The sequence below is a fragment of the Streptomyces sp. NPDC031265 genome, from assembly GCF_055570295.1.
Genome location: NZ_JBVIHM010000001.1, coordinates 463,954 through 516,812, shown reverse-complemented (window position 1 = coordinate 516,812; position 52,859 = coordinate 463,954). Strand labels below are relative to the sequence as shown.

Below are 52,859 nucleotides of genomic sequence, written 5' to 3'. Positions count from 1 at the left end.
GCCCTAGCGACCGCCGTTGTACGGCCCGTACGGACCGTCGCTGCTCGATCCGCCGCGACGGCCGCCACGCCCACGCCCGGGCCCGCCGCTGATCTGGCGCACCGCCGGGCGGACGTCCACGATGTAGACGATCACCGCCACCGCGCCGATGACCGGCAGGAACGAGAGCAGCGGGAACAGCACGCTGACCAGCAGCGCGATGGCCAGGATGATCAGCCAGAACGGCTTGGTCTGCTTGTCCACCGCACGGAACGCGTCCTCGCGGCGGAAGGCCGCATCCACGAGCGCGAACAGACTCAATGCGGTCAGGGCTGTACTCAGCAGCCACATGAACCCCGTGAATCCCTGCATCAGCACGGTCGTCCACCACCTTTCCCGGAATCGCTCCTACGCGGCCAAGGTACCCGTCAAACGTGGCGGGCACCGAAAAGGTGCCCGCCGCCGCGACGGCCCCCCGTTCACTCCGAGGGCTTGGCCGCGGTCTTCTTCGCCGTGCTCTTGCGCGCGGTCGTCTTCTTGGCGGCCGCGGGCTTGGCCTCGGCGGAGGCGGACGTGTCGGACGGCTCCGCGGAGTCGGCGGCGGGGGCCTCGGAAGCGGGCTCCGGGTCCGGCTCGACGGCCTCGGCGACCTGCAAGATCTCCTCGGCGGCCTCGCCGCGCCACTCCTTGACGACCTCCTGGCCGCGCTCGGCCACCTTGTCGTACCCCTCGCGGGCCTTGACCAGGGACTCGGCGGCGAAGCCGACCGCCTGGAGGGCGAGGTGCTGGACGGAGTCGCCCAGCTTCTTCACATCGCCGTCGAGCGCGCCGACGACCTCGTTCACCTTCGCGGTGACGGCGGCCTGGGCCTCCTTGGCCTGGGCGACGACCTTGTCCTGGACGACCTTGGGGTCGGTCTTGCGCACGGCCTCGATCCGCGCCGGGACCTCGGTCTGGATCCGCTCGACAAGCACCGGGATCTTCTCCGGGACCTTCGCGGCCTGCTTGGCGCCGAGGTCGAGCGCGCCGGCGACGAAGAAGAGGGGCTTGGGGTCGGTCAGGGCGTTACGCAGCTCATCGGTGACAGCCATGCTGGTTTCCTCCCGGATCAGTACGTCGATCAGTACGTGGCTCAGCTCTTGGGAGCCGATGGGGCATCGCCCGTGCCGTCGTCCTCGCCCTTGCCCTGGTCCCGGCCCGCGGCCGAAGCAGGTGCGTCCGCGTCGAGCCCGTTCTCCTTGCGGAAGGACTCGTAGATCTGGATCAGCACCTGCTTCTGCCGCTCGTCGAGCGAAGGGTCGGCGAGGATGACGCTCCGTGTCTCCGCCGCTTCCGGCGCCCGTTCGTCGAGGATCCCGGCCTGCACGTACAGCGTCTCGGCGGAGATCCGCAGCGCCTTGGCGAGCTGCTGCAGGATGTCCGCGCTCGGCTTGCGCAGCCCGCGCTCGATCTGGCTCAGATACGGATTGGACACCCCGGCGGCATCCGCGAGCTGCCGCAACGAGAGCTGGGCGTTACGCCGCTGCTCGCGCAGGAACCCGCCGAGATTGCCGACGTTGAGCGATGCCATACCCCGATACTGCCCTCTCCCCGCTAACTTTTGCAAGCACGTGCTTGCAAAAGTGTGCGACGCCACGTCGGCCCGGAAGGTCGGGCCCGACTCGCCGGGCCCGGGGGCCCGGCCCGCCCACGTCAGGCCTGGCTCGCCTCCACCTCCAGGGTGATCTTGATCGTGTCGCCGAGGGCCGCGCCCGTCGGGCCGCCGTGGACGCCGAAGGCCTTGCGGCTGATCTGGGTGGTCGCGGAGAAGCCCGCCACCGCGCGGCCCTCGTAGCCCTTGGTGAAGCCGTTGAGCTCCAGGTCGAGGGTGACGGGCCGGGTGACGCCGCGGACGGTCAGCTCGCCGTCGGCCAGGAAGCCGTCGCCGTTGCCCGGCCGGATCCCCGTGGAGCGGAAGGTCATCTCGGGGAACTCCTCCACGTGCAGGAATTCCTCCGACCGTACGTGGATGTCGCGCTGGTCGTGCGCCGTGGAGACCGACGCGATCTTGATCGTCGCGGTGACCGACGACTCCAGCGGGTTCTCGGCGAGCACGATCTCGCCCTCGAACTCGTCGAACCGGCCGCGCACATTGGCGATGCCCAAGTGCCGTACGGAGAAGGCGATTTCGGAGTGGACCGGGTCGATCGCCCAGGTGCCGGGCGTGTAGCCGGGCAGATCGGCGGCCGAGACGGCCGGCTCGGGAGAGGTGGAGGAGGTGGACATGCTGGTGAGGCCCCCAGAAGACGTAAGCGGTCGGGTGGACGAGTGCTCGCGTTGCCTTGTGCTGCCCTGCGCCGCCTTGCCCTGCGTAGGGCTCGGTCCCTTGCTTGAACCCACAACATAGTGAGTCGACGCCGTCCGCGCACCCAACTGCCTTATTCCGTCAGCATGTTGAACACTGTCACCGAAGTGCGTCCGGCAGCGGCCTGCTGTGCAGGACCTCCAGCCGGGACACCGCCCGCGTCAGCACCACGTACAGCCGGTGCAGCCCCCGCTCCTCCGCCTCCGCGATCGCCGCCGGCTCCACGGCCACCACATGGTCGTACTCCAGGCCCTTCGCCAGCGTCGCGGGCAGCACCGTCACCCGGGCCGCCGCCGTCAGGTCGTCCGCCTCCGCCGTCGCCACGCCCGCCGCCGCGAGGGCCGCGCGCAGCTCCGGCACGGCCGCGTCGCACGCGATCACTCCCACCGAGCCCTCCCGCGCGAGCGCCGCCCGTACCGAGTCCACAAGAGCGGACCGCACGTCCTCGACCCGCCGCAGCGACAGCTCGCCGTCCCGGCGCAGCGAGCGGGACGGCGGTACGGCGACGTCGAGCGCCCCGAGCAGCCCGTTCGCCAGGGCCACGATCGCCGCCGGGACCCGGAAGCCGGTCGTCAGCGGGACCACCGGGGCGTCCGGCTTGCCGAGGTGCGCCAGGTGCTCCGCCCAGTCGCGGGCCGCCCACGGGGTGGTGCCCTGCGCCAGGTCGCCGAGGACGGTCAGCGAGCCGAAGCCGGAGCGGCGGGCGACGGCCCGGCACTGCATCGGGGAGAGGTCCTGCGCCTCGTCGACGACGATGTGGCCGTATCCCTGCGGGCGTTCGATCAGTCCCGCGAGCTCGTCGAGCAGAACCTGGTCGGCCGCCGACCACTTGGCCGACTTGTACGAGCGCGGCGCCCGGCTCCACAGCAGCCGCTTCTGCTCCTCGGCACCGAGCACGCCGTCGGCGGCCGCCGCCAGCGCGTCCGGGTCGGCGAAGAGCGCCGCCAGGACCTCCTCGGGCGTGACCTTCGGCCAGGCCGCGTCCACGAACGCGGAGACCGGGCGGGCCCGTGAAATCCGTTGCAGCCAGGTGTTGTTCATCGGCCCGGCCCGGCGCTCGGCCTCCAGCTGGATGACGCGGACGGCCCGGCTGCGGACCCGCTCGCGGCCCACGGCGTACGGGGGCGCCTCGGCCCGTACCTCCTCGACGATCTTCGCCAGCTCGCCGCCGGTCACCCGCCAGCGGTACGAGCCGTCGGGCACCTCGACCGGCCCGAACCGTCCGGCCGGGTCGCCGACCCGCGCGTACAGCGCCCGGTGCAGCACCCGCGCCATCCGGGCGTCGTGCTTGACGACCCCCACGGCCTCGTCGTCGACCGCCCGGACGGGCCCGCGTGCGACCTCGTCGCCGACCGTCGACTGCCGGATGCCGATCTCGCCGAGGGCTGGCAGGACCTGGGCGATGTAGTGGAGGAAGGTCCGGTTGGGGCCGAGGACCAGGAGGCCGCCGCGCTGGATGCGCTGCGGATGGGTGTAGAGCAGATACGCGGCCCGGTGCAGCCCGACGGCCGTCTTGCCGGTGCCGGGGGCGCCCTGGACGCAGAGGGACTGGCCGAGCCCGGAACGTACGAGGTCGTCCTGCTCGGGCTGGATGGTGGCGGCGATGTCGCGCATGGGGCCGACGCGGGGGCGCTCGATCTCGGCGGCGAGGATGCCGCCGGGGGCGCCGTTCTGCTCGTTGCCGTGCCCGGCCCCCAGCCGTTCGTCCTCCATGCCCGTGAGGTCCTCGGGGGCGCCGAGGCTGCCCGGGGCCCAGCCGAAGCGGCGGCGGACGGCGACGCCCAGCGGGTCGCGGACCCCGGCCTGGTAGAAGGTCCGCGAGACGGGCGCCCGCCAGTCGACGACCAGCGGCGGCGCCGAGGGGTGCTCGCTGATCCGGCGGCGGCCGATGTAGTAGCGCTGCCCGGCATGGTCGCCGGACGCCCCGCCGTCCTCGAAGTCGAGCCGCCCGAAGAACAGCGGACTCTCCGGCTCCTGCCGCAACTCCTTGGCCCAGCTGCGCAGTTGATAACCGAGCACTTCGGCGTCCGCGCCGGAGGCGAACGCGTTCTCACCGATCACGACCCGGACGTCCGCGCCCTCGACCATGCCGGCCAGGGCCGCGCGGCAGGCTTCGTGGTAGGTCCGTTCCTGACTGAGTTCGCGGTCGAGTGGCGTCATGGAATCCAGCATAACGCAACTCAGTTACATTTTTAACTCAGTAACGAAATATGGGGGCAGGGCCTCGGGGTCTCGTCAGGCGTAACGCCCGAGCCCATCCCTCAGCTGGGCGAACGCCTCCTCGGCGGCCACGACCGCGTCCCCGTGCACCGCCTCGGCGCTCTCGCCGGCCCGGATCCGCCGCCAGTTCTCGTCCGCGAGGATCCGCTGTACGGCGATGATCTGCCCGGCGGCGAGGCGCGCCCCGATGTCCGTGCCCAGGGCCGCCGCGAGCGCGCCCTCGGCCCGGCCCTGGTACGAGAACAGCCGCGCCACCAGGCTCGGCGTCCCGTAGAGCAACCCGTGGTACGCGCGGACCCGCGGGTCGTCGTTCAGCCCCGTCACCGGGTCGCGGCCGTCGAGCCCGGCCAGGAAGTGGCGGCGCAGGGCGGGGAGCGGCGCGATCCCCTCCGTACGCCCCTGCGCGACCACCCGGGCGGCCTCGTCCTCGTGGTCGGAGAACCGGTGCAGGGCCAGGTCCTCCTTGGCCGGGAAGTAGCGGAAGAGGGTCGGCTTGGAGATCCCGGCGGCGGCCGCCACCTCCGCGACCGGCACGTTGTCGAAGCCCTTCTCCAGGAACAGGGCGATCGCCACGTCCGAGACGGCCTGGTACGTCTGCTGCTTCTTCTGCTCCCGCAAGCCCATGGGGGCGAGGGTACGGGGAGCCGGCGCGAGGGGCGGGGACGGCGGGCGCGGAAGGCGGGCGCGGAAGGCGGGCGCTTGACCTCAAGTCCGGTTGAGGGAAAAGACTCCGATCAAGAAAGCGGTCCGGCGGACGACTTCCGAAGATCGACTTTCGACGATCGATTTCGGCACACGATTTTCGGCAACGACGGGGATGGGTGATCGGCATGCGCGTGGCACAGGTGGAGAAGTTCGGCGGCCCGGAGGTACTGGTTCCGGCGGAGCTGCCGGACCCGGTGGCCGAGCCCGACGAGGTGGTCGTCGCGGTCGACCACATCGACACGCTCTTCGTGCAGACGCAGATACGGGCGGGGGCGTTCGGGGAGTACTTCGACGTCAAGCCGCCGTACGTGCCCGGCGGCGGCGTCTCCGGCACGGTGACCTCGACCGGCGCGGAGGTCGACCCGGCGGTGTGGGCGGGGCGCCGGGTGATCGCCGCCGTCGACCCCGGCAGCTACGCCTCGCTGGCCGCCGTCCCCGTCGACCACCTGGTCCCGGTCCCCGACGGCCTCGGCCTGCGCGAGGCGGCCGCACTGGTACACGACAGCGTGACGGCCCTGGCCCTGCTGGACCTCACGGCCCTGAAGGCGGGCGAGACGGTCCTGATCACGGGAGCGTCGGGAGGCATGGGTACGCTCCTGGTGCAGTTGGCGCGGGCGCGGGGCGCGCGGGTGGTGGGGGTGGCGCGGGGCCCCGAAAAGGTGGCTCTGGTACGGGAGCTGGGCGCGCACGAGGTGGTGGACGCGGCGTCCCCGGACTGGCCCCGTCGCGCCGCCGAGGCGCTCGGCGGCGCGGGCGCGGACGTGGTCCTGGACGGAGTGGGCGGCGCACTCGGCGCGGCAGCCTTCCCCCTGACGGCCCCCGGCGGCCGCTTCTCGGCCCACGGCGCCCCCACGGGCCACGGCTTCGCCGCGGTGCCGGCCGATGAGGCCGGCCGCCGCGCCATCACGGTGCTGGGCATCGCGGACGTCCAACTCACCCCTTCGCGGCGCGTGGCCTTGGCAACCCGCGCCCTGGAGGAGGCGGCGGCGGGCCGCCTGCGCACGGTGATCGGGGCGGTGTACCCGCTGGAGCGGGCGGGGGAGGCGCATGCGGCTATTGAGGGGCGGGGGGTGGTGGGGAAGGTGGTGCTGAGCGTGTAGGCGGCGAGGGGGCTCCGCCCGGACCCTGGTTCATCCGCCGCTCGGTGCGGCTGGTCGCGCCCACGCGGCGGAGCCGCACCATGTCACAGCCGCCCCTGAATGCGCCCCTCCGGGATGCCAAGGGGATCCCGCGCAGCGGCATTCAAGGGGGCGGGGAACTGCGCGACCAGCCCCCACCACCCGCAGACACACACCGGCCCGAAAGGGGCACGCCCCACTCCCCCTACCCTCGCCGCGCCGCCCGCTCCCGAAGCCACTCCCCGTACGCCGCCCGGATTTTTCCCTGCGTGGGGACCGTGGGCAGCCCGAGGGCGTCCTTCGCCACGGCCAGCACCCGCTGGACCTTGCGGGCCGCCCGGGCCAGGCGCAGCCGGCCCGGGCCCGGTCCGGCGGCGGCCGCCCCCGTACCCACCGCCACCGCGCCCGCCACCAGCGCCAGCGCCCCCGCGCCAAGCAGCAGCCCCACGGCCGTGCGGATGACGTCGGTGTAGACGGACTGCGCCTGCTTGAAGGCCAGCAAGTGCGGCAGGTCCTGCTCCCACTTGTCACTGCTGCCGGGGCGCGCGGCCTCGACCGCTCCCCGCCACGCCTCCTTGACCCGCAGCGCGTCGCACTCGGGGTAGTTCATGAGGTGCAGATGGGTCGCCAGGTCGTACAACGGGTCCCCGATCATGGCGAGTTCCCAGTCGATGAACCAGAGGTCGTCCCGCGAGTCGACGATCAGATTCCGCCGGTGCAGATCGCCGTGGACGAGGGAGAACGGCCGCGAGGTCAGTCCCCTGGCCCGCTCCCGTAGCCCATTCAGCGAAGTGGCCGAAACACCCAGCCTGTCGAATAGCGAACCGAACTCTCCGCTGTTCCTCTGGTAGACCTCGTACTGCGTGAAGTCGATCAGGCCGCCGAGGAAGCCGGGTGTGTCCCCGTCCCGGACCGATGGCCGGGCATCGACCTCGGGAAGCATTTCCAGGACCAGCTCGCCGTGCTTGATGGCGGCCATCTGCCCGAATAATTCCCCGAGTTGGCTGACGTGACGCTCGGAGAGGCGGCCGAGCCAGAATCGTCCGTCCCGGAGCGTACGGCCCTCGACGAAACCCTGGAGGAACACCCCCTCGGCGAATTCGGCGCATTCCGGAATGCGGGATACGCGCCCCTTCAGCGCCATCAGCAGCTGGTCCTCGGAGGCGAAAATACGCCGGTCGAACCAGAGCAGACCCTCCCGGCGCACCCGCAGCTTTCCCCGCGCATAACCCTCGCCGAGCGGATTTCCTGGCGGAAGCACGATCGCGTACGCCTCGTGGTGGTGCCCCTGGAGCGGCCCGGTCACCCCCCGGTCGCCGTCCCGGCTGAGCTCGACCGCAGCCCGGCGGGCCGGGGACGCCGTTTCGGTTGCCATCGTGTCGAGCCTTCGGGGTGCGGCGCGGGTGAGGTGCCGCGGGGGACGGACGAGCTGAAGCGGGATGCTAGCGGGCCGCCGGGCCGGAAGGGGCAGATCCGGCTGTTTTCACCGTGGGTGTCGCCCGCAACCCCTCCGCCCCACCTCGCCGCCGACGCCGTCACCTGCGCAAAAGCTCGCTGAGCGACTGCACGACCGGCACTCGGCCATACCATCGGCGTTCACGATTCCGTTCGCCTGATGCGCGGCTTTCCCTGGGGTCTGGTACGAACGCGATGAACGGCACCCCGAGCCTGTCGGCGGCCCTCAGATCGTTCTTCGAGTCCCCGATCATGACGGACTCCTCCGGCTTGGACCCGGTCGAGTCGAGGACGCGCAGCAACGAGTCCGGGTCCGGCTTCAGCTTGGCGATGTCCTGCCCCCGGCCATGGATGTGCGCACCGAAACTCCCGGCCAGGTCCATCCGCCTGAGATACGCGACGACGGCCTCGGGTGAATTGTTCGTGGCAATGCCGAGCCGGGTCCGTACGGCAGCCAGCTCTCGTATCAAGTCAGCGGCGCCCTCTGTTGGCTGAGCCGACTCGGCGGCCCGTTCCTCCTGCTCGGTGAGACGTTTCTCCAGTTCCTCCACACAGGGGTCTCCCGGATAGCTCTGCTCGACCAGTCCGAGATATCCGAGGGGATCGGCCGTGAATTCGCCAGGCGGGACGGCGAATTCGAGATCCTTTTCCAGCCAGGCATGCAGGTCCTTCACCACAACGGACGCCCTGTGGTTGGCGAAGAGGCTGCACACCGGCCCGTCGAAGTCGAAGATGACGCAATTCGCAGTATTGAGGAGATCGCGCGGGTTGCCCACATCACTCCATCCGTCGAGGAGAAGGCAGAGTAGCGTCGCCCCGCCTCCCATACTGCCCCGGCTCCCCGACTCGCCATTCCTCAACCTCCGAGGTTGAGGCTGGTGGTGATGGTGTCCCAGAGGTTGTCGAACCACCGTTGCGACCGGTCCACGAACGCCGCATCCCGCGACCCTCCGCTGCGCAGGTACTGGAACAGCATCGACTCGTAACCCAGCGAGTCGTAGATCTCCACCGACGTGTCGGCGATCCCCTGTTCGCGCTCGACGATGTCGTAGTAGCCGAAGAGCGCCTCGGAGCCGTTGAGCAGATACAGCTTGATCGGTGAGGTCAGCGGCAGCGCCTGGAACTCGATGTGGACGTCGATCTCCTCCCCCTTCTCCTCCTTGATGAGGCGCAGCGCCTCCAAGTTGTCCCGCAGGACGAGGCCCTGGGTGTTGCGCTGGCTCAGCCACCGTTCGTGGACCAGCCGGTCGCCGTCCGCCGAGCGGTGGACGGGCCGGGGGAAGGCGAGGTTGATGTTCCGGTCGGGCAGCAGGACCCGCACATGGACCGAGTCCGGGCGGAACAGGCCCGCGTGGATCGCGCCGAGCGGTTCACCCAGGGCCAGGTTGAGGGTCTCCGTGGTCAGGCAGACCGCGTCGATCCGCACCTCGCGCGCACGGAACGCCTCCGCCACCCGGGGGCTGAGGACCGCCGCCGTACGCTTCGGCTCCTCGTCAGACGGGCGGGAGGCGGCCGGTACGGCGCTGGCGATCTTCGCCGGGGCGCCCTTGCGGCCCTCGGTGATCAGGCCCTCGCCGTGCAGCTGCTGGAGGGCCTGGCGCACCACCGTCCGCTCCACGCCGTAGTGCTCCACCAGCCAGGCCTGGGTGGGCAGTTTGGCGCCGACCTTGAGCTCGCCCGCGCGGATCCGGGCCCGCAGGGAGGCCGCCACGTCGTCGGACGTGCGCCTGGTGCTCCCGCTGTCCGTCACCTCAGGTTCCGAAGTCACATCTGAACGCTACAACTATCCGACAGCCACGGGGAGTTGTTCGTGAGTTGGTTTATGGGTCTTCAGATGGCGGGACAACTTCACCAAGTTGTCCGCCAACTTGGTGAAGTTCGCGCGGGAGCTCGGGAGCTTCACCCGGCGGATCTCCACGGGGAGGGACCTCCATGCCATTGATCGCGCTGTTCATCGCCCTAGCCGTCGTCGCCTCCGAGAAGCTGGTCCACCACAAGCTCGGGGCCGTGGGCACCGTGGGAGCCGTGGTGCTGTCCGTCGGCGTCCAGACCCACGACAACACCTTCACCGTCATCGGCGCGGCGGCGATCCTGGCCGCACTGATCCCGCAGGCGGACAGGTGATCCGGGAGCGCCGGGGCCGCCAAGCGGAAACCGCCCCGGCCGCCGCCCTCAGAACATGTCCGGGCACCAAGCCCGCCGCGACGTCCGCAAGAGGGCGTCCGCCCGGGCCGCTGCCCCCGCCGTCTCCTCGGCGGCCCGGCCCAGCGCGGCCAGTCGTACCGCCGACTCGTCGCCCAGGTACAGCGCCCCCAACTCCCTTATGTCCAGAGCCAGATCGGCCCGCTCGGTCGTCGGTGCGCACTCCGCGCCGGACGGGTCCGCGTCCAGGCGGTAGCGCCCCGAGGAGAGGCCGGACGCGTCCGTGACCTCCAGGACCAGGGTGCCCGAGGACGCGTACGTACGTGCTTCCAGGGCCCGTACGACGTCCAGCACCCGCAGCCACAGGAAGTCCGCGTGCGTCACCATCCGGGCCGCGCGCGGGTCCGGGAGGAGCAGCGGGAGCAGGTCGTCGGGGGCGCGGTAGCCGGTGCGGACCTTGGCGATCCAGTCGACGGAGCAGATGAAGTGCCACAGGGCGCGCTCGGCGGCCGGGGTCAGCCCGAGCAGTCCGCGTACCGTCGCCGTGTTCAGCGGCTGCTTGGCGTCCGTCCACGTCTCGTCCGCGTGGTAGTCCGCCAGGCCCTCCACCTCGCCCGCCGCCGAGCGGTACACCGCCCAGAACGGCTCCTTCCAGGGGTGGTCGTCCCGCTTGGCCGCCCCCGTGTTCAGGTCCCACCAGCTTGCGGAGCGGCTCACCGCGCCGGGCTGGGCGGCCCGGAAGCGCTCGAAGAGTTCGGGGCCCAGCTTGCGTACGTCCTCGGAGCCGACCAGCTCGATGCGGCCGCCGTCGTCCGGTCCCGACCAGCGCGGGTCCAGGCCCGACCGGCCGGTGTCGACCTCCCACTCGGCGGTCCAGCTGGCGGGGCCGAATCCGTACCGCCCGTAGATCGGGTACTCGGCGGCGATCAGCGTCGCCGCCACCTCGCCGCGCTCCTTCGCCGCCGCCAGGTCGTTCGCCATCATCCGGCTGAGCAGGCCGCGCCGGCGGTGGGTCGGGGAGACGGTGACGTTGGTGACCGCGCTGGTGGGGACGGCCGCGCCGCCCACCGCGGTCAGCTCCTGTGCGAACGAGCGGAAGGTCGCCACGCACCGGCCGTTGTCGAACACGCCCTGCGTACGCGCCAGATCGCTGTTGGCCAGCCGGCTCGCCAGGTCGTTCTCGCTCACCACCGGCGGCCGCAGGAAGCCGATGTTGACGGCCTTGAGCCAGTCGCCGAACTCGGCTTCGGAGACGGTACGGAGGTCGAGGGAGGGGGTGGCGGGATCGGCGGGGGCGGCGTCGCGGCGGCTCGGGCTCATGCCTGCCACGCTAGGCACGCCCCGCCCGGCTGTCGCCCGAATTTCCGGAGCCCCCGCCCGGGGCCCCGCCCCCTCAGCCCTCAGAACGCCGCCCGGACCTCTCCCACTCGCTCCGCCCCGCCCAGCAGCGGCGCGCTGCCGATGCGGTCGACCACCGGGGCGTCCACGCCGAGCAGCCGCAGGGCGCGGGCCAGGACCGGGCCGAGGGCGCGCGCGGCGCCGTCGTCGACCTTGAAGGCGAGCGCGCGGCCGTCCGGCAGCGCCACCGCCTGGACCGCCTCCGCGCCCATCTTCGACAGCACCCCGGGCACCTCGCGCATCAGCCAGGTGTCGGGGCGGCGGGTGCCCGCCACGTACTCGGGGTGCGCGCGCATCGCGTCCGCCACCCGGCGCTCCGGCGTGCCCGGCTCGGCGAGCACGAACGTACGGAACGCGCGCGCCAGGCCCGTCAGGCTGATCGCCATCAGCGGCGCCCCGCAGCCGTCCGTGCCGACCGACGCGACCGGCTCGCCCGCCGCCGCCTCCACCCCGTCGTGGACCAGCCGCTGGAGCGGGTGCGCCGGGTCCAGGTAGGTCGCCTCGTCCCAGCCGTTGAGGCGGCAGGCGGCGAGCATGGCCGCGTGCTTGCCGGAGCAGTTCATGGTGAGCCGGTCGCGGACGTGGCCCGCCGCCAGGTAGGTCTCGGCCTCGGCCGGGTCGAGCGGCAGGTCGGGCGGGGTCTGGAGGTCGTCCGGGGTCAGCCCGTGCTCGGCGAGCATCTTGCGGACGAGGTCGAGGTGGAAGCTCTCGCCCGAGTGGCTGGCGGCGGCGAGCGCCAGCCGCTCCCCGGACAGGTCGAGCCCGGCCCGCAGCACGGCGGCGGCCTGCATGGGCTTGTTGCTGGAGCGCGGGAAGACGGGCGCGGCCGGGTCGCCGAGCGCGAACTCCACGCTGCCGTCGGCCGCCAGCACCACCAGCGAGCCCCGGTGATGGCCCTCGACGAAACCGGAACGTACGACTTCGGCGAGGACCGGCGGTATGAGGGTGTCGGTGGTCATGGCGGGGGCCTTCCGGGCGTGGACCCGCCTCGTGACCTTCGATTCAGTGGTCAGAATCCGTGGTCAGATGAGCAGGTCGTCTACTTGCGCTTCGCCTTCACGGTACCTGCGGGCGATCTCCGCGCTGCAATCGTCGGCCGTCCGCTGGAGGTGCTGACGGCGCCGCGAGACCTGCTGCTCGTAGCGGATCAGCCGCCCCATCGCGGTGTGCAGCTCATCGTCCGTACGGGCGTCGAGGTCGGAGAGCTGGACCTCCGCGTCCATCTCGGCCGCCAGCCGCCGGTACTCGGCGCTGCGCGGCGTGGAGAGCGTGACGTGACGGGCGGAGGCGCGGTGCAGGGAGGGCGCGTCCGCCAGGATCTCGGAGAGCCGCTCCACGACGGGCGTGTGCGGCCCGGTGCGCCGGGCCAGCTCGGCCCGCAGGATGTCGATACGCCCGTGCAGCAGCCGCCGCACATAGCTGAGGTCGGCCTCGTCGCTCTGCGACCGGCGCCGCAGGGTCCGCAGCTCCGGCAGTCGCAATGCGGTCATATCGCAATCTTCCGGTACGGGCAGATGGTCACCGGCACGCTGTACGGGTGGTCGCGAGACGGCCGCCCGCGCGGCCGACGGACTCGTCCGGATCAGCGAAACGGGGCCGGGCGACTGCTGCCCGGCGCCAGGAGTGCTCATGTGTCTTACCGTCCCCTCGACCGGTGCGGGATAGGGCGCACCGACTGTCAGCATCGTGCCACTCCCAGTGGTGCATATGCAGACGCACACCACCCGTTCGGCCCCAGTCGGACCCGATTGGTGCGTGGAATAGGTTGGGTCCCATGCGAGCGGTGGTACAGAGGGTCGACGGCGCGAGCGTCGTCGTGGCGGGCGAGACGGTCGGCGAGATCACCGGCGAGGGCCTGTGCGTCCTGGTCGGGGTCACCCACGGGGACACCCCCGAGAAGGCCGCGCAACTGGCCCGGAAGCTGTGGTCGGTACGGATCCTGGAGGACGAGAGGTCCTGCTCGGACGCGAACGCCCCGCTCCTGGTGATCTCCCAGTTCACTCTCTACGGCGACGCCCGCAAGGGCCGCCGCCCCACCTGGAACGCGGCGGCCCCCGGCGAGGTGGCCGAGCCCCTGGTGGACGAGGTGGTGGCCCGGCTGCGGGCGCTGGGGGCGACCGTGGAGACGGGCAGGTTCGGCGCGGACATGAGGGTGTCGCTGACGAACCACGGGCCGTTCACGGTGGTGGTGGAGGTGTGAGGGCACGGGGTCCGGGACGGAGCCCCGAAGGCGGGGTGCAGGGGCCGCAGGCCCCGCAAGGGGTCCGGGGCCGCAGCCCCCGGGAAACCCACCTGAGCCCCCACCCACCCCCGGAGGCCACGCGGCGGAGCCGCACCTGTCACGGCGGGAAGGGGCGGGGTGGGGGCTACGGCTCGACCACGACCTCCTGCGCCGCCGCGGTCCCCCCCGCCAGCAACTCCGCGTCCACCGCCACGTTCCGCTTCACCAGCGCCAGCGCGATCGGCCCCAGCTCGTGGTGGCGGGCCGACGTCGTGATGAAGCCGATCTGGCGGCCCTCGTCGCCGTCCGCCGCCACCCGCAGCGGCGTCCCGTGCGGCGGCAGCAGCACTTCGCTGCCGTCCAGGTGCAGGAAGACCAGCCGCCGCGGCGGCTTCCCCAGGTTGTGGACGCGCGCGACCGTCTCCTGACCCCGGTAGCAGCCCTTCTGGAGGTGCACGGCGGTGCCGATCCAGCCCAGCTCGTGCGGGATGGTGCGGTGGTCGGTCTCCAGGCCGAGCCGCGGCCGGTGCGCCTCCACCCGGAGCGCCTCGTACGCCAGGATCCCGATCGCGGGCCCGTGCGCGGCGGCGAACCCCTCCAGCTCCTCGCGCGGCAGGAACAGGTCCCGCCCGTGCGGAGCCTCCCGTACCACCGTGCCCGCAGGCACCTCGGCGATCGACCCGGCGGGCAGGTGCACCACCGCGAAGTCCGCGGTCCGGTCCGCGACCTCGACACGGTAGAAGAACTTCATCGACTCCAGGTACGCGACGAGGTCGTCCTGCGTACCTGGCTCGATGTGCGCCCACACCGTCGTACCGTCGTCGACGAGGTAGAGGGCGTGCTCGATGTGCCCGTGCGCGGAGAGGATCAGCGCCTCGGTGGCGAGGCCCGGCCGCAGGTCGCTGACGTGCTGGGTCAGCAGCAGGTGCAGCCAGCTCAGCCGGTCCTCGCCGGTGACGGTGACGACACCGCGGTGCGAGAGGTCGACGAGGCCGGTGCCGCCGGCGAGGGCGCGCTGCTCACGGAACAGGTCGCCGTAGTGCGCGGCGACACCTTCGTCGGGCCCCTCGGCGGGGACGGCGCCGGGCAGGGACAGCAGAGGGCTCTTCATACGGGCAAGCCTACGACGCGGTACTCGGACCGTTGCCTGAGTCGTCACCTGCGGCGTTCTTGGCGCAGTTCTGGCACTGGCCGAAGATCGCGAAGTGCTTCATGTCCGTCGTGAAACCGAACGTCGAGCAGAGCTTCGCGGTGAACTCGGCCGCCACGTCCACATCCGCCTCGATCACCGACGTACAGTCCCGGCAGACCAGGTGGATGTGGTGATGGCGGTCCGCCAGGTGGTACGTCGGGGCACCGTGTCCCAGATGGGCGTGCGAGACCAGACCCAGCTCCTCCAGGAGCTCCAGGGTCCGGTACACGGTGGAGATGTTCACGCCGCCCGCCGTCTTCCTCACCTCGGTGAGGATGTCGTCGGGCGTCGCGTGTTCCAGTACGTCGACGGCCTCCAGCACGAGCTGGCGCTGGGGGGTCAGCCGGTACCCGCGCTTGCGGAGGTCGCTCTGCCAGTCGGTGGTCACCACACGCCCAGTGTAGGAGCCACCCCGGCATTACCCGCTCGCAGAACGGATCTCCCTACTTGAAGAAGGCGATCCCGTCGTCCGGAAGGTCACCCAGGCCCCGGGCCATCGCCGCGACCTCCTCGGGCGTGACGACCTTCTTGAGGTGCGCGGACATGTACGGACGGAGCTCGACCTCGGGGGTGGCCTTCTCGCCGACCCACATCAGATCGCTCTTCACATATCCGTAAAGACGCTTGCCGCCGGTGTACGGACCGGAGGCGGCGGTGCGCGCCACGGCGTCCGTCACCAGGTCGATCTGCGGCTTCTGATCGGCGAGCTCGCCGTACCAGATCTCGACGACGCCCTGGTCACGGACCATGACGATCTCGACCTTGCGGTCCTTGTCGATGCGCCAGAAGCCGGACTCGGTCTCCAGCGGCTTCACCTTGTTGCCCTCGGCGTCGAGGATCCAGGAGTGCGACACGTACTCCAGGAAGTCCCGGCCGTCGTGGCTGAAGGTGACGGACTGGCCGAAATTGGCCTTCTCGGCGCCCGGGAAGTCGGTCACGCCCGCGCCCTCCCAGGTACCGAGGAGGAAGGCGAGGGGGACGAGGGCCGGGTTCAGGTCGGACGGGATCTCGATCATGAGGCTTCGATCAGTCTTTCGTTACGTCTGCGGCTGGGGCGCGGTTCAGCGCTGGCCCTGGTACAGCTTCTTCACGGCCAGAGCGGCGAAGGCGAGGACACCGACGCAGACCAGGACCAGCAGGGTTTCGAAGAAAGCCTCAAGCACGGGGTGCTCCTCGGATGAGCGTGTGGGCAGTAAAGGGCCGCCCCCCAGCCTAGCCGAGCAGCTCGTTCTGGAGCACGACGGTCTGCTCGAAGGGGACGGCGGAGGTGGTACCGGCGCGGGACTGGACGACGACGGCGAGGACGTCGCCGGCCAGGACGTACGCCTGCCGCACCTGCTCCGGCCCGTACGGCTTGACCTCGTTGTACGGGTACCGCGAGGTCCCCTCGACCTGGGCCTCCATCGGGAAGGACCCGTCCAGCTCCGCGTAGTGGGCGCCGAGCAGCGGGTGGTACGGGGTGCTGTAGCGGGTGACGTCCTTGGACTGCACCCTTTCGGCCAGCGCGTGGGTGTCGAACTGGAGCAGGAAGATCCGGCTCCGGGTGCCGTCGGGCATCGTCCAGCCCCGGGCCGCGATGTGCCGCAGCCCGTTGTCGACGAGCGACTGGCCGAAGGCGGCTCGGTCCTCCTTCTCGTACTGCGCGAGGAACACGGAGGTCGCCAGCCAGCCGTCGTCGCCCTTCAGCGACGCGTCGGGCCTGGCCCCCTCGGGCGCGGGCAGCAGCAGGGCGCGCAGGTCGGCGTAGTGGTTCTGCGCGGTGTTGGCGGCCGCGAGCGGGCGGGGCGAGCCCGGGGGCATCGGCGGCAGCGCGATCGCGGGGTACCGCCAGCGCCCGTCCGACTCGGTGGCGAGCCCCGGAAGGTCGGTACGGGTGCGGTCCACGACGGCGTACGCGGTGCCGGCGCCGACGCAGAGGAAGGCGAGGGCGGCGGCGGTCCACCGAAGGACGGCACGGGCGCGGGTGCGGCGACGGGGCGGGGGGAGGGGAGGCTCTTCGACTGTGGGGTGCGGCTGTTCGTCGGGTATCGGGTTCGGCTGATCTTCGGTCGCGGGCTGCTCGTTGGGTATGGGGTGCTCGTCGGTCGTGGGCTGCGGCTGCTCGTCGGTCACCGGCTGCGGCTCTGTGCTCGGCTCGGTCACACCGACTCCCCGGGGTGGCCGATCCGGTCCAGCTGCGCGCTCAGCAGCAGGGCGACGCCCTTCGCGTTCAGCGGCTTGGGTCCCTCCGCGACGACGCTCACCAGGATCTCGCCCCGGTAGGCCGAACAGGTCATCATGTCGAGCTTCTCGTCCTTCTCGTCGGGACCCAGGAAGCACCGGGCGTCCTTGTGGCCCTTGACCTCGGGGCCCTTGCGCAGGAGGTCCACGGAGTCGAAGAGCGTGGTCTGGAACTCGAAGAGTTCGCGTACGGCCCGGGTGTTCTCCATCCGGGAGAGCACGATCTCGACCGTGAACGCGGACTCGGCGGAGACCGTGGAGATGGGCGCGTCGTCGGTGCTGACGTAACTGCGCATCGCCATGCCCTTGATGTGCTCCCTGTCGATCTCCCGCTCCACCTTCCGCCGCTGGGCGGACGGCAGGGTGCGCAGGGAGTCCTTGCGGAGCGCCACCGCCTGGGCGCCGGTCAGATCGGCCTCGGCGCCGAAGCCTTCGATGTCGGGGCCGCGGCCGTACCCGTCGGTGCCGAGCGGTACGAGCATCCGCCCGAGCTCCGAGGGGGCCTTCCCGGTCCCCGTTCCCGGCGCCCCTGCCGCTGCCCCTGCCCCCGTCTTGTCGGCGTCGGCCTTCTGGCTGCTCGGCGGGATGACCCAGTCCGGGGCGCCGGGCGCGCGGTCGGCCCGGTCCACGACGACGGCGGTGGTACCCACACCGCCCGCGACCACCGCGAACAGCACCCCGCCCACGGCGAGGGCGACGCCCCGCCGTCTTCCGCTGCTCCTCTTGAGCCCGCTCACATCCGCTCCCACTGCCGCTGTGCCAGGGCCAGCGCCTTCTGCGCCGCGATCGGCTCGTCGCTGTCGAGCCACAGCTCCATCAGGACGGACCCGCGCCGGGCGAAGGCCTCCGCCCGGTGGTGGCCGCCGGAGTCGAGGGCGCCGCCGGTGTAGACGCGGCCGGTGCCGGAGCCAGGGACGGCCGTGCTGTGGCCGCTCTCCTCGCCCGCCCACTTCTCGGCGCTGTCCAGGGCTTCCTGCGACGCGACCGCGCGCTCGTCGCGGAACTGGATGAGCCGGATCCGTACGTCCAGGCTCCCCTCGCGCCAGTCGGCCACGGCGGCACGCCGGAACTCCTCGCTCACCAGGTGGCGGAAGGCCCCGGCCGGTCCGGTGAAGCTCTCCGCGTACTCGGACATGGACAGCCAGCCGTCGTGGCCCGCCGGATACTCGGCGTCCGACGCCCCGGCGGGCCGCTTCAGCAGCATGTCCCGCAGATCGCCGTCCGACCTGGCCTTGCGGTCCTGCGCGGCGGAGAGCGGCGCCGGCGCCTTGCCCTTCGCCTGCGCGACCACCGGCTGCGAGAGCGGCGGCAACGGGGTCGGCGCGCGGCCCGCCTGAATGGTGTAGCCCGCGCAGAGCCCGGCCACGAGGCCCAGCACCGCGCCCCCCGCGATCAGCAGCGGCGTACGCCCCCGCCGCCGCGCGGCCGGTGCCGCCTGCGCGGCATCCAATGTCGTATCGGACGTATCCGATGTGTCCGACGTGTCAAACGTGTCCAAGAGGGTCCCCCCACGAGACCTCGGAACGGGCTCGATCACCCGTGCACAGAACTGACTCGCCGCCTGCGGGAGGGGTTGTGCGGGTGCGCATTACAGTTCGGCATATGGCGAAGAAGCTCGTACTCAAGGTGACCGCCGGGGCCGATGCCCCCGAGCGGTGTTCGCAGGCGTTCACCGTGGCGGCGGTCGCCGTCGCCAGCGGCGTCGCGGTCTCGCTCTGGCTGACCGGCGAGTCGTCGTGGTTCGCGCTGCCGGGCCGGGCCGCCGAGTTCGAGCTCCCGCACGCGGCGCCGCTGCCGGACCTGATCGACGGGATCCTGACGGGCGGCGGCACGATCACCGTCTGCACCCAGTGCGCGGCCCGCCGCGACATCACCGAGAAGGACCTGATCGAGGGCGCTCGGATCGCGGGCGCGCAGGTCTTCGTCCAGGAGGCGATGGCGGAGGAGACGCAGGCGCTGGTGTACTGAGCGCTCCGCAGGGGCGCTGCCGCCCCTAATACTTCTTCTTGCCGTCCAGCTCGTCCCACCACTCGTCGGACTTCTGGTCCCCGGACGGGTCGTCCCACCAGCGGTCATCCGGGCCGCGCCGGTTCGCGACCATCGCCGCGACCGGCGGGATCACCATCGCGACCACGCACATGGCGACCGCGGCCGGGACCGACCACAGCCGCACGAAACTCCAGGCGGACACGAACAGAACCAGGCATCCGCCCATCAGCCAGAAGTACTCGCGCCGGCGCCGAGCCAACATAAGTCCAGCGTACGACCGTATCCGCCGGGCGGAAACGGCCACGGACGGCACGAAGGGCCGCACCCATACCAGGTAAGCGTCCAACCCCCTGGGGCGCGGCCCTCCGGCCGGTACATCGGTGCCCGTCGTCACACGGCGATCGCGACCTCCGCCAGCCCGCCCGTCTGTGCCACGACCGTGCGGTCCGCGGTGCCGCCGGGAACCAGGGCCCGGACGGTCCACGTGCCCTCGGCCGCGTAGAAGCGGAACTGGCCCGTCGCCGAGGTGGGGACCTCTGCGGTGAACTCGCCGGTCGAGTCCAGGAGGCGGACGTAGCCGACCACCGGCTCGCCGTCCTTCGTCACCTGGCCCTGGATCGTCGTCTCACCGGGCTTGATCGTCGAGGCGTCGGGGCCGCCTGCCTTCGCTCCACACATGGTTCTTCCTTACGGTCTGCGGTCTGAGGGGGCTGTGCGGGGTTACTTGTTGGCGCCGAGCTCGATGGGCACGCCGACGAGGGAGCCGTACTCGGTCCACGAGCCGTCGTAGTTCTTGACGTTCTGGACGCCGAGCAGCTCGTGCAGCACGAACCACGTCAGGGCCGAGCGCTCGCCGATACGGCAGTACGCGATGGTGTCCTTGGCCAGGTCGACCTGCTCCGCCGCGTACAGGTCCTTCAGGGCGTCGTCCGACTTGAAGGTGCCGTCGTCGTTGGCGTTCTTCGACCACGGGATGTTGCGGGCGGACGGGACGTGGCCCGGGCGCTGCGACTGCTCCTGCGGGAGGTGGGCCGGGGCGAGCAGCTTGCCGCTGAACTCGTCGGGGGAGCGCACGTCGACCAGGTTCTGCGCGCCGATGGCCGCCACCACGTCGTCGCGGAAGGCACGGATCGCGGTGTTCTGCGCCTTGGCCCTGTACTCGGTGGCCGGCCGGGCCGGCACCTGCGAGCCGTCGACGAGGTCGCGCGAGTCCAGCTCCCACTTCTTGCGGCCGCCGTCGAGCAGCTTGACGCTGTCGTGGCCGTAGAGCTTGAAGTACCAGTAGGCGTACGAGGCGAACCAGTTGTTGTTGCCGCCGTAGAGGACGACGGTGGTGTCGTTCGCGATGCCCTTCGCCGACAGGAGCTTCTCGAAGCCCTCCTGGTCGATGAAGTCACGGCGGACCGGGTCCTGGAGGTCCTTGGTCCAGTCGATCCGGATCGCGTTCTTGATGTGGTTCTTCTCGTACGCCGAGGTGTCCTCGTCGACCTCGACGATGGCGACCTTGGGGTCTTCGATGTGGGCCTCGACCCAGTCGGCGTCGACCAGGACGTCGCTGCGGCTCATGCGGTTCTCCTCCGGGGCAGGTGCGGCGGGTGGTGCGGGGTGCGGGTGCGTACGCCGCGCGAGCGGGCGCGGCGGTGCCTCGACACCGGGGGTGGCCCTGAATACGGTTCAAAGGGCCCGGGGAACACGGGAGTTGCCGTCTCTTCGCAGAGAGGGGCGGGTCCCGCTCAGACGTGGCGACAGAGCATGGCGGCGACGCGGCACAGGTCGACTGCCCGCCGCTTCGTGAGATCCGCCTGACGCTTCATGGGTCCGATCGTAGGGACGGAAGCGCGGCCATGTCACCGGTGTGTCGTATTTTGAGACACGATCATCCGGATGGTGGGACGTGATCGGCTGGAAAGCCTCTTCCGGCGGGGCCTGGGGGCTCCTCGCCACTCACCATCTGCCCAGCGGACGCCGCCGTCTCAGCATGCGGTTACGGCACGGTCCCGGCCCTGCCTGACGCGGGCCTGCCCGGCCCGGTCCGACCGGTCCTGCCCCGGTCCTGCCCGGCCCCGGTCCTGTCCGGCCCAGCCCAGTCCCGCCCGACGCGGCCGCCCCCGTACGCCGAGGGGCCGCGGGGCCGCTTACCCCGCCAGAGAAACGTTCGTACCCGTACCCGAGAACCGCAGCCCGTCCTTCGTCGCCGTCACCTTGTCCAGCTTGATGCCGGACGGCAGGCCCTCGATCTTCAGGTCGTAGTCGACCGCCTTGCGCAGCTTCTCGTCGAAGCCGGCCACCGGCAGCTTCGGAAGCTCCTCGGAGCGGACCTTGACGGTGGCGCCGCCGTCGGTGGTGACCGTGCTGTACGTGCTGACCGTGCGGCCCGCGAGCAGCACCTTGAGGCTCGCGGGGACCTGGACGCCCGCGCCCTCCAGCAGGTCGGCGAGCTGCCCGCTCACCTGGACCTGGCCCTTGGCGGCCCGCTCGGGCCCGGCGTAGCCGACCGTGGCGCCCTTGGGCGCGGACTTCGTGAGGTCGGCGTAGGAGATACGGGCCGAGCCGTCCGCCCGTACCGCCGTGGCGGACGAGTAGCTGCTGTTGACCTTCACGTCGTGCAGCTTGGCGCGGACCTCGGTGACGTTGACCGAGTGGCCGTCCGCCGATGCGGTGACCCCGCCCAGCTTGACGTCGACCTCGTCGAACTCCTTGCCCATCGCCTGGGTGAGGAAGGGGAAGCCGCTGATCGAGACGTCGGGGGTCTCCCTCAGCCCCTGACTGCTCTTGATCTTGTCGGCCACCTTCGACTCGACGACGTTCACCGCGATGCGGTCCGCGGCGACGAAGAGGCCGCCGAGAACCACCGCGACGATGAGCCATATCCGGAGTGCGCGCATTGCGTACGAGTCCCCCCACACTGGTCGTTGACGCTGCGAGCCTAACTCCCGGAATTACCCGATCACTCGACCGATCAGATACAAAGCGGGAACAGCCGCCGTGAGCGGCAGCGCCACTCCGGCCGTCATATGGACGAAACGCGACGGGTAGTCATAACTGGCCACCCGCAGCCCGATCAGCGCGCACACCGCGGCCGCGAGCCCGAGCAGCGCGCCCGAGGAACCCACGTCCGTCAGCTGTCCGGCCACGATCCCCGCGCCCGCGGCCGCGAGCAGCGCGACCACGGCGGAGACCGGCCCCGGCAACGGCAGCGCGCGGGCCGGGACGGCGACGGCCACCGCGGCCGCGCCCACCGCCACGGCGTGCGGGATCGCCGCGAGGTATCCGGCGGCCAGGATCGCGAGCGCCGCCGAGGCCACGGTCGCCATCAGGCCGTACATCCGCTCGTCCGGGTCCGCGTGGCTGCGCAGCTGGAGCACCAGCGTGAGCAGCACCCACACCCCGAGCGTGCCCAGGATCGCCGCGGGCGCGTGCTCGTCGCCGACGGCGAGCAGCGCCGCGTCCGCGACCAGCCCGCCCAGGAAGGCGAGCGCGATGCCCTGCCGGGCGGGCCACATCCCGTTGAGCCGGAACCAGCCCGCGGCCGTCACGGCCTGGAGCAGCACCAGCGGCACCACCAGCGCGTACTGCCCGATGCCGGAGGCGGCCGCGAGCAGCAGGCCGAGGACGGCGGTGAGCGCGGCGGGCTGCATCCCCGGCGCGATGATGGGCGAGCGCCCCTCGGCGCGGGCCCGCTGGGCGTCGGTGATCCGGGTGTTGCCGACGGTGGTGGGTGGGCTGTAGGCGGGGCCGTCGGCCGGGGCGGGCGCGGCGGGCACGGGTTCGTAGGCCGCCGTCTCCGGAGGCAGCGGAGCAGACCCCGTCTGCGGCGGCAGGTACGTGGTGTCGGCGGCGGGCTGCGCGTACGCCTGCGCGTACTGCTGCTGGACCGGCTGCGGCACGGGCTGCTGCTGGACCGGCTGCGGCTGGACCGTGGGCTGGTACTGGGTGTCCCAGGTCTGGCCCTCCCACGTCTGCGTGTACTGCTGCTGCTCCTGGTACGACGGATCGTGCGGGAACTGCTGCTGCGCGGGCTGCTGCGGCTGCTGGTGCTGGTGCTGGACCGGCTGCTGCTGGAGCGGCTGCCCGTACTGGTCGTACTGCTGGTACGCGTCGTACTGCTGCTGGTACTGCTGGACCGGCTGTCCGTACTGGTCGAAGCGCGGATACTGCTCGTCGTACGGATGCGGGTACTGCTGATCGCTCATGACGTGGGGGTCACCCTCCTGCGAACGGCGGGAGCACCTCGACCGTGCCGCCCTCGGCAAGCCGTACGGTCTCATGTTCGCGCGTCCCGACGGGGTCACCGTCGACCAGGAACGAGCACCTGAGCAGTACACGGGTCAGCTCGCCGGGGTGGCGCTCGCGCACCGCGTCGAGCGCCTCGGCCAGCGTGGCCGCCGCATACGGCTCCTCCGCGACACCGGCGGCGGACTTGGCCGCGGCCCAGAAGCGGATGGTTCCCGCTGCCATGGCGACCCTCCTTTCGTCGTCACCCATGATGGGCTACGCCACCGACAGCCACTGCGCGATCCGGCGCAGCAGCACCTCGTCGGCCGCGTTCTCCGCGTGCCCCATGCCCTCCCCCAGCCACAACTGCGCAGGTCCGGCGGCCGCCAGCATCCTGGGGTGGTCGATCGGGAAGTACGGGTCGCGGTCACCGTGGACGATCAGGAGCGGGGTCGGCGCGATCAGCGGGACCGCCTCGACCGGCGCGAGCGGCACCACCACTGTCTGGAGGCGATCCGGGTGGCGAAACCGAGCCGCCCGACCAGGCGCCCGGCGGGCCGGGTCACCATCCAGTGCAGCCGCCGCACGGGGGCCATGCCCCGGTAGTACCAACGGGCCGGCGCACTGACGGAGACGACGGCATCGGTGCGCGCCTCTGTGAGCCCCTTGTGCATCGCCGCGTGCCGCAGCACCACCGAGCCGCCCTCCCCCACTGCCTCAAGGGCGTGGGAGGTGCCCCCAGAAGCCGACGGTCACCACGCGCGCGTAGCCGAGTGATCTCGCCCACTCCACGGCCGCCGCCAGGTCGTGCGCCTCGCGGTCGCCGACCGTGGAGCGCCCGCCGGAGCCGCCGTGGCCCCGGGACGAGAACGTGACCACACCCGCGTACTGGGCGAACACCCCCGCCGCCCGCCGTACCGCCGGGCGCCCGCCGACCCCGTGAAGCCGTGCGCGACCACGACCGCGGTGTCCGTCCGGCCCGCCGCGCAGGGGTCGTGGACCGCCTCGACGCTCACGCCCTCCGAGGTGCGAAGAGTTGCGCGCCGCGGTCCCCTGGTGATCTAGGAAACATCCACAGTGTGAAATCGGCCCTCTGCCCCGGACCTCATGTGGGCTATTCTGCTGGGCAGAGGATCCGGGCAGCGTGGCCCCCGGGTCCTTTTGCGTTTCCTGGTCGTTGTTACGAGCAGGTGAACAAAGGCTCTCAGGGCGCGGGAGCCATAGCGAAAAGCAGTGCCGTAAACGTCCTCGCAGGGACCGAGGAGGAACCGACGTTATGGGCGAGCAGACCGTGCACGATCATCCGAAGAAGCCGACGACGACCTGGGCAGGTGGGGCGCGATGAGCTCGTTGCTGCTCCTGACCAATGCCCTCCAGCCGTCTACGGAGGTGCTTCCCGCGCTCGGCCTGCTGCTGCACAACGTGCGGGTGGCCCCCGCCGAAGGCCCGGCCCTGGTGGACACCCCCGGTGCCGACGTGATCCTCGTCGACGGCCGCCGCGACCTGCCGCAGGTCCGCTCCCTCTGCCAGCTGCTGCGCTCCACCGGCCCCGGCTGCCCGCTGATCCTGGTGGTCACCGAGGGCGGTCTGGCCGCCGTCACCGCGGACTGGGGCATCGACGACGTGCTCCTGGACACGGCGGGCCCCGCGGAGGTCGAGGCGCGGCTGCGCCTGGCCATGGGCCGCCAGCAGATCACCTCCGACGACTCCCCCATGGAGATCCGCAACGGCGATCTCTCCGTGGACGAGGCGACGTACAGCGCCAAGCTCAAGGGCCGGGTCCTTGATCTGACCTTCAAGGAGTTCGAGCTCCTGAAGTACCTGGCGCAGCACCCCGGCCGGGTCTTCACGCGCGCGCAGCTGCTGCAGGAGGTCTGGGGGTACGACTACTTCGGCGGTACGCGGACGGTCGACGTCCACGTACGGCGGCTGCGGGCGAAGCTCGGCCCCGAGCACGAGTCGCTGATCGGCACCGTCCGGAATGTCGGCTACCGGTTCGTCACCCCCGAGAAGGTCGAGCGGGCGGCCGAAGAGGCCAAGGCCAAGGCGGCCGAGGAGGCCAGGGCGAAGGCCTCCGCCGGATCCGTGGCCTCACCACCGGTCCCGGCCGCCGAGGAGACGGAGGAAGCCTCCGTACGCCCTGCCCAGAGGTAGGTCACCCCGCGTAGACTCCCGCTCGTGGCCAAGGTGACGCGGGATGATGTGGCGAGACTTGCGGGTACGTCGACCGCGGTCGTCAGCTATGTCATCAACAACGGACCGAGGCCGGTCGCCCCGGCCACGCGCGAGCGGGTACTCGCCGCGATCAAAGAGCTGGGCTACCGGCCCGACCGGGTCGCCCAGGCGATGGCCTCCCGGCGCACGGACCTCATAGGCATGATCGTCCCGGACGCGCGCCAGCCGTTCTTCGCGGAGATGGCGCACGCGGTGGAGCAGGCGGCGGCCGAGCGCGGGAAAATGGTCCTGGTCGGCAACTCCGACTATCTGGACGACCGCGAGGTCCACTATCTGCGGGCGTTCCTCGGTATGCGGGTCGCCGGTCTGATCCTGGTCAGCCAGGGTCCCAGCGAGCGCGCGGCGGCCGAGATCGACGCCTGGGACGCGCGCGTGGTGCTCCTCCACGAACGGCCGGAGGCGATCGACGACGTGGCCGTCGTCACGGACGACATCGGCGGGGCCCAGCTGGCCACCCGCCACCTCCTCGAACACGGCCACGCGTACGTGGCGTGCCTCGGCGGGGTCGAGTCGACCCCGGCGGTCGGCGACCCGGTGGCCGACCACGTGGAGGGCTGGCGGCGGGCGATGCTGGAGTCCGGGCGCTCGGTGGACGGGCGCCTCTTCCAGGCCCCGTACAACCGCTACGACGCGTACCAGGTCGCGCTGGAGATCCTCGCCGGGCCCGACCGGCCGCCGGCGATCTTCTGCTCCACCGACGACCAGGCGATCGGCGTGCTGCGCGCGGCTCGTGAGCTGCGCATCGACGTGCCGGGTGAGCTGGCGGTCGCGGGCTTCGACGACGTGAAGGAGGCGGGTCTCACGGACCCGCCCCTCACCACGGTCGCCTCCGACCGCCCCGCGATGGCCCGCGCGGCCGTGGACCTGGTCCTGGACGACGCGCTCCGCGTGGCGGGCTCCCGACGGGAACGCCTGAAGCAGTTCCCTTCGCGGTTGGTGATCCGCCGGTCCTGCGGCTGCGGCTAGCTCTCGCGGGGGCAGTGCTTCGGCTGCGGGTGGCTTTCGCGGGGGCGGTGCTTCGGCTGCGGACCGTGCGGGGCTGATCGCGCGGTTACCCGCGCCCCTTTTCGGCCCGGTCTTCCTCTGCGAGCCGGTGGGGCCGACCGCGCAGTTCCCCGCGCCCCTCAGGCAGTCCGCCGCACCCTGACAACTTGGGTCGGCCCCAGGCCTTCAGGGGCGCGGAACTGCGCGCTCAGCCCAGCACGGTCCGCAGACCGAGACCGGCTCAATCCGTCAGCTCGACCTGGATCTCGACCTCGACCGGCGCGTCCAGCGGGAGGACCGCGACGCCGACCGCGCTGCGGGCGTGCACACCCTTGTCGCCCAGGACCGCACCGAGCAGCTCGCTCGCACCGTTGATGACGCCCGGCTGCCCCGTGAAGTCGCTCGCGGAGGCCACGAACCCGACGACCTTGACCACGCGCGCGATGCGATCGAGGTCACCCGCCACCGACTTCACGGCCGCGAGGGCGTTCAGCGCACAAATACGCGCCGCGTCCTTCGCCTCCTCGGCCGTAACCTCCGCACCGACCTTGCCGGTCAGTGTGAGCTTGCCCTCGACGATCGGCAGCTGCCCGGACGTGTACACGTACACACCGGAGCGCACGGCCGGCTGGTACGCGGCCAGCGGCGGCACGACCTCCGGCAGCGTCAGGCCGAGTTCGGCCAGCTTCGCCTCCACCTCGCCGCTCATGCCTGCTTCTCCCGCTTCAGGTAGGCCACCAGCTGCTCGGGGTTGTTCGGCCCGGGAACGACCTGGACCAGCTCCCAGCCGTCCTCGCCCCAGGTGTCCAGAATCTGCTTGGTCGCGTGCACGAGAAGGGGCACGGTCGCGTATTCCCACTTGGTCATGGGGCCGACTGTAGCCGCTGGCGGAGGCAGCCTCATGCGTAGGCCGCCTGGGGACTGGTTAGGCTCGATGGCGTGAGCAGGCTCCAGGTCGTCAGCGGCAAGGGCGGTACCGGCAAGACCACGGTCGCCGCTGCCCTCGCGCTCGCCCTCGCGACGGAGGGCAAGCGCACGCTCCTCGTCGAGGTCGAGGGCAGACAGGGCATCGCACAGCTCTTCGAGACGGAAGCCTTTCCGTACGAGGAGCGGAAGATCGCCGTGGCGCCGGGCGGCGGGGAGGTGCACGCGCTGGCGATCGACGCCGAGCGAGCCCTGCTCGACTACCTCCAGATGTTCTACAAACTGGGCTCGGCGGGCCGCGCCCTGAAGAAGCTCGGCGCCATCGACTTCGCCACCACCATCGCCCCGGGCGTCCGTGACGTCCTGCTGACCGGCAAGGCGTGCGAAGCCGTCAGGCGTAAGGACAAGCAGGGGCGGTACGCGTACGACCATGTGGTCATGGACGCCCCGCCCACCGGGCGGATCACCCGCTTCCTCAACGTCAACGACGAGGTCGCCGGGCTCGCCAAGATCGGCCCGATACACAATCAGGCGCAGGCCGTGATGCGGGTGCTCAAGTCCCCCGAGACGGCCGTGCACCTGGTGACGCTCCTGGAGGAGATGCCCGTCCAGGAGACCGCCGACGGGATCGCCGAGCTGCGCGCCGCCGAGCTGCCGACCGGCGCGGTCATCGTGAACATGGTCCGCCCCCACCTGCTCGACGAGGAGGCGGTCCGGGGCGTCACCGGCGACCGGCGCAAGGAGGTCGCCAAGTCGCTCACCCGCGCCGGGGTCACCGGCTCGGCCAAGCTGGTCACCCCGCTGCTCCAGGAGGCCGCCGAGCACGCCGAGCGGGTGGAGCTGGAGCGCGAACAGCGTGCGGTGGTCGGCTCGTTGGGGCTTCCGGCGTACGAACTGCCCCTGATCGGCGAGGGAATGGACCTGGCCGGGCTCTACCGCCTGGCCACACGACTGCGAAAGCTCGGGGTGGGGAAGTGACCATGGACGCGGCCGCGCCGCTCGGCATCGATCCCCTGCTCGACGACCCGAAGACGCGGATCGTGGTGTGCTGCGGATCCGGCGGGGTGGGCAAGACCACGACGGCGGCGGCGCTGGGGCTGCGGGCCGCCGAGCGCGGCCGCAAGGTGGTCGTGCTGACCATCGACCCGGCCCGCCGGCTCGCCCAGTCCATGGGCATCGACACCCTCGACAACACCCCGCGCCGGGTCAAGGACGTCGAGGGCGACGGCGAGCTGCACGCCATGATGCTCGACATGAAGCGGACCTTCGACGAGATCGTCGAGGCGCACGCGGACCCCGAGCGCTCCCGGGCGATCCTCTCCAACCCCTTCTACCAGTCCCTGTCGGCCGGCTTCGCGGGCACGCAGGAGTACATGGCGATGGAGAAGCTGGGCCAGCTGCGGGCCCGCGACGAGTGGGACCTGATCATCGTCGACACCCCGCCGTCGCGCTCGGCGCTGGACTTCCTGGACGCGCCGAAGCGGCTGGGGTCGTTCCTGGACGGCAAGTTCATCCGGCTGCTGATGGCCCCCGCCAAGATGGGCGGCCGGGCCGGGATGAAGTTCCTCAACGTCGGCATGTCGATGATGACCGGCACGCTCGGCAAACTCCTCGGCGGCCAGCTGCTGCGGGACGTCCAGACGTTCGTGGCGGCGATGGACACGATGTTCGGCGGCTTCCGCACCCGCGCCGACGCCACCTACCGGCTGCTCCAGGCACCCGGGACCGCGTTCCTCGTGGTCGCGGCGCCGGAGCGGGACGCGCTGCGCGAGGCCGCGTACTTCGTGGAGCGGCTGGCGGCCGACTCGATGCCACTGGCCGGTCTGGTGCTCAACCGGGTGCACGGCAGCGGCGCGGCCCGGCTGTCGGCCGAGCGGGCGCTCGCGGCGGCGGAGCGCTTGGAGGAGGACGCCACCCAGGAGCCCACCGAGGGTCCTGGGGAAAATCTTGTCGACGGCCGCATTGTCGATCAGGGGTGCGGGAAGGCTGAAGATCGTGGCACCGGTGGTTCCTCTCCCGAAGCTCCCTCCCCCACCGGATCCGAAGACGGCGTGTCGGTCGACCGGCTGACCGCCGGTCTCCTGCGCCTGCACGCCGAGCGGATGCAGGTGCTCGCCCGCGAACAGCGCACGCGCGATCGCTTCACCGCGCTCCACCCCGAAGTCCCGGTGGCCGAAGTGGCCGCCCTGCCCGGCGACGTACACGATCTCGCCGGGCTCCGGGCCATCGGGGAACGGCTCGCGGCCCAGGAAGAGACGGCCGGAGCGTTCTGATACGTCTGGTTACGTACGTGTCGTACGTGCCGTACGTGCGCGGGCTTACCCCACGGCCGCGTACGTCTCATCCATGGCGTGCCGGTAGGCGTACGCCTCCTCGTCGTCCATGAGCACGGGCAGGATGCCCGTGCTGCGCTCGTACTCCGTACGCGCCGTCTCCAAGAGACGGCGCCAGGACGTGACGGTGGGTCGTCGGCGCAGCAGTGCGCGGCGCTCCCGCTCCGTCATTCCGCCCCACACGCCGAATTCGACGCGGTTGTCCAGTGCGTCCGCGAGGCACTCGGTCCGCACCGGACATCCGGTGCACACCGCCTTCGCCCTGTTCTGAGCCGCACCCTGTACGAACAGTTCGTCCGGATCGGTAGTGCGGCAGGCTGCCTGCGCACTCCAGTCGGTTACCCAGCCCATGCCGGCGCCGTCCTCTCCCGAATCGAGGCTCCCCCACGGCGGCAGAGGCATATTCACCGCTGCCAGTTGAGGACGTTACGGAAGGTGGGCACAGCGCAACACCCCCTTCGGGCCCAATCTTGAATGGCCCGAACGGACTATGCGTATGCGGCAGATCACCCAACGGAGTGAGCTGGGGACAAACGTGAGAAACCCGACCAAGCGGGACGTTTCAGTTGAGCCACAACGGACGCCTGGTGACGCATGAGGCGTAAACGGGCGGCGAATCCGCACGGCCGCCCTCTTGCGAGAGCCGAACAGCAATAAACATCGACTTGATGCGCAACCGCACTGCTGTGACAGTTGAGGGCAGCTTAGGCCAGAGCATTGACCCGTGTCCGGCGAATCAGAACGTAGGCTGCCCCCATGGCAAAGAAGCGCTCGGGCGGTGGTCTGACCGGGACCCAGCAGGCCGCCAAGTTCGTCGGGGTGAGTGTGCTCTCCGGAGCCGTGCTCGCGGGCATCGCGCTGCCTGCGTTCGGCGCGCTGGGGCTCGCGGCCAAGGGCACGGTCGAGGGGTTCGACGAGATCCCCGCCAATCTGAAGACCCCGCCGCTGAGTCAGCGCACCTCGATCCTGGACTCCAAGGGCGGTCAGATCGCGACGGTGTACTCGCGCGACCGCACGGTGGTCCCGCTCGCGGACATCTCGCCGTACATGCAGAAGGCGATCGTCGCGATCGAGGACTCGCGCTTCTACGAGCACGGCGCGATCGACCTCAAGGGCGTGCTGCGCGCGGTCAACAAGAACGCCACGTCGGGCGGGGTGGCCCAGGGAGCGTCCACCCTCACCCAGCAGTACGTGAAGAACGTCTTCGTGGAGGAGGCCGGCGACGACCCCGACAAGGTCGCCGAGGCCACCCAGCAGACGCTCGGCCGCAAGGTCAAGGAGCTCAAGTACGCGATCCAGGTCGAGGAGGAGCTCGGCAAGAAGAAGATCCTGGAGAACTACCTCAACATCACGTTCTTCGGGCAGCAGGCGTACGGCGTCGAGGCCGCCGCCAAGCGCTACTTCTCCAAGCCGGCCAAGGACCTGAAGCTGGAGGAGGCCGCCATGCTGGCGGGCATCGTCCAGTCGCCGAGCCGGTACGACCCGGTCAACGACGCGCAGGAGGCCAAGAAGCGCCGCGACACGGTCCTGCAGCGGATGGCCGACATGAAGGACGTCTCGCAGGCCGAGGCGGACCGCGCCAAGTCCGCGCCGATCAAGCTGAAGGTCTCCAAGCCGAAGAACGGCTGCATCACGGCCGTCAGCGGCGCGGGCTTCTTCTGCGACTACGTGCGCGAGGTCTTCCTCTCCGACCCGGTCTTCGGCAAGACCAAGGAGGAGCGGGCCAAGCTGTGGAACCAGGGCGGTCTGACGGTCCGTACGACCCTGGACCCGCAGGCCCAGCAGTCCACCCAGGCCTCCATCAAGGGCCACGTCTACCAGTCGGACAAGGTCGCCACCGCCGTGACGCTGGTCCAGCCCGGCACCGGCAGGATCATGGCGATGGGCCAGTCGCGGCCGTACGGCTTCGGCAGCCACGAGACGCAGATCAACTTCTCGGTGAACAAGCAGATGGGCGGATCGAACTACGGCTTCCCGGTCGGTTCGACGTTCAAGCCGTTCCTGGCCGCCGCCGCGATCGAGGGCGGCAAGCCGCCGACGCAGCAGTACCCGTCGCCGTACGAGATGGACTACCCGGCGACCGTGCAGACGTGCAGCGGCAAGCCGTGGGTGAACATCAACGACGAGCACCTGGAGAACGAGAACGAGTCCGAGAAGGGGCCGTACCCGCTGAAGACGGCGATGGAGAAATCCGTCAACACGTACTTCGTGCAGATGCTCGGCGAGATCGGCATGTGCCCGGTGTCGCAGATGACCGACAAGCTGCACGTGGTGCAGGGCAACGGCGCGAAGCTCCCGATGGTGCCGTCCGCGCTGACGCTGGGCTCCACCGGTATCTCCCCGCTGAACATGGCGAGCGCGTACGCGGCCTTCGCCAACCGGGGCACGTACTGCACTCCGGTCGCCATCGAGTCGATCAAGAAGGCGGACGGCACGGCGCTGCCGGTGCCGAAGTCCTCGTGCAGCCAGGCGATGTCCCAGACCACGGCGGACAGCGTCAACACGCTGCTGCGCGGCGTGACCGACTCCGGTACGGGTGCGCTGGCCGGTCTGTCGGACCGCGACAACGCGGGCAAGACCGGTACCACCGACCAGCGCAAGAACGCCTGGTTCGTCGGTTACACGCCGAACATGTCGGGCGCGGTGTGGGTCGGCAGCCCGTCGCAGAGCGTCGAGATGGAGAACATCACGATCGGCGGCGTGTACAAGGAGAAGGTGTACGGCGGTGAGGTCCCCGGACCGATCTGGAAGGACGCCATGACGGGCGCCCTCTCCGGCCAGCCGGCCCCCAACTTCGTGACGGTCAACATCCCCGACCCTCAGCCCAAGGACCCGCCGGCGGGCGACGCGGGCGACAACGCCCAGGACAACGGCAAGGGCAAGGGCGGCAGGAAGCACCGCCCCGGCGGCGGCGACAACAAGCCGGGCGGCGGCATCACGGTCCCGCCGAACCCCGGCATCTCCATCCCCCCGGGAGTGATCGGCGGGGCGACGGACGGGGCGATCGGGGGGAACTTCCCGTAGCCCTGGCCCTTGGCCTTCATGGCTGGCGTGTGAAAGGGGCGCCCGGGTGATCCCGGGCGCCCCTTTCACATCTGTACGTGGGGGGGCGTCAGCCCGCCAGGAGGCGCTTGACCGTGGCGGCTACCCGCCCGCCGTCCGCCAGCCCCGCCACCTTCGGCTTCACGATCTTCATCACGGCGCCCATGGCCTGCGGCCCCGCCGCGCCCGCGGCCTTCGCCTCCTCGACGGCCTGGCCGACGATCGCGGTCAGCTCGTCGTCGGACAGCTGCTTGGGCAGGTAAGCGTCGAGGATCTCCCCCTCGGCCCGCTCCTTCGCGGCCGACTCGGCCCGGCCGCCCTGCTCGAACGCCTCGGCCGCCTCACGCCGCTTCTTCGCCTCCTTGGCGATCACCTGCAGCACCTCGTCGTCGGAGAGCTCGCGCGCGCTCTTGCCCGCGACCTCCTCCTTGGCGATGGCGGTGAGGGTCAGTCGCAGCGTCGACGAGCGCATCTCGTCGCGCGCCTTCATGGCGGTGGTGAGGTGTTCCTTGAGCGTGGCCTTGAGCGTGGTCATGCGCCCCAGTGTGGCAGGTGGCGCCCCCGGGGCGCGTGCCAGTTTCGCGCCGGGAGCACGGGGACGGGCGTGCGCGGGGCGCGGCGGGGGGCGTACGGGAGGCCGCCGAGCCACCCGCGAAGACCGTAGGCGTACGTACGTCTGCAACGATGGACGCATGCGCGCGCGATACGGGATTCCTCTGAAGACAACGGCGGCGATCACGGCGATCGGCGCGGCCGGCATCGCCTATGCGGCCGGCTTCGAAGCCCGGTCCTTCCGGCTCCGCCGGGTGACGGTGCCGGTGCTGCCGAGCGGCGCTCGGCCGCTGCGCGTACTCCAGGTCTCGGACATCCACATGGTCGGCGGCCAGCGCAAGAAGCGCGCCTGGCTGCAGTCGCTGGCGGGGCTGCGCCCGGACTTCGTGGTCAACACGGGCGACAACCTGTCGGACCCGGAGGGCGTACCGGAGGTCCTGGACGCGCTGGGCCCGCTGATGGACTTCCCCGGGGTGTACGTCTTCGGCTCGAACGACTACTACGGCCCGAAGCTGCGCAACCCGGCCCGCTATCTGATCGAGAAGGCCCGGGGCAAGCACGGCCTGAACGGCAACGCGCCCGCCGTCGGCGTCGTCCACAACCCGTGGGAGGAACTCCAGGACGCGTTCGACGCGGCGGGCTGGATCGGCCTCAGCAACGCGCGGGGCCGGCTGAAGCTGGACGGGCTGGAGCTCGCGTTCACCGGCCTGGACGACCCGCACATCAAGCGCGACCGGTACGCGAAGGTGGAGGGCGGCCCGGACAAGGACGCGGACCTGTCGATCGCGGTGGTCCACGCCCCCTACATCCGCTCCCTCGACGCCTTCACCGCCGACGGCTACCCCCTGATCCTGGCCGGCCACACCCACGGCGGCCAGCTGTGCGTCCCCTTCTACGGGGCCCTGGTCACCAACTGCGACCTGGACACGGACCGGGTGAAGGGCCTCTCCACCCACGAGGCGGACGACAACCGCGCCTACCTGCACGTCTCGGCGGGCTGCGGCACGAACCGCTACACCCCGGTCCGCTTCGCCTGCCCCCCGGAGGCAACCCTGCTGACCCTGACGCCCCGCCCCTGACCGCCCCCCGAAACCGGATTTCGTCTCCGGCCGCCGGTGGGCTAAAGTAAACGACGTCGCCGCGACAACCGGTGACATCGGGGTGTAGCGCAGCTTGGCAGCGCGCTTCGTTCGGGACGAAGAGGTCGTGGGTTCAAATCCCGCCACCCCGACAGCTAAGTACAAGGCCAGAGGCCCTTTCCCTTCGGGGAGAGGGCCTCTGTCTGTTGCTGCGTGTCTAACTGCGTGACTACCGCTTCGGAGGCGGCGGGGTGCCGAAGATCCCGTTCATGGCGGTGGCCCCAGTCTGGATCACCGGGCGGATCTGCTTCCGGTAGACCTCCTCCGTCACAGCCGTACTGGAGTGGCCGACGAGTCGGGAGATCTCTTCGAGCGGGATGCCCCGGTCGGACAAGATCGAGACGAAGGACGTCCGGGTCTCTCGGGTGGTCCACTCGTGGGGTTTCAAGTCGACGCCGGGCAGCTGCGCGGCTTGCGCGATGACCTTCCGGAACTCACGCCGGACGTTCGCCGCGTCCAGCTCGGTACCCACAGCCGACGTGAAGACGAGTCCCGTCTCCTGCCACTGGTCACCGGCCGCGACACGCTGCCAGCCCTGACGCTCCCGCTGGATCTTCAGCGCGTCGATAGCCCGACCGGGCAGCGCGAGCGTGCGACGGGACTTCCGGGTCTTCGTGTCGCCGGAGCGGCGGACCGAGCGCCACACGGCGATGTGCGGTGGGATCTCGGGATCGGCTTCCGGGTCCCCCTCAAGATCAACGTGATCCCACCTCAAGGGGCGCATCTCTTCAGTTCGACCGCCGGTGAGCAGCGACACCACGAAGTAGGCGTAGAGCGAGGAGTCCTCAGCGGCCTTGAGCACAGCCTCAGCCTGCTTGAGTGTGAGGGACTTCGACGGCCGACCGGGGCGCCCAACCGGGACCGAGCACAGCTCTACGACGTTGCGCTTCACCTTGTCCCGCGCCATGGCCCGCTTAACCGCCCGGTTCAGACAGGACCGGATGGCTTCCAGCGACCGTGTGCTGAGCACCTTGGACTTGCCAGCGAGCCACTTGTCCACGTCATCCGCGCTGAGGTCTCGGAGCTTCCGAGCGCCAAGGGCGGGGAGCACGTGGGTGTTGCAGAGGATCGTGTTCGTCGTGACAGTCCCCGCGTCCCGCCCGTTGAGCCCATAGGCAAGCCAGTCGGTCACCGCGTCCTTGACCGTGTAGCCGCTAGGCGCGATCGCGAGACCATCCTCATAGTCCCGCAGCACCTCTTTGAGCTTGGCCTTGGCTGCCGTTTTGGTGACACCGCTGGCCCGCCTCACGATCCGCTTGCCGCTCGGGTCGAACCCGAGGCTGGCCGAGGCGATCCAGCGTTGACGCTTGTCGTCCCAGTGAAGTCCGCCGTCACCCCGGCTGCGTCGCTTGGGCATCAGGCCGCCTCTTCCAAGCGCGCACTGATGTAGGCCTCCAAGGAGCTTTCGGGGATGCGGCGGGCGCGGCCTTCGGTGATGGAGACGAGCCGCTTCGTGCGAATCAGGTCGTAGACCTTGGTACGGCCGAGCTTGAGCCTCGCCATGGCCTCGGGCACCGTCAGGAGTGCGGTAGTTGCGGTGGTCACGCGACGGCTCCTTCCATGTCGAGTTGCACAGGTAGTTCCTGCCGGGCGAGTTCACGGTTCTGCTCGATGTCGCGGCGGATGTTGGCGGCGAGCCAGGATTCGCCGGGGGTGTGGCCGTGGCCGGCGTAGGTCCAGTGGGCGAGGGTGAGCGTGGTTGCCTCCGGGTTCTGTTCGGGGTCGGGCAGGCCGAGGGCCGCGCGGTGCTGGGCGGCGCGGTAGTCGGCGCGGACCTGGCGTAAGGCGCCGAGGGTGGTGGAGTACTGGCGGGACTTGGTGGAGAAGTGGCCCCGGAAGCCGAGCATGTGGGCCCAGTCGCGGAGCTTGCGGTCCGGGTAGGCGTCGTGCAGGTCCAGGCAGGCCTGGATCAGGCGCCGGGGGTGATCGGGGATGCCAAGCAGGATCAGTGCTTCTTTGTTGCCGATGCGGCGGTCGACGGTGCCGGTGGTTTCGGCGGCCTTGGTGGCGTACTTGGCGACGTAGGAGGCGACTGCCTGTTCGGTGATCTCTTCGCCGTTGCCGAAGGCCCGGATGGGGCGTACGTCGAGCTGTGTGCCCCAGCGAAGTTCCCAGTCGTTGATGAAGCCGTATTCGTCGTTGGCCGGCACGACGACGCGGACGCGGGCGGCAGCAGCACGGATGGCACCGTCGAGCAGGTCGAGGGTTGCCCATGCCGGGGGCGGGGTGTCGGGTCCGTCCGGGCCGTCGAAGCGGATCACGGCATGGAAGTGCACGGCACCGCGCTTTTGATATTCGGCGACCTTGCCGAAGGACACGCGGGACTGTTCGCGGGCGGCTTTCTGGGTCAGTCCCGCGCGGGCGGCGATCTCGCGGCGGAGGTAGATCGTGAAGTAGCGCCACAGGTCGGAGGCGTGGTTGTTCCACAGGACCGCGCTGCCGTAGTCGTAGGCGTACGGGTCGAGCGGGGTGCCCAGCTCCGGGGCGTCCTCGGGGTGCCGTGAGCCGCAGCGGCAGGGGCGATTGGCGGGCCGGTTGTGGACGGGGCCGAAGGAGGGGGCGGTAAGGGTGGCGAAGACGCGGGGGTGGTCGCGGACGGTGGGCGGGGTGCCCTTGTCCGGGTCGCCGACGAGTCCGGCGCGGATCAGGTGGTAGGTGTCGCCGGCGTAGGTCCAGGCGCAGGCGGGGCAGCGGGAGGCGCGGCGGTTGCCGCAGGCGATCCGGAGCGTGCCGCCGGGCTCGGTGTCGGTGCAGTAGGAGTGCAGGGCCTGTCCGGTGGCGCGGTCGCGGGTAACGGTCGTGCCTCGGAGGTGGATGGGGTCGGAGCAGCCGCCGGTTCGGCGGATCTGGTCTTGGAGGCGGTCGAAGCCGGGGGCCCCGGCCACCCTGAGCACGTCGGTGAGGGTGGCCGGGTCCAGGCCCGCCGGGGTGGCGGTGTCGGTCACGCCAGCACCTCCTGGCGGGCGGTCGTGAAGGCGGTGCCGATCCATTGCGTGTATGCGGGCGGGATGGCTTCGGTGAGTTCTTCGTGGACGTCGGTCCAGGTGATGCCCATGGCGGTCTGCATCTCCGCTACGTCGCCCTTGCCGCCTCCCTTGCCGTAGGCGGCTACGTAGGGCCCTTCGCGGTAGATGCCGTGCCGGTAGCCGCGCACGTAGCCCCGGTGCTTGGGGTGGGCCGGCTGCACGGTGGTCCAGCGGCCGAGTTCGAAGTTGCGGTGCCGCAGCACGCCGAGCCCGAACATTTCCCCGCACAAGGACACGTCCTTGCGGATGGCGGCACGGCCGTTGGGCTGTTCAATCACGTACGGCAGGCCGCTCGCGTCGAGGAGTTCACGGGTCGGAGCCACAAGGTCTTCGTGCGTGCCACCCCAGCCCTGGGAGGCGTTCGTTCCCACGGTCAACGTGTTCTTGGCCTGGCAGGGCGGGGAGGCGTGCACGAGCGTGTAGCGGGTGATGTCGCCCGTGGCGATCAGGTGGGCGAGGTATTCGAGGGCGTCGCCCCGGTGGTAGGCGAACGGGTAGCGCGGCCGGTCGGCGATGTCGCAGCCATCGACCTCCAACCCGGCCCGGTGGTAGCCCATGGCAGCACCGCCGGCACAGGAGAACAGGTCAAGGACCCGGAGTCGGGTGCGGTAGGTCATCACGACCGCCCGACAGGAACCAGGCCGGCGACGGTCGAGAGGACGTGACCGGTGCCCTTGCAGACGGGGCAGACGACGCGCAGGAGGACGCGGGAGCCGTCGCGGTGGCGGTTGCCGATGGTGATGGCGACGACGGGGAAGCCGTCGCAGTGGCGGCACACGGGCAGGCTCAGGGCAGAGCTGTGCTGGGGCATGATGGGCTTGCCTTTCGGGTCCGTTGGATCGGGAAGGTGGGATGGCGCCCGGAGCGGCGGAAGTTTGGCGACCGAGGCCGCTCCGGGGGCCGGTTAGTAGGGCAGGTTGGCCGCGTCGGCAGCCTGGGCGGTGGCGATGGCCCGCAGGCGCTGTGCTTCTCCTTCGGCCCGGCAGATCCAGCGCCGACAGGCGTCTTCATCGCGGGTGACCAGTGCGGGGGCGGTGCGCCAGGACTGGGGGTCAGCGATCGGGGTGTACTCGGAGCCGAAGACGATCGGATCGGCGCGCTTGTCCATCACCGGCGGTCCTTCCCGGAGGTGTTGAGCAGCGAGCGCACGGTGAGTGCGCCGATGGGCACCGCCACGGCGACCAGGGCGATGGCGAGGAACATGGCGATGGCCAGGGTCGCGCCGACCGCCAGGCCGCCGACGATCAGCATGGGGTGGCGCTTGACCAGGTCGACCACCGGAGAACCACCGGCCGGGGCAGAGGCCTGCTGAGCGGCGGGGGCGGAGTGCTGGCAGGAGCATGCGGCCGGGGCCTGAGCCTGATGCTCATGGATGGTTGTGACCATCGGCGTGACGAGCCCGGTCGGCAGCGGGTTAACGGGGATCTTGGGCCGGATCATGAAGGGTTCTCCTTCCGAATCGGGTTACTTGATCGCGGTGTTGATGGCGGGGGCGAAGCTGCTCCCGGCGAGGAGGAAGCCGCCCAGGAGCAGTACGGCGACGAGCCAGGCCGGGGGGCGGGTGAGTTTGATGCCGAGCCATCCGACGACGGTCAGGGCGAGCCAGAGCGGGACGTCCATGGCGAGTTCTCCTAGGCGGAGCAGTGGTGGGTACGGGCGGCGAGTTCGGCGGCCGAGCGGTTGCTGTACTCCGCCGAGAAGTCGCAGCGCGGGGCGGTGCAGGCGGCGGCGTGGCGCTTCTGCCCACGGGCGTTGAGGAACGTGGCGACCTTCACCGGCCCGAACTGCCGTACATCGCGGAAGTTGCGGTAGACAGCCATCGGGTTAGTCCTCCCGGCCGGTGAAGTCGTCGGCGTGCTCGGTGAGCCACCGCTGGATCGCGGGGTGTTCGTCGCTGGTGGCCTGGTGGATCGCGGCTTCCGCGATGGCCGCACCCTCGACAAGCCGGTTGTTGCGAGTCAGTTCGGCGGACCGCCGCAAGGCGGACTCGATGGATGAGCGCATGGTTGGGTCTCCTTGTCCGTCAGCTGAGTTGGAGTTGGGCGGCGATGGCGTCGGCCATCGGTGCGGGCAGTCCCAGCCGGGCGCGCAGGGCGTCGCGGTCGATGGGGTCGCCGGTCATGGCCTGGTGCGTGTCGGCGATCTTCCGTGCGTGCGCAAGGAGTGCGGGCGGCACCGACGGAGCGGTCGCGACGGGGACTGGAGCAGCGGGCAGTTCGGGGGCGGGTGCCGGTTCAGCGGCTCGCTGCAACTCGACTTCAGGTGCACTGTGTTCGTCCGCGGTCGGGGCGTGGCCCGGGGCCGGACTGTCGGGCTCGTCGGCGGGGTTGTGGGCGAGCAGGGTGCCGCCGAGGAAGGCGAGTGCGGGCCATCCGGCGACCAGGAACCGCAGCCAGGCGGGAGCGTTGGCCAGGTCGAGGAATCCGGCGGTCGCGACGTTCGCTCCGAGCGAGGCCACCAGGGCGATCAGGAACCAGCACCACGCCAGGCGCGGCGTGTGGCCGGTGTGCAGCCGTCGCCAGGCAGCGACGAGGAGCAGGTCAACGGAGACCGGGTAGGCCCAGGCCTTCCAGCCGGTCTGCCCGGCGGCTTCCGCCAGATCGTGCAGGTGGGCGAAGGACAGTGCCCCCGCAATCACGGCTTGGATCAGAACGGCGTCCGGGCGGATCGTGCGGTTCACGGTCTTCACCTCCTTCAGCAGTCGTGGTGACCGGGGCCGGGCGGGGATGGGATCTCCTGCCGCCCGGCCCCGGTGGTGATCAATCGGTGGGGGCTGGGCCGGTGCCGAAGCAGTTCAGACAGAAGCCGTTCTGCTGGCCGACGACGCGGCGCTTGCGGCCGATGCGGACCGAGATGGCGACCTCTCCGGTGCCCTTGCACGCCCGGCACGGCCTGGCCTGGGGCTCGGTTGACTTGCGGCGTGCGGCCATGGAGATCACGGCTCCAGACACGGGTATCCGTGCCCGACTGGCGGGTAGACGCCATCGGCGCGAGCGGCGAACTCGGAGTCCAGGGCATCGCTCATGACCATGACGAAGTGGTCCACAGGCAGCCCGAGTTGCAAGTCGTTCTGCAAGGTCTCGTACAGGATGCCGAGGCGGTTGGCGTCGTCGCGCTCCACCGGGGTGAACTCGAACCAAGGCTTGCCGGGCATTGCAGTCCTCCTGATTTCGGCATGAAGCGGGTAGGGACCTGGCGCGAGACAGTCGCGCCGACCGGAGGTGTGGGGAAGATCAGGGAATGGCCGGAGCCGTGGTCGGCTTGGGCGGCACGGCCGTGACCGGGACCGGGCGGATGGCCGGACGGAACGGCTCCAGGGCCGGAAGGTCCGGGATCAGGTGGGCGTACTCCCGGCACGTGGCCGCGGTCTCCTCGACCGATGTGAGCGGGGTGCGGATGCGGCCCCAGCCGCCGGAGGCATCCGCCGCAACAGCCTGTCCTGGGCGGTCGGCGGGGATCGTGCACGCGGCCGGTACGGACTCTGGTGCCACGTCGCTCAAGCCCATTTCGGCGGTCTGCTTGTCGTTGACGCGGTGCACCACACGGCCCGTGAGCTGAGCCCGCAGCATCGTGGCGCCCTTGCCCAGCTCAGAGCCGAAGCGCTGTCCGCAGATCTCCAGGTAGATGCCGACCGCGCGGGACAGCTGGGCCAGCCGGATCAGACCGGTGACGATCCGCTCACGGCGTTCCTCATCCTTCTTCGAGGAGATCAGGAACAGTTCCGCGATCTCATCAACCAGGACCACCACCGACGCCGGACGCAGATGCTCAGGGAGCTCCCACAGGTCCGATACGCCGGACTTGGCGAGCAGGTCGAAGCGGCCTTCCATCTCCGCAACCAAGACATCGATCAGGGAGGCGGCATCGTCGGGGTTCGTGGCCAGTGCCGACAGCCGTGGCGCGTAGCGGGACTGCTCGACACCGCGTTTGCAGTCGATCCCGACCAGCGCGACCGCCAGTTGAGCCAGGCCCTTGATCAGGTTGCGCTGATACATCGACTTGCCCGACTGGTTCGCTCCAAGGGTGAGCGCGTGCGGGATCTCACGGTAGTCCCGCACATAGGCGGTGCCGTCGTCCCGCAGCGCGACTGGAACCACCAGGTCATGCGCGGCGGCTTTCTTCGGCATCCGCACCCGCCGCAGTACGTCATAGCCCGTCATCCGCAGCTCGACATAGCCCGGTTTCGTCGGGATCACGTGGACCGCGTGGACACCCCAGGCGTGACGAAGACGCTCCGAGGCCGCAGCCAGGTCGGCGGGCTCCAGACCGGCGGGCAGACGCAGCGTGACCCGGAGACCGGTCGACGTGCCCCGCACCCGGCGGATCTTCGGCGCGACCGGCTGCACCTCACTGCGGGCGATCCGGCGCGACATGAACGCCCGCAGCCCCGACGGCTGCACCGTCAGACCACACACATCCATCGTCGTCCGGTACGAGACGACGAACCGGCCCCAGGTCACCGGCAGGCCCACCGTCGCCCAGTACAGGCGCGGCGCTTGAACCTTCGTGTAGGCGACCCCACCAGCACCGGCTAAGAGGCCCGATCCTTCCAGCCACAGCGACAGGTCCGACATCGTCAGACCCCCGCCGTGATCGCGATCGCGCGGAACGAGATCCCGTGGCGCTTCTGCCCGTTGAACTCGTTCTCCCAGTCCCGGGCCTTCAGGCCGGTCACCTTCACCGAGATGCCGGGCGCGAGCCCCTCCTGGTAGCCGGTCTCCGGGATGGTCACCTGGTACAGGCTCCCCTCCCCCTCATCCGAGACCAGCAGGCCCACCGTGGACAGCGGAGCCCCGGTCTCCCGGTCCATCGCACGTTCCCCGGTCTTCGCGTTGGCGAGCTTCGGCACCGGGGCAGTCGCCACGAACACCACAGCGGTCGAGAGATCGATCTTGAAGGACGGCATGAACGCCTCTTCCCTGCGTAGCAGTTGAGCTACTCGATCACACCAAGTAGCAGCTTCACTACGACCGTACTCGCAGAAATTCTGCGAGTCAAGAGAATCTGCTACTCGCAGGAACGCTGAAGTCCTGCGAGACTGACTGCGACTGAGAGGAGTGCACGTGAGCGAGGGATTTGGCCTGGTCGTCCGCTTCGCATTGCGCGACGAGGAGGCGGCGGCAGCGTTCGACGAGCTGTGCGCGCGCACGCTGGAAGGGATCAAGGAAAGTGAGCCCGGCACGCTGACGTACGTCACTCACGTGCCTGAAGGCGAGCCCCTGGTCCGTGTGTTCTATGAGCTGTATGCCGATCGTGCGGCTTTCGACGCTCACGAGGCACAGCCCCACACGAAGCACTTCCTGGCCGGGCGCGAGCAGCACCTCGCCGGCGTCGAGGTGACGTTCCTCGACGCGATCAAGGGGAAGGTGGCGGCGCAGCAGTGAGTGCCGAGGAGCGACGCGTCTTTGGCGCCAAGGTGGCAGACCTTCGCAAACAGCGACGCCTGACCCAGAGCGAGTTGGCGGCAGCAATCGGCCGTACGGCGAGCTGGCTTTCCCAAGTGGAACGGGGTATCCAGCCAGTCAATCGGCTCGACGTGCTACGTCTGCTCGCTGACGGCTTGGGCGTGTCGCTCCAGGTACTTCAGCCCGACGCACCCACGGCCGAACCCGAGCCTGCTCCGCAGGCTGAAGCGAACGACCTCGACCAGGCCCGCCTGGTTCTCTCCGGACATCCCGCAGTGGACGTCCTCCTCAGCCCGCGCGAGGACTTTCGTCCGAGCACCATGAACGACCTGCGCGAGGCGTGCGAACGGATCTGGGATCTGACGCACGCGGACCAGTTCGCCGAACTCAGCGCCGCGTTGGGGCCGCTGGTGCCGCGTCTTGAGCGAGCCACCCGGACTGCCCCGCAGGAGTACAAGGCTGAGCTCCACTGGCTGACAGCCCGCACGTATCAAGCGTTGGCAGCAGCCTTTGTCCGGCAGAACGAGGCCGACGCGGCATGGGTCGCTGCCGACCGGGCCATCCGAGAAGCCGAGTTGTCCGGCGAGCCGCTGGGAGTCTTCGCGGGCATCTACCGACTCGCGCACGCCTTCGTGCGGCTGAAGCACCTCGACCAGGCAGAGCACGCCACGACCATGGCCGTCAACGCGTTGCAGCGCTACGTGCAAGACCATGAGGCGACGCCACAGCACCAGTCCGTTCTGGGTTCGCTGCACCTGATGCTCGCGCTCATCCACGCACGGGCCGGCGAACGCACGGCCGCTCGCAAGGAGATCGAAAGGGCCCGCGACGTCGCCGCACGGCTCGGTGAAGACCGCAACGACTTCAACTTGGAGTTCGGGCCCACGAACGTGGAGATCCAGGCGGTATCCACGGCCGTCGATCTTGGCGACGCAGGCGAAGCCCTAGACATCGCAGAAGGACTTGACGCAAGTGATCTATCGGTGGAGCGGCAAGCACGGCTGCTGATGGACTTGGGTCGCGCACATGCCCAGCGACGTCACTTCGGTGATGCCCTGAACTACTTGCTCAAGGCGGAGGACTTGGCGCCCGAGATGATCCACACGCATATCGCAGCACGCGACGTTATCCGAGAACTCATGCTCGTAGCCGGTCGCGCTGCCTCGGACGAGCTACGCGCTCTTGCGGATCGTACAGACGCTCTGGGGTGAATCCGGGGAGCGTTGCGGTCAGGACTTCAGCCAGAGCCGCCGGTGCCGTGCGACGGAGTAGATCCGCTCAACTCGGTCTGGCGTGAGTTTGCCGGCGAGGGGGCCGATCGAGGCTACGTCTCGCTCTTGGTAGATCCGCACGGTGTACTGCGTGGCAGCACGGTGCAGGGACTGCACGCCGACGAACACGAGCGCGGGTTCGACGGGTACGGCAAAGCCGCAGTGCCGTTCCAGTGTGCGCTGGACATAGGCGGCTTCGGCCTTGCTCGCGACGGCGTACGGCTCGGGCTGGCGTCCGTTGACTTTGGCCATCGTGTCGCCCACCCAGACCGAGGCGCCTCGATGAGTCTTGGTATTGATGCTGAAGACCCCTCCGGGGCCTATCAGTAAGTGGTCGATGTCGCCGCCGTTGCTCTTCGGTACGCCGTGAAGCACTCGCCAGCCGTGACTGGAGAGTCGCTCCAGTTCTCGGCCCACCCGTCGCTCGCCTTCGAGGCCGATGTACCAGCTGTCCCATTCCGAGGGGCGACGCAGCATCTTCGCCCATAGCCGTTGAGCTGTGGAGGGGCCACGCTCCGCGATGGTGCCAAGCACGCCTGCTCCAGGGCGGTTGCGTGCCAGGTCGTCACTTGGGGCCACGTCGGGAGGCGGCTGGCGTACTTCTCTGCGGCATGGCGCTTGTGCAGCAGGTGGCTGAGCAGATCGCTTCGGTGCTGCTTCAGGCGCCCTGTCCGCCGGACGAGGAGTTGAGTCGACCCTCATCGCGTTACCAAGGTGCTGCCGCAGCAGAGTCAGTGCCTCATCTCGATACTTGTGCACCTTGATCGTGACGACTTTCGTCGACCGGTCCGCCCACGCGACAGCCGTCCCATCCGGCAGGTTGACGTAGAGCCGATCCTTGCCATGCCGCTTCCACGAGTTCACTGTCAGATCACTCATCGGCCCGTCCCCGAATGCGCCCCGTCCCCATACACATGGCAGCAGCTAGCTTTTAGATCGACAAGAGCGCCTGGCCAACATGACCTGTTACAGGTTTCTCTACCTCATCAAGCCCCGGCTGCGCTCCGCTTCGCCGGGCGAGCTCTCCGGCTCCGCTCGGGGCGACGCTCCTGCCTGCGGCCCGCTCCGCCCCGGCTGCGCCGACGCCCGCCCGCATGTGGAAAGGGCCGAGGCCATGAGTTGAGAACCGCATGATCCGCAAGGAGCAAGGACATGCCTCCGGCGGGGATCGGCCGACTCCGGGATGGAGGGGGCGCCGTTGCCGAGTGCCGGCCGGACGGTGGCGTGCGTGGTGGGCTCCCATCCCGTCTGCCATCGACCCAGGCGGAGCCGAGCAGACGCGGCCCATGGCGTCCAGGTCGTTCGTACAGTGGCGCGCTCCACCTGGACGCCATGAACCACGCCCGCTCCACAGACGTGTGGGTCGACGGCAGACGGGATGGGAGCTTGGGTGAGTGGTGGGTTGCGGTGGCGCAGCACGTATCGCTAGCGCAGACCAGGGTCATTACCACCAAGCACCACACGTGCCGCCGCTACAAAGGTCGCGTGCGCCTCCTTGAACTCCACCATCGCTGCGTCCCTTGAGGGCGATTCGAGCAGCGACAGCAGGTCCCCGCCGCCACCCGTATCAGCAACCGCAAGTTCAGCGAACTCTGCAAGCAGCACCAACGAAGCCCGGTGGAGCCGTTTTGCCGCTGTCGCGACCTCCAGAGGGCCTTCAAGGGCGACGGAGGAACCGACCTCACGCAGAGTGCTAATTGCGGCTTCCGCAGCCGGGAGGGCTGGGTCCACCGCTGCGTCAGTCCCAGCGGAACGGGTCTTGGCGACCCCCTCCAACTTGCGTTCCACCTCGTGATAGGCAACGAGGAACGAAGCGTAGACACCTCTGCGCGCCTCACGGTGCATGATGCGCCGTTGTTCGGCTCGCTCTGTCTGCTGATCACGGCGATCCTGGCGTCCCTTTAGAAGATTGAAGGAACCTGTCAACAGCACCCCGGCAAGCGCACTGGCCGCTCCGACGAGTGCGATCGGTTGTTCGTCCATGCCCCATCAAACCCAGTCACTTCCGTGGCGCGCAGCGGAACGGCGAACAAGGGCCCTCGCCACAGGCGCTCCGTCCCGAACGGTCTCGGAAGGCGGCATGCCCCTCCCGTGCCCGATCGACCGGTATCTGACGGGGAACCACGGAGCCTGCCGGGCAGCGCGCACGAGAACGGCCCCGACTTTCACCAGGTCAGAGGCCGTCCATCTGCGGTGGGTGTGGGATTTGAACCCATAGCGACTTGCGCCACGACGGTTTTCAAGACTGTTTGGCGTAGCCTGTGTGTGGGCGTTCAGCCACCAGTGAAGACAGGGACGATCACTGCTGCAATGGCGGAGAGCAGGCCCCCCACGGCCAAGAAGGCGTTGAACTTCTCTTTCGCGGTCGGGAAGACAGCGCGGCTCACGTCCCCCACCTTGCTCCTCAGCACGATCATCTTGAGCTTCTGCCAACGATGCTGGCGGTTCCGGCACCCCATCAGTACGCCGTAGGCATTGTTCCGGCAGTACGTCCTGCCGTCCCGGTTTACCGCTCCGCACCAGACCGGCACTTGGAAGGCGGCGTAAGCGAAGACCGCGACGGACAAGGCAGCGACGATCGGGAGGGCCCATTGCTGGGTCCAAGCGACGATGAGTGCCCCTACCGCGATGTATCCCCAGTACAAGCGCATGGCTTTGCCCATGGAGCCGCAGCGTAATGGCATATGCGCAGGTCAGGCATCGGCTAGAACGAGACAGAATCCCCACGATGGCGCGTAGGGCCCTCTTGACCTCTGTTACCTCTAAGGGCACGGGCTGGACCGTCCGAGGCTGCCAGGCCTGTTGGGCTCCGGCTGTACAGCAGCGAAGTACAGCAACCGGAACGACCAGTACCGGGCGATGGCGGCCGCACAGGACCGATTCACGCCCGATACGACCGTCGATGACCGATCCACATAGAGCTACGGATCAGAAGCCGTACGGAGCCAGGTCGAGATGAGTGTCTAACTGTGTGACAACGCAGACGAACAAGGGCGGACGTGCGCGGACGTCTACGGAGTATCGCGCCAGGTGACAGCTGGATCAGCCCCAGATCAATCCCTCACCCAAGTTGCTTCGGGACGAAGAGGTCGTGGGTTCAAATCCCGCCACCCCGACTTCGTAAGACCAGGTCAAGGGCCTGATCCACTCAGTGGATCAGGCCCTTCCTGCGTCTCCGGAGATCGTTTGGGAGAAATCTGGGAGAAGATCTTGGTCGGCTTCCCCCAGGAGCCCCGAGCGGCCTCGCCCTTCGCGTCTTCTCCGCGCGCCCGCCTGCCGGTTGGGATGCGCCCGCGGTCCGTTCCCGCGGTCTTCGCTCGCGTCCCCGTCCGTCCATGAGAACGGCGAAGGACCCCAGCGGGTAGGCCGGGGTCCTCTCAGGTTTCGCGGGGATGGGTCAGTGGCTGGTGAGTTCGCCGGTGAGTTTGCCGTGGAGGTCGGCGCTGGGGTCGTTCAGGCCGATGATCTCCACACTCTTGCCGCGCTGGGCGTACTTGATCTCGATGGCGTCCAGGGCGGCAACCGAGGAGGCGTCCCAGATGTGGGCTGCGGACAGGTCGATGACGACCTTGTCAGGGTCGGTGGCGTAGTTGAACTGGCCTACGAGGTCGTTGGAGGAGGCGAAGAACAGCTCACCCGTCACGGAGTAGACGACGCTGGTGCCGTCGGGGTCGGTGACGGCGGTGACGTTGGCGAGGTGGGCGACGCGCTTGGCGAAGATGACCATCGCGGTGACGGAGCCGACGACGACGCCGATGGCGAGGTTGTCGGCGGCGACCACGCAGACCACGGTGATGGCCATGACGGCGATCTCCCCGGCGGGCATCCGCTTGAGGGTCTTGGGCGCGATGGAGTGCCAGTCGAACGTCGCGAACGACACCATCACCATCACCGCGACCAGGGCGGCCATCGGGATGTCGGAGACGACCGACCCGAAGGCGATGCACAGCACCATCAGGAACACGCCGGCCAGGATGACCGCGGCGACCAGGTAGCCGAACCCGTGCTCACGGTTCAGCGGCGCGATCACCAGGGCGACGGCGCCGGTGGCGGCGGAGATCATCGCCCGCCGTCCGCCGACGATCGAGATGACCACGGCCATGGTGAACGAGGCGAACAGGCCGACCGCCGGGTCGACACCGGCGATGATCGAGAACGAGATCGCCTCCGGGATCAGCGCGAGCGCGACGACCAGGCCGGCCAGGACCTCGGTGCGCCAGACCTTCGGGTTGCTCAACCAGTCGGGGCGCAGGCCGCGCAGCCGCGCGGGGAGTCACTACGGAAGAAGACAAGGAGACGAGTACCTGTCGTGCTCGGGCACAGCCCACTGGCAGGCCGGGGCGTGCGGGAGAACGCGGAGGCCGGCGGAGCTGGTGGGCCGCTGGAAGCAGGCCCCGAACCCCGAATTGCCGGCGGACCAGCAGGACCTGTGGTCGACCCGGATCACCATCAGCCAGGGCCCGATCGGCGCCTCGCTCGTCCACATGGCGCAGAGCTACCCGAAAACGGACGAGGAGACCGGCGAAGAGATCGGCGGCACCAACAACTGCGCGAGCACCGCCGTCCTCGGCGGCGCCGGCAACCTGCTGATCATCGGCCCGCCGACATCCGACACAGCCGCGCGCGCCTGGGAGCCCGGCTGCATCGAGTGGGGCTCGTCGCAGAGCCTGCGCGTCGAACGCTTCAACGGCGAGGACCGGCTGATGATGTACGGCATGATCGCGGAGGGCGAGCCCGGCGAGTACGTCAAGGTGGACTGACGGCCCCTGTCAGTCAGCACCCTCCCACAGCACTCGGCCCACCGAGCCGAAGCTCAGTGGGCCGAGTTCAGAGCCGTCGCAACCACGGAACGTGAGCGATTCGCCGATTGTTTCAGTCGTTGCTGAAACGCCACTTCGAGGCAGGGTGCCCCATCGGATTCGGGGTAGTGACCACCTGGTCACCACCCCCCGCCCAGTGGAAGAGCCAACGGACAGTTGCCACGTTCACCACCGACCCGTCCGAGCGGAAGTCCCACTTCTGGTAGCGGCCGCCGTTGCACTCCATCCAGTAGACCGATCCTGCGCTATTGCTGTCCAGGCACTGGTTGGTGTAGGCCCTGACAACGTTGTCACCCCGCCGGTCCCACTTCTGGTCATTGCCGCTACGGCAGAATGCGGCGCGCACGTTGCCGCCGTCACCGGCAGTCAGACACCAGCCGCTGTTCTCATTCCTGACCCACGTGTTCTCGTCAGCGCTCGCGCTGGTTGTCGTTCCTCCCACGAGACATGCCGCCGCAACTGACGCCGAAGCGGCCCGGGCTACCCACTTGTGCTTGTTGTTCATTTTTCCTCGAGTCGTGTTTCAGTCGAGAGGGACGACTTGGCGCATCCCTCCAGACGTGAGGTGCGTACTCGATGATCATGGCGTAGGTATCTGAGGGATTCGTTGCAGAGCGTAGGCACGTGCGGAAATCGTTATAGAGAGAAGCCGGCGGGACCCACAAGACCCGGGGACTCAGAGGATGTCTCACGTGGTGAGTTTGGCAAGTTTTTTGTAGCAGGTCAGGGTGGCCTTTCGCCGGACTCGATGCCCGGACGCGCGATGCGCGGGATGAGCCCTCGCTCGCGCCGCCAGACGAGATGGTCGGCGGAGAAGTACGCCTTGTCGGCGCGGAGTTTGACCGGTCGGCGTCGACGGGGTCCGCGTCGGGAGCGGATGGCGGGTATTCCGCGGATCAGGGGGTTGAGGGCCAGGCTGTCGTGCATGTTCGCGCCGGACACGGCGACCGCGAGCGGTATGCCCTGGGCCTCGGACAGCACGTGCAGTTTGCTGCCCTTCTTGCCGCGGTCGACCGGGTTCGGCCCGGTCAGCGAGCCCCCTTTTTCGCCCGTACGGACGCCGCATCGACAATCGCCGAGGTCCAGTCCAGCCCGCCCCTGGCACCGAGTTCATCCAGGACCGCACGATGCAGGCGATGCCACACTCCCGCCTCGGTCCACATCGTGAACCGTCGATGCGCGGTCGCAGGTGACACACCGAACGTCGGCGGCAGATGCCTCCAGGCACACCCACTGGTCAGGACGAACACCACCGCCGTAAACACGGCCCGCTCATCCAGCGGAGCCGTCCCGCCGCCCTGCGGACGGGAGTTGAACGACGGCAGCAACGGGGCGGCCAGTTCCCACAGGCCATCAGGAACCAGCCGCTGCGACAGATCGATACCCACGAACAGCCATGATGCCGCACCTCACGCCATCACCACGTGAGACATCCTCTAAGTCGATGCTCCGGTCACTATGCCGAGCAGCGTGAGCACGAAGAATGCCGTGCCCCAGGCCAGCGCGTGGCGTATGCAGCGGTATTTGGTCCAGGCGATCTGGGACAGGGTCGCCAGTTGGCTCAGGTTCCGGGACACGAGGTCGGTGTCGCGGACCGTCCGCTCCAGGTGCCCGACCGACATCGCGAGCCTGACGTCGCCGAAGTAGTGGGTGCGGTAGTAGTGGGGATTTCCGAGCCGTGGGGTTACGGCCAGACCCAGCAGGACGAGTGCCGGTACGCAGGCAGCGCAGCCCACCCAGAGGAGGAGCTGCGGTACGACGGCGTACTGCCGTGGGGCGATATCGCCGCTGCCGATCGCGCCAAGCTGGGCGGTCAGCGCCGCGCCCAGGGACGCCAGCATGAGGCCCGCCTTGTTGTCGGCCTTCATGACCTCCTCGCGTGCCTCGGACAGCAGAACCCTGGCGAGTTCCGCGCCGCAGTCGGCTGTGATGTCGACATCCGGGACCGTGTCGGCGTCGCCTCCGGGTGTGGTCATGCTTCCCCCTCCGTTCTGTCGGATTCAGGCGGCCGCCCCGTGTGCGGGGCGGCCGTGGTGCTGTGTTCCTGGTGCAGACGGGTGCGTCAGACCGTCGGCGAGCGGCGGATCTCGTCCTCCAATGCGTTCACCGCCTGCCGGACTCGGATGTTCATCGCTGCCGTGTGTTCCCGGAGCGCCGCTTCCGACTCAGCGCGGTGACGCCGGACCTCCTGTTCGATGGCATCCTGGGCGATCTCGATGTCCGCCATGGCCCGATGCTCGGCAAGCCGGACCTCAGCGTCGTGGACCTTGACCCCGCTGTTGCTCGCGCTGGTGAGCATCCGGTCGTACGCGGACTCGCCGCTCAGGTACTTCACCAGCACGGGGAGTATGTCGAGGAGGACGAACAGCAGGCGGACCAGCCAGATGCCCACGAACAGCACCGGGTTTCCGGTCGCGAGTTGCTCAAGCGCCCGCATCCGTTCCAGGACACCGATCTCCTTCTGCTTGGCGCGCTCCTCCTCCAGTCGCCGCTCGACGCCGTCGGCCCGGGCCTTGAGGAAGGCTCCGCGGGACGCGGTCTGCTGGGTCTCGATCTCCGGGACGCGGCTGTTCATGCGGGCCAGTCGCTTCTCGTTCTCATCGGTGCGGTGGGTCGTCCGGTAGTCCTGTGCCTTCTCGCGAAGGCGCAGACATTCGGACGTCCGCTGATACAAGCCGGTGGCGGCTATGCGGATCAGCCGACGACACTCGTCCCGTACCTCGGAGTCGATGGTTTCCAGCCTGGTGGTGTCCTGGTCCACCCGCTTCTGCAGGGCGGCGGCATCCGAGCGCAGGGCGGCCAGTTCCTCGGCGCGTTCACCGGGCGTCATGCCGAAGGAGAGGACGTACGTCCTGTCGCAGCCCTCCGGGGTGACGGTCCGCGTCGTGGACGGTACGGGGTTGCAGCGCACCAGGTTCGTGCGCAACTGGTCGATCGCATCCGTACGTTCGTCGGCGACGCGTTCTTCGATGGCCGTCTGGAAGATGCGCAGCACCAGGGGCTCAGCGATCACCGCGCCGAGCATCAGGGCGATCAGCAGGCGCAAGAGGAGGGGGCCGGTCTGTCGCCGTGCGTTCGGCTGCGGAGTGACCAGCCAGCGATCGAGGTTGAGCACGAACAGCATCCAGATGCCCGTCGGGACGAGGGCAACCAGAGAGACCCTGCCGAGCGCCTCGGTCGCGAAGTTCCACATGGAGAACGCCGCGATGACGGAGGTGCCGAGCACCACCCCGCCGAGGGCCGTGTACTTGCTCCGCTCATACCTGACCCTTTCCAGAAGCTCCTCGTCGACGCCGGTCAGAGTGCGCAACCGTCGTGCGGCGTCGAAGCCGAAGGGGCGGCGGGCGGTACGGGCAAGAGCCCCGTCACCGGTGGTGCGGTCAGCGGGCCCATCCTCCGTGGTGCGGGCGGTGCGGCCGCGCGCAGTACGCGCAGCAGCATCGCCAGTGCCTTGGCCCTCCCCCGCACCGGGAGCTGTCACATGGTTCGTCAAGAAGTCAGTCAATGAGATCGTCCTCGTCCTTGACGAAACCACCCTGCGGGTCGCGCGAGCCATCCCGGCCCGCTTCCGTGCGACGGGGGCGCGCCGGTCCCGACTCGACCATGCGGGCGGTGGCGGCGGCTCCGATGCCGGACGCGGCCTGCCCGCCCGTCTCCCGAAGTACCTGTTCCAGGACTTGGTGATAGTCGACGTACTCGCTGGCGCCCATCTGCCGGAGCAGCGTCAGCACCATGTCGCGGCGCATCTGCGCCTCCGCCGTCTCCCGCGCCTGGGCGTGGGTCCTGTCCGACGTCTCGGCCTCGTTCCGGCGGGCTGACTCCTCGTCGGCGATCCGATGGATGCGGGCCGCCGCCTCGATGACATCAATCTCGTTCCTGGCGATGCCGAAGGCGTCCACGTGGTCGGATCCCTGGGAGAGCAGTTCCGCG

General features: G+C 69.8%; 67 protein-coding genes, 1 tRNA gene and 1 pseudogene (1 of these 69 running past the window's edge). 14 read left to right on the top strand and 55 right to left on the bottom strand.

The features are described 5' to 3' along the window. Positions 1-3: 3 nt before the first annotated feature. The 6 genes from ACZ499_RS02525 to ACZ499_RS02500 form a co-directional block, all read right to left on the bottom strand. Positions 4-357, bottom strand: coding sequence for a DUF2516 family protein (locus ACZ499_RS02525; protein ID WP_468671385.1), 354 nt, complete (start codon positions 355-357; stop codon positions 4-6). Positions 358-458: 101 nt separating this feature from the next. Next, complete coding sequence (locus ACZ499_RS02520) at positions 459-1,070, bottom strand: hypothetical protein (protein ID WP_468411796.1); 612 nt, start codon at positions 1,068-1,070, stop codon at positions 459-461. A gap of 41 nt (positions 1,071-1,111) precedes the next feature. Next, positions 1,112-1,549: a helix-turn-helix domain-containing protein gene (locus ACZ499_RS02515; RefSeq protein ID WP_468411798.1), complete on the bottom strand. Its 438-nt coding sequence runs from the start codon at positions 1,547-1,549 to the stop codon at positions 1,112-1,114. Between the two features lie 122 nt (positions 1,550-1,671). Next, positions 1,672-2,244 carry a YceI family protein gene (locus ACZ499_RS02510; protein WP_468671383.1) on the bottom strand — a complete coding sequence of 191 codons (573 nt, stop codon included), beginning with the start codon at positions 2,242-2,244 and terminating at the stop codon, positions 1,672-1,674. A 178-nt stretch (positions 2,245-2,422) separates the two neighbouring features. Beyond that, entirely contained in the window at positions 2,423-4,483 is a 2,061-nt protein-coding gene (locus tag ACZ499_RS02505) for a HelD family protein (RefSeq protein ID WP_468671381.1), read from the bottom strand. 75 nt (positions 4,484-4,558) lie between these two features. Further along, on the bottom strand, positions 4,559-5,167 hold the full coding sequence (locus tag ACZ499_RS02500; protein WP_468671379.1) for a TetR family transcriptional regulator: 609 nt from the start codon (positions 5,165-5,167) through the stop codon (positions 4,559-4,561). A gap of 206 nt (positions 5,168-5,373) precedes the next feature. Between ACZ499_RS02500 and ACZ499_RS02495 the strand changes: the two genes are divergently transcribed. Next, complete coding sequence (locus ACZ499_RS02495) at positions 5,374-6,348, top strand: zinc-binding dehydrogenase (protein WP_468671376.1); 975 nt, start codon at positions 5,374-5,376, stop codon at positions 6,346-6,348. Positions 6,349-6,571: 223 nt separating this feature from the next. Here the strand turns inward: ACZ499_RS02495 and ACZ499_RS02490 are convergent, their stop codons facing one another. From ACZ499_RS02490 to ACZ499_RS02480, 3 genes are all read right to left on the bottom strand, one after another. Then, a complete protein-coding gene (locus tag ACZ499_RS02490) occupies positions 6,572-7,741 on the bottom strand; it encodes a phosphotransferase (RefSeq protein WP_468671374.1) in 1,170 nt (389 codons plus the stop codon). 160 nt (positions 7,742-7,901) lie between these two features. Then, on the bottom strand, positions 7,902-8,597 hold the full coding sequence (locus ACZ499_RS02485; RefSeq protein WP_468671371.1) for an HAD family hydrolase: 696 nt from the start codon (positions 8,595-8,597) through the stop codon (positions 7,902-7,904). 80 nt (positions 8,598-8,677) lie between these two features. Beyond that, a complete protein-coding gene (locus tag ACZ499_RS02480; protein ID WP_468671369.1) occupies positions 8,678-9,589 on the bottom strand; it encodes a winged helix-turn-helix domain-containing protein in 912 nt (303 codons plus the stop codon). Between the two features lie 164 nt (positions 9,590-9,753). Between ACZ499_RS02480 and ACZ499_RS02475 the strand changes: the two genes are divergently transcribed. Then, on the top strand, positions 9,754-9,945 hold the full coding sequence (locus tag ACZ499_RS02475; protein WP_468671367.1) for a hypothetical protein: 192 nt from the start codon (positions 9,754-9,756) through the stop codon (positions 9,943-9,945). Positions 9,946-9,993: 48 nt separating this feature from the next. Here the strand turns inward: ACZ499_RS02475 and ACZ499_RS02470 are convergent, their stop codons facing one another. From ACZ499_RS02470 to ACZ499_RS02460, 3 genes are all read right to left on the bottom strand, one after another. Further along, entirely contained in the window at positions 9,994-11,283 is a 1,290-nt protein-coding gene (locus ACZ499_RS02470; protein ID WP_468671365.1) for a GNAT family N-acetyltransferase, read from the bottom strand. Between the two features lie 80 nt (positions 11,284-11,363). Then, complete coding sequence (locus ACZ499_RS02465) at positions 11,364-12,320, bottom strand: asparaginase (RefSeq protein ID WP_468671362.1); 957 nt, start codon at positions 12,318-12,320, stop codon at positions 11,364-11,366. 63 nt (positions 12,321-12,383) lie between these two features. Then, complete coding sequence (locus ACZ499_RS02460; RefSeq protein WP_468671360.1) at positions 12,384-12,992, bottom strand: RsiG family protein; 609 nt, start codon at positions 12,990-12,992, stop codon at positions 12,384-12,386. A 143-nt stretch (positions 12,993-13,135) separates the two neighbouring features. On the opposite strand from ACZ499_RS02460, the gene dtd reads away from it, so the two are divergent. Beyond that, positions 13,136-13,561: a D-aminoacyl-tRNA deacylase gene (gene dtd / locus ACZ499_RS02455; RefSeq protein WP_468671358.1), complete on the top strand. Its 426-nt coding sequence runs from the start codon at positions 13,136-13,138 to the stop codon at positions 13,559-13,561. A gap of 166 nt (positions 13,562-13,727) precedes the next feature. On the opposite strand, the gene ygfZ is transcribed toward dtd, so the two are convergent. From ygfZ to ACZ499_RS02425, 6 genes are all read right to left on the bottom strand, one after another. After that, the gene (gene ygfZ, locus ACZ499_RS02450; RefSeq protein WP_468671356.1) at positions 13,728-14,693 is read right to left on the bottom strand and encodes a CAF17-like 4Fe-4S cluster assembly/insertion protein YgfZ; all 966 of its coding nucleotides are present in this window, start codon (positions 14,691-14,693) and stop codon (positions 13,728-13,730) included. 10 nt (positions 14,694-14,703) lie between these two features. Further along, positions 14,704-15,165: a Fur family transcriptional regulator gene (locus ACZ499_RS02445; protein WP_468671353.1), complete on the bottom strand. Its 462-nt coding sequence runs from the start codon at positions 15,163-15,165 to the stop codon at positions 14,704-14,706. Positions 15,166-15,217: 52 nt separating this feature from the next. Further along, a complete protein-coding gene (locus ACZ499_RS02440) occupies positions 15,218-15,790 on the bottom strand; it encodes a heme-binding beta-barrel domain-containing protein (RefSeq protein WP_468671350.1) in 573 nt (190 codons plus the stop codon). Between the two features lie 196 nt (positions 15,791-15,986). Continuing rightward, a complete protein-coding gene (locus ACZ499_RS02435) occupies positions 15,987-16,916 on the bottom strand; it encodes a hypothetical protein (protein ID WP_468671348.1) in 930 nt (309 codons plus the stop codon). Continuing rightward, entirely contained in the window at positions 16,913-17,731 is an 819-nt protein-coding gene (locus tag ACZ499_RS02430) for a hypothetical protein (protein WP_468671346.1), read from the bottom strand. Before ACZ499_RS02430 ends, ACZ499_RS02435 begins: the two co-directional genes overlap by 4 nt. Continuing rightward, a complete protein-coding gene (locus ACZ499_RS02425; RefSeq protein WP_468671344.1) occupies positions 17,728-18,444 on the bottom strand; it encodes a hypothetical protein in 717 nt (238 codons plus the stop codon). Before ACZ499_RS02425 ends, ACZ499_RS02430 begins: the two co-directional genes overlap by 4 nt. 152 nt (positions 18,445-18,596) lie before the next feature. Here ACZ499_RS02425 and ACZ499_RS02420 point away from each other — a divergent pair, with 152 nt between their 5' ends. After that, entirely contained in the window at positions 18,597-18,962 is a 366-nt protein-coding gene (locus ACZ499_RS02420) for a DsrE family protein (RefSeq protein ID WP_385543039.1), read from the top strand. Positions 18,963-18,987: 25 nt separating this feature from the next. On the opposite strand, the gene ACZ499_RS02415 is transcribed toward ACZ499_RS02420, so the two are convergent. The 8 genes and pseudogenes from ACZ499_RS02415 to ACZ499_RS02380 form a co-directional block, all read right to left on the bottom strand. After that, positions 18,988-19,245 carry a DUF3099 domain-containing protein gene (locus tag ACZ499_RS02415; RefSeq protein WP_371653472.1) on the bottom strand — a complete coding sequence of 86 codons (258 nt, stop codon included), beginning with the start codon at positions 19,243-19,245 and terminating at the stop codon, positions 18,988-18,990. A gap of 128 nt (positions 19,246-19,373) precedes the next feature. Further along, positions 19,374-19,661 carry a DUF1416 domain-containing protein gene (locus ACZ499_RS02410; protein WP_033324392.1) on the bottom strand — a complete coding sequence of 96 codons (288 nt, stop codon included), beginning with the start codon at positions 19,659-19,661 and terminating at the stop codon, positions 19,374-19,376. A gap of 42 nt (positions 19,662-19,703) precedes the next feature. Further along, a complete protein-coding gene (locus ACZ499_RS02405; RefSeq protein WP_468671341.1) occupies positions 19,704-20,549 on the bottom strand; it encodes a sulfurtransferase in 846 nt (281 codons plus the stop codon). A 167-nt stretch (positions 20,550-20,716) separates the two neighbouring features. Then, positions 20,717-20,797 carry a putative leader peptide gene (locus tag ACZ499_RS02400; protein ID WP_359104787.1) on the bottom strand — a complete coding sequence of 27 codons (81 nt, stop codon included), beginning with the start codon at positions 20,795-20,797 and terminating at the stop codon, positions 20,717-20,719. A gap of 321 nt (positions 20,798-21,118) precedes the next feature. Then, positions 21,119-21,868 carry an LmeA family phospholipid-binding protein gene (locus tag ACZ499_RS02395; RefSeq protein ID WP_468407773.1) on the bottom strand — a complete coding sequence of 250 codons (750 nt, stop codon included), beginning with the start codon at positions 21,866-21,868 and terminating at the stop codon, positions 21,119-21,121. Positions 21,869-21,922: 54 nt separating this feature from the next. Then, on the bottom strand, positions 21,923-23,176 hold the full coding sequence (locus tag ACZ499_RS02390; RefSeq protein WP_468671338.1) for a hypothetical protein: 1,254 nt from the start codon (positions 23,174-23,176) through the stop codon (positions 21,923-21,925). A gap of 10 nt (positions 23,177-23,186) precedes the next feature. Further along, entirely contained in the window at positions 23,187-23,441 is a 255-nt protein-coding gene (locus ACZ499_RS02385) for a MoaD/ThiS family protein (RefSeq protein WP_283142830.1), read from the bottom strand. Positions 23,442-23,474: 33 nt separating this feature from the next. Next, a pseudogene (locus ACZ499_RS02380) lies at positions 23,475-24,259 on the bottom strand (alpha/beta hydrolase family protein). 280 nt (positions 24,260-24,539) lie between these two features. Between ACZ499_RS02380 and ACZ499_RS02375 the strand changes: the two are divergent. After that, positions 24,540-25,352: a response regulator transcription factor gene (locus ACZ499_RS02375; RefSeq protein WP_468671335.1), complete on the top strand. Its 813-nt coding sequence runs from the start codon at positions 24,540-24,542 to the stop codon at positions 25,350-25,352. 24 nt (positions 25,353-25,376) lie between these two features. Beyond that, positions 25,377-26,399, top strand: a complete 1,023-nt coding sequence (locus tag ACZ499_RS02370; RefSeq protein WP_385543021.1) for a LacI family DNA-binding transcriptional regulator — start codon at positions 25,377-25,379, stop codon at positions 26,397-26,399. Between the two features lie 259 nt (positions 26,400-26,658). Here ACZ499_RS02370 and ACZ499_RS02365 read toward each other — a convergent pair whose 3' ends face one another. Together ACZ499_RS02365 and ACZ499_RS02360 are read right to left on the bottom strand one after the other, a co-directional pair. Further along, a complete protein-coding gene (locus ACZ499_RS02365) occupies positions 26,659-27,126 on the bottom strand; it encodes a RidA family protein (RefSeq protein WP_468407780.1) in 468 nt (155 codons plus the stop codon). Next, entirely contained in the window at positions 27,123-27,284 is a 162-nt protein-coding gene (locus tag ACZ499_RS02360; protein ID WP_003975360.1) for a DUF4177 domain-containing protein, read from the bottom strand. Before ACZ499_RS02360 ends, ACZ499_RS02365 begins: the two co-directional genes overlap by 4 nt. A 72-nt stretch (positions 27,285-27,356) precedes the next feature. On the opposite strand from ACZ499_RS02360, the gene bagA reads away from it, so the two are divergent. Next, the gene (bagA, locus tag ACZ499_RS02355; RefSeq protein ID WP_468671332.1) at positions 27,357-28,319 is read left to right on the top strand and encodes an ATPase BagA; all 963 of its coding nucleotides are present in this window, start codon (positions 27,357-27,359) and stop codon (positions 28,317-28,319) included. 2 nt (positions 28,320-28,321) lie between these two features. After that, the gene (gene bagB / locus ACZ499_RS02350) at positions 28,322-29,614 is read left to right on the top strand and encodes an ATPase BagB (protein WP_468671328.1); all 1,293 of its coding nucleotides are present in this window, start codon (positions 28,322-28,324) and stop codon (positions 29,612-29,614) included. Positions 29,615-29,659: 45 nt separating this feature from the next. On the opposite strand, the gene ACZ499_RS02345 is transcribed toward bagB, so the two are convergent. After that, positions 29,660-30,025, bottom strand: coding sequence for a WhiB family transcriptional regulator (locus ACZ499_RS02345; RefSeq protein ID WP_468671326.1), 366 nt, complete (start codon positions 30,023-30,025; stop codon positions 29,660-29,662). Positions 30,026-30,430: 405 nt separating this feature from the next. Here ACZ499_RS02345 and ACZ499_RS02340 point away from each other — a divergent pair, with 405 nt between their 5' ends. Then, complete coding sequence (locus ACZ499_RS02340; RefSeq protein WP_468671324.1) at positions 30,431-32,698, top strand: transglycosylase domain-containing protein; 2,268 nt, start codon at positions 30,431-30,433, stop codon at positions 32,696-32,698. Positions 32,699-32,786: 88 nt separating this feature from the next. On the opposite strand, the gene ACZ499_RS02335 is transcribed toward ACZ499_RS02340, so the two are convergent. Continuing rightward, positions 32,787-33,251, bottom strand: coding sequence for a GatB/YqeY domain-containing protein (locus ACZ499_RS02335; protein ID WP_371653484.1), 465 nt, complete (start codon positions 33,249-33,251; stop codon positions 32,787-32,789). Between the two features lie 157 nt (positions 33,252-33,408). On the opposite strand from ACZ499_RS02335, the gene ACZ499_RS02330 reads away from it, so the two are divergent. Continuing rightward, a complete protein-coding gene (locus ACZ499_RS02330) occupies positions 33,409-34,347 on the top strand; it encodes a metallophosphoesterase (RefSeq protein ID WP_468671322.1) in 939 nt (312 codons plus the stop codon). 78 nt (positions 34,348-34,425) lie between these two features. Beyond that, positions 34,426-34,499, top strand: a tRNA-Pro gene (locus tag ACZ499_RS02325). 77 nt (positions 34,500-34,576) lie between these two features. Here the strand turns inward: ACZ499_RS02325 and ACZ499_RS02320 are convergent. The 15 genes from ACZ499_RS02320 to ACZ499_RS02250 form a co-directional block, all read right to left on the bottom strand. Further along, on the bottom strand, positions 34,577-35,764 hold the full coding sequence (locus tag ACZ499_RS02320; RefSeq protein ID WP_468671320.1) for a site-specific integrase: 1,188 nt from the start codon (positions 35,762-35,764) through the stop codon (positions 34,577-34,579). Next, entirely contained in the window at positions 35,764-35,952 is a 189-nt protein-coding gene (locus tag ACZ499_RS02315; protein ID WP_468671318.1) for a helix-turn-helix domain-containing protein, read from the bottom strand. Before ACZ499_RS02315 ends, ACZ499_RS02320 begins: the two co-directional genes overlap by 1 nt. After that, complete coding sequence (gene repSA / locus ACZ499_RS02310; protein ID WP_468671314.1) at positions 35,949-37,352, bottom strand: replication initiator protein RepSA; 1,404 nt, start codon at positions 37,350-37,352, stop codon at positions 35,949-35,951. Before repSA ends, ACZ499_RS02315 begins: the two co-directional genes overlap by 4 nt. Next, positions 37,349-38,050, bottom strand: a complete 702-nt coding sequence (locus ACZ499_RS02305; RefSeq protein WP_468671311.1) for a DNA methylase — start codon at positions 38,048-38,050, stop codon at positions 37,349-37,351. Before ACZ499_RS02305 ends, repSA begins: the two co-directional genes overlap by 4 nt. After that, entirely contained in the window at positions 38,050-38,244 is a 195-nt protein-coding gene (locus ACZ499_RS02300; protein ID WP_468671308.1) for a hypothetical protein, read from the bottom strand. The genes ACZ499_RS02305 and ACZ499_RS02300 overlap by 1 nt, the downstream gene beginning before the upstream one ends. Positions 38,245-38,337: 93 nt before the next feature. After that, entirely contained in the window at positions 38,338-38,541 is a 204-nt protein-coding gene (locus tag ACZ499_RS02295) for a hypothetical protein (RefSeq protein WP_468671305.1), read from the bottom strand. After that, a complete protein-coding gene (locus ACZ499_RS02290) occupies positions 38,541-38,873 on the bottom strand; it encodes a SpdD-like protein (RefSeq protein ID WP_468671301.1) in 333 nt (110 codons plus the stop codon). The genes ACZ499_RS02295 and ACZ499_RS02290 overlap by 1 nt, the downstream gene beginning before the upstream one ends. Positions 38,874-38,897: 24 nt before the next feature. Continuing rightward, complete coding sequence (locus ACZ499_RS02285; RefSeq protein ID WP_468671297.1) at positions 38,898-39,053, bottom strand: hypothetical protein; 156 nt, start codon at positions 39,051-39,053, stop codon at positions 38,898-38,900. An 11-nt stretch (positions 39,054-39,064) separates the two neighbouring features. Continuing rightward, on the bottom strand, positions 39,065-39,253 hold the full coding sequence (locus ACZ499_RS02280; protein ID WP_468671293.1) for a mobile element transfer protein: 189 nt from the start codon (positions 39,251-39,253) through the stop codon (positions 39,065-39,067). A 4-nt stretch (positions 39,254-39,257) separates the two neighbouring features. Further along, positions 39,258-39,437, bottom strand: coding sequence for a hypothetical protein (locus ACZ499_RS02275; RefSeq protein WP_468671289.1), 180 nt, complete (start codon positions 39,435-39,437; stop codon positions 39,258-39,260). A 19-nt stretch (positions 39,438-39,456) separates the two neighbouring features. Further along, positions 39,457-40,113: a DUF2637 domain-containing protein gene (locus tag ACZ499_RS02270; protein WP_468671285.1), complete on the bottom strand. Its 657-nt coding sequence runs from the start codon at positions 40,111-40,113 to the stop codon at positions 39,457-39,459. A 79-nt stretch (positions 40,114-40,192) separates the two neighbouring features. Next, positions 40,193-40,363, bottom strand: coding sequence for a hypothetical protein (locus ACZ499_RS02265; protein WP_468671284.1), 171 nt, complete (start codon positions 40,361-40,363; stop codon positions 40,193-40,195). A 5-nt stretch (positions 40,364-40,368) separates the two neighbouring features. Continuing rightward, positions 40,369-40,587, bottom strand: coding sequence for a hypothetical protein (locus tag ACZ499_RS02260; RefSeq protein WP_468671282.1), 219 nt, complete (start codon positions 40,585-40,587; stop codon positions 40,369-40,371). Positions 40,588-40,666: 79 nt separating this feature from the next. Next, positions 40,667-42,007 carry an FtsK/SpoIIIE domain-containing protein gene (locus tag ACZ499_RS02255; RefSeq protein ID WP_468671279.1) on the bottom strand — a complete coding sequence of 447 codons (1,341 nt, stop codon included), beginning with the start codon at positions 42,005-42,007 and terminating at the stop codon, positions 40,667-40,669. Positions 42,008-42,009: 2 nt separating this feature from the next. Beyond that, the gene (locus ACZ499_RS02250) at positions 42,010-42,339 is read right to left on the bottom strand and encodes an SCO3933 family regulatory protein (RefSeq protein WP_468671276.1); all 330 of its coding nucleotides are present in this window, start codon (positions 42,337-42,339) and stop codon (positions 42,010-42,012) included. Positions 42,340-42,496: 157 nt separating this feature from the next. Here ACZ499_RS02250 and ACZ499_RS02245 point away from each other — a divergent pair, with 157 nt between their 5' ends. Both ACZ499_RS02245 and ACZ499_RS02240 read left to right on the top strand, forming a co-directional pair. Continuing rightward, positions 42,497-42,817, top strand: coding sequence for a putative quinol monooxygenase (locus ACZ499_RS02245; protein WP_468671274.1), 321 nt, complete (start codon positions 42,497-42,499; stop codon positions 42,815-42,817). Continuing rightward, positions 42,814-44,049: a helix-turn-helix domain-containing protein gene (locus tag ACZ499_RS02240; RefSeq protein ID WP_468671272.1), complete on the top strand. Its 1,236-nt coding sequence runs from the start codon at positions 42,814-42,816 to the stop codon at positions 44,047-44,049. The genes ACZ499_RS02245 and ACZ499_RS02240 overlap by 4 nt, the downstream gene beginning before the upstream one ends. An 18-nt stretch (positions 44,050-44,067) precedes the next feature. Here ACZ499_RS02240 and ACZ499_RS02235 read toward each other — a convergent pair whose 3' ends face one another. The 4 genes from ACZ499_RS02235 to ACZ499_RS02220 form a co-directional block, all read right to left on the bottom strand. Beyond that, the gene (locus ACZ499_RS02235) at positions 44,068-44,988 is read right to left on the bottom strand and encodes a nuclease-related domain-containing protein (protein WP_468671270.1); all 921 of its coding nucleotides are present in this window, start codon (positions 44,986-44,988) and stop codon (positions 44,068-44,070) included. Between the two features lie 546 nt (positions 44,989-45,534). Further along, positions 45,535-46,092, bottom strand: a complete 558-nt coding sequence (locus ACZ499_RS02230) for a hypothetical protein (protein ID WP_468671268.1) — start codon at positions 46,090-46,092, stop codon at positions 45,535-45,537. Positions 46,093-46,382: 290 nt separating this feature from the next. Beyond that, on the bottom strand, positions 46,383-46,772 hold the full coding sequence (locus ACZ499_RS02225) for a hypothetical protein (RefSeq protein WP_468671266.1): 390 nt from the start codon (positions 46,770-46,772) through the stop codon (positions 46,383-46,385). A 734-nt stretch (positions 46,773-47,506) separates the two neighbouring features. Then, positions 47,507-48,346 (bottom strand): SulP family inorganic anion transporter, encoded by an 840-nt coding sequence (locus ACZ499_RS02220; protein WP_468671264.1) that lies wholly within the window; start codon positions 48,344-48,346, stop codon positions 47,507-47,509. A 136-nt stretch (positions 48,347-48,482) separates the two neighbouring features. Between ACZ499_RS02220 and ACZ499_RS02215 the strand changes: the two genes are divergently transcribed. Continuing rightward, positions 48,483-48,869 carry a hypothetical protein gene (locus tag ACZ499_RS02215; RefSeq protein WP_468671261.1) on the top strand — a complete coding sequence of 129 codons (387 nt, stop codon included), beginning with the start codon at positions 48,483-48,485 and terminating at the stop codon, positions 48,867-48,869. Positions 48,870-48,981: 112 nt separating this feature from the next. Here the strand turns inward: ACZ499_RS02215 and ACZ499_RS02210 are convergent, their stop codons facing one another. From ACZ499_RS02210 to ACZ499_RS02185, 6 genes are all read right to left on the bottom strand, one after another. Then, positions 48,982-49,434 carry an RICIN domain-containing protein gene (locus ACZ499_RS02210; protein WP_468671258.1) on the bottom strand — a complete coding sequence of 151 codons (453 nt, stop codon included), beginning with the start codon at positions 49,432-49,434 and terminating at the stop codon, positions 48,982-48,984. 218 nt (positions 49,435-49,652) lie between these two features. Next, positions 49,653-49,961 carry a transposase gene (locus tag ACZ499_RS02205; RefSeq protein ID WP_468672066.1) on the bottom strand — a complete coding sequence of 103 codons (309 nt, stop codon included), beginning with the start codon at positions 49,959-49,961 and terminating at the stop codon, positions 49,653-49,655. After that, positions 49,958-50,317 (bottom strand): transposase, encoded by a 360-nt coding sequence (locus ACZ499_RS02200; RefSeq protein WP_468671256.1) that lies wholly within the window; start codon positions 50,315-50,317, stop codon positions 49,958-49,960. The genes ACZ499_RS02205 and ACZ499_RS02200 overlap by 4 nt, the downstream gene beginning before the upstream one ends. A 48-nt stretch (positions 50,318-50,365) precedes the next feature. Further along, positions 50,366-50,905 (bottom strand): Pycsar system effector family protein, encoded by a 540-nt coding sequence (locus ACZ499_RS02195; RefSeq protein ID WP_468671254.1) that lies wholly within the window; start codon positions 50,903-50,905, stop codon positions 50,366-50,368. Between the two features lie 86 nt (positions 50,906-50,991). After that, positions 50,992-52,422, bottom strand: a complete 1,431-nt coding sequence (locus tag ACZ499_RS02190; RefSeq protein WP_468671251.1) for a DUF4407 domain-containing protein — start codon at positions 52,420-52,422, stop codon at positions 50,992-50,994. A 4-nt stretch (positions 52,423-52,426) separates the two neighbouring features. After that, on the bottom strand, positions 52,427-52,859 hold the end of the coding sequence (locus ACZ499_RS02185) for a hypothetical protein (RefSeq protein ID WP_468671249.1). The gene runs 638 nt beyond the window's last position; 433 of the gene's 1,071 nt are visible here — the last part of the coding sequence; the start codon falls outside the window, past its right edge — the gene reads right to left on this strand; its stop codon occupies positions 52,427-52,429.

Excerpts from the sequence above, each read along its gene's own strand:
- ACZ499_RS02260 (WP_468671282.1), bottom strand. The coding sequence starts at position 40,587 with ATGCCCGGCAAGCCTTGGTTCGAGTTCACCCCGGTGGAGCGCGACGAC.
- bagB (WP_468671328.1), top strand. The coding sequence starts at position 28,322 with ATGGACGCGGCCGCGCCGCTCGGCATCGATCCCCTGCTCGACGACCCG.
- ygfZ (WP_468671356.1), bottom strand. The coding sequence starts at position 14,693 with ATGAAGAGCCCTCTGCTGTCCCTGCCCGGCGCCGTCCCCGCCGAGGGG.
- ACZ499_RS02195 (WP_468671254.1), bottom strand. The coding sequence starts at position 50,905 with ATGACCACACCCGGAGGCGACGCCGACACGGTCCCGGATGTCGACATC.
- ACZ499_RS02360 (WP_003975360.1), bottom strand. The coding sequence starts at position 27,284 with ATGACCAAGTGGGAATACGCGACCGTGCCCCTTCTCGTGCACGCGACC.
- ACZ499_RS02410 (WP_033324392.1), bottom strand. The coding sequence starts at position 19,661 with ATGTGTGGAGCGAAGGCAGGCGGCCCCGACGCCTCGACGATCAAGCCC.
- ACZ499_RS02265 (WP_468671284.1), bottom strand. The coding sequence starts at position 40,363 with ATGGCCGCACGCCGCAAGTCAACCGAGCCCCAGGCCAGGCCGTGCCGG.
- dtd (WP_468671358.1), top strand. The coding sequence starts at position 13,136 with ATGCGAGCGGTGGTACAGAGGGTCGACGGCGCGAGCGTCGTCGTGGCG.
- ACZ499_RS02515 (WP_468411798.1), bottom strand. The coding sequence starts at position 1,549 with ATGGCATCGCTCAACGTCGGCAATCTCGGCGGGTTCCTGCGCGAGCAG.
- ACZ499_RS02340 (WP_468671324.1), top strand. The coding sequence starts at position 30,431 with ATGGCAAAGAAGCGCTCGGGCGGTGGTCTGACCGGGACCCAGCAGGCC.
- ACZ499_RS02275 (WP_468671289.1), bottom strand. The coding sequence starts at position 39,437 with ATGCGCTCATCCATCGAGTCCGCCTTGCGGCGGTCCGCCGAACTGACT.
- ACZ499_RS02225 (WP_468671266.1), bottom strand. The coding sequence starts at position 46,772 with ATGGGCAAAGCCATGCGCTTGTACTGGGGATACATCGCGGTAGGGGCA.
- ACZ499_RS02280 (WP_468671293.1), bottom strand. The coding sequence starts at position 39,253 with ATGGCTGTCTACCGCAACTTCCGCGATGTACGGCAGTTCGGGCCGGTG.
- ACZ499_RS02405 (WP_468671341.1), bottom strand. The coding sequence starts at position 20,549 with ATGAGCCGCAGCGACGTCCTGGTCGACGCCGACTGGGTCGAGGCCCAC.
- ACZ499_RS02440 (WP_468671350.1), bottom strand. The coding sequence starts at position 15,790 with ATGATCGAGATCCCGTCCGACCTGAACCCGGCCCTCGTCCCCCTCGCC.
- ACZ499_RS02390 (WP_468671338.1), bottom strand. The coding sequence starts at position 23,176 with ATGAGCGATCAGCAGTACCCGCATCCGTACGACGAGCAGTATCCGCGC.
- ACZ499_RS02295 (WP_468671305.1), bottom strand. The coding sequence starts at position 38,541 with ATGGACAAGCGCGCCGATCCGATCGTCTTCGGCTCCGAGTACACCCCG.
- ACZ499_RS02345 (WP_468671326.1), bottom strand. The coding sequence starts at position 30,025 with ATGGGCTGGGTAACCGACTGGAGTGCGCAGGCAGCCTGCCGCACTACC.
- ACZ499_RS02505 (WP_468671381.1), bottom strand. The coding sequence starts at position 4,483 with ATGACGCCACTCGACCGCGAACTCAGTCAGGAACGGACCTACCACGAA.
- ACZ499_RS02500 (WP_468671379.1), bottom strand. The coding sequence starts at position 5,167 with ATGGGCTTGCGGGAGCAGAAGAAGCAGCAGACGTACCAGGCCGTCTCG.
- ACZ499_RS02520 (WP_468411796.1), bottom strand. The coding sequence starts at position 1,070 with ATGGCTGTCACCGATGAGCTGCGTAACGCCCTGACCGACCCCAAGCCC.
- ACZ499_RS02385 (WP_283142830.1), bottom strand. The coding sequence starts at position 23,441 with ATGGCAGCGGGAACCATCCGCTTCTGGGCCGCGGCCAAGTCCGCCGCC.
- ACZ499_RS02210 (WP_468671258.1), bottom strand. The coding sequence starts at position 49,434 with ATGAACAACAAGCACAAGTGGGTAGCCCGGGCCGCTTCGGCGTCAGTT.
- ACZ499_RS02330 (WP_468671322.1), top strand. The coding sequence starts at position 33,409 with ATGCGCGCGCGATACGGGATTCCTCTGAAGACAACGGCGGCGATCACG.
- ACZ499_RS02285 (WP_468671297.1), bottom strand. The coding sequence starts at position 39,053 with ATGGACGTCCCGCTCTGGCTCGCCCTGACCGTCGTCGGATGGCTCGGC.
- ACZ499_RS02415 (WP_371653472.1), bottom strand. The coding sequence starts at position 19,245 with ATGTTGGCTCGGCGCCGGCGCGAGTACTTCTGGCTGATGGGCGGATGC.
- ACZ499_RS02250 (WP_468671276.1), bottom strand. The coding sequence starts at position 42,339 with ATGCCGTCCTTCAAGATCGATCTCTCGACCGCTGTGGTGTTCGTGGCG.
- ACZ499_RS02475 (WP_468671367.1), top strand. The coding sequence starts at position 9,754 with ATGCCATTGATCGCGCTGTTCATCGCCCTAGCCGTCGTCGCCTCCGAG.
- ACZ499_RS02320 (WP_468671320.1), bottom strand. The coding sequence starts at position 35,764 with ATGCCCAAGCGACGCAGCCGGGGTGACGGCGGACTTCACTGGGACGAC.
- ACZ499_RS02495 (WP_468671376.1), top strand. The coding sequence starts at position 5,374 with ATGCGCGTGGCACAGGTGGAGAAGTTCGGCGGCCCGGAGGTACTGGTT.
- ACZ499_RS02230 (WP_468671268.1), bottom strand. The coding sequence starts at position 46,092 with ATGGACGAACAACCGATCGCACTCGTCGGAGCGGCCAGTGCGCTTGCC.
- ACZ499_RS02300 (WP_468671308.1), bottom strand. The coding sequence starts at position 38,244 with ATGCCCCAGCACAGCTCTGCCCTGAGCCTGCCCGTGTGCCGCCACTGC.
- ACZ499_RS02460 (WP_468671360.1), bottom strand. The coding sequence starts at position 12,992 with ATGAGCACTCCTGGCGCCGGGCAGCAGTCGCCCGGCCCCGTTTCGCTG.
- ACZ499_RS02255 (WP_468671279.1), bottom strand. The coding sequence starts at position 42,007 with ATGTCGGACCTGTCGCTGTGGCTGGAAGGATCGGGCCTCTTAGCCGGT.
- ACZ499_RS02305 (WP_468671311.1), bottom strand. The coding sequence starts at position 38,050 with ATGACCTACCGCACCCGACTCCGGGTCCTTGACCTGTTCTCCTGTGCC.
- ACZ499_RS02395 (WP_468407773.1), bottom strand. The coding sequence starts at position 21,868 with ATGCGCGCACTCCGGATATGGCTCATCGTCGCGGTGGTTCTCGGCGGC.
- ACZ499_RS02465 (WP_468671362.1), bottom strand. The coding sequence starts at position 12,320 with ATGACCACCGACACCCTCATACCGCCGGTCCTCGCCGAAGTCGTACGT.
- ACZ499_RS02290 (WP_468671301.1), bottom strand. The coding sequence starts at position 38,873 with ATGATCCGGCCCAAGATCCCCGTTAACCCGCTGCCGACCGGGCTCGTC.
- ACZ499_RS02420 (WP_385543039.1), top strand. The coding sequence starts at position 18,597 with ATGGCGAAGAAGCTCGTACTCAAGGTGACCGCCGGGGCCGATGCCCCC.
- ACZ499_RS02490 (WP_468671374.1), bottom strand. The coding sequence starts at position 7,741 with ATGGCAACCGAAACGGCGTCCCCGGCCCGCCGGGCTGCGGTCGAGCTC.
- ACZ499_RS02375 (WP_468671335.1), top strand. The coding sequence starts at position 24,540 with ATGAGCTCGTTGCTGCTCCTGACCAATGCCCTCCAGCCGTCTACGGAG.
- ACZ499_RS02400 (WP_359104787.1), bottom strand. The coding sequence starts at position 20,797 with ATGAAGCGTCAGGCGGATCTCACGAAGCGGCGGGCAGTCGACCTGTGC.
- ACZ499_RS02470 (WP_468671365.1), bottom strand. The coding sequence starts at position 11,283 with ATGAGCCCGAGCCGCCGCGACGCCGCCCCCGCCGATCCCGCCACCCCC.
- ACZ499_RS02235 (WP_468671270.1), bottom strand. The coding sequence starts at position 44,988 with ATGAGTGATCTGACAGTGAACTCGTGGAAGCGGCATGGCAAGGATCGG.
- ACZ499_RS02335 (WP_371653484.1), bottom strand. The coding sequence starts at position 33,251 with ATGACCACGCTCAAGGCCACGCTCAAGGAACACCTCACCACCGCCATG.
- ACZ499_RS02510 (WP_468671383.1), bottom strand. The coding sequence starts at position 2,244 with ATGTCCACCTCCTCCACCTCTCCCGAGCCGGCCGTCTCGGCCGCCGAT.
- ACZ499_RS02365 (WP_468407780.1), bottom strand. The coding sequence starts at position 27,126 with ATGAGCGGCGAGGTGGAGGCGAAGCTGGCCGAACTCGGCCTGACGCTG.